Below are 57671 nucleotides of genomic sequence, written 5' to 3' on the forward strand. Positions count from 1 at the left end.
CGCCGGCGTCCATCAGTGCCAGCGAGGTGCCGCAGACAGAGGCCATGGAGCTGGAGCCGTTGGACTCGGTGATCTCGGAGACCACGCGAATGGTGTAGGGGAAGTCCTCTTCCGCCGGCAGCATGGCCTGGACACCACGACGGGCCAGACGACCGTGGCCGATCTCGCGACGCTTGGGACCGCCCATGAAGCCAGCCTCGCCCACCGAGTACGGAGGGAAGTTGTAGTGCAGCAGGAAGCGGTCCTTGCGCTCACCTTCCAGCGACTCGATCAGCTGGGAGTCACGCAGGGTGCCCAAGGTCGCGACGACCACCGCCTGGGTCTCGCCACGGGTGAAGATGGCGCTGCCGTGGGTCTTGGGCAGGGTGCCGGCCTCGATGGCCAGCGGACGCACGGTCTTGTGGTCACGGCCGTCGATACGCGGCTCGCCCTTGATCACGCGGGCACGTACCACGCGCTTCTCGAGACCGGCGAAGGCGCCTTCGACCTCGGAGGCCTCGAACTTGCCGTCTTCTTCACCGGCCAGCTTCTCGACGGCCTCGGCCTTGAGTGCGGACAGGGCATCCTGGCGCTGCATCTTGTCGGTGATGCGGTAGGCTTCGCCGACCTTGGCTTCGAAGCCCTGGGCCAGGGCTTCCTTGAGCGCGGTGTTCTCGGCGGCGGGCTGCCACTCCCACTTGGCCTTGCCGGCCTCGGCGGTCAGCTCGTTGATCGCCTGGATGACGGTCTGCATTTCCTGGTGGCCGAACAGCACGGCGCCCAGCATCTCGTCCTCGAGCAGCTCTTCGGCCTCGGACTCGACCATCAGCACGGCCTTCTCGGTACCGGCCACGACCATGTTCAGCTCGGAGCCGCCGAGCTCCTCGACGGTCGGGTTGAGGAAGTAGCCACGCTCTTCATTGAAGCCCACACGAGCGGCGCCGATGGGACCATTGAAGGGCACGCCGGAAATCGCCAGCGCCGCCGAGGTGCCGATCATCGCGGCGATGTCCGGATCGTGGTTGCGATCGGTGGACAGCACGGTACAGATGACCTGGACTTCGTTCATGAAGCCCTTGGGGAACAGCGGACGGATCGGACGGTCGATCAGTCGCGAGGTGAGGGTTTCCTTCTCGGTGGGACGCCCTTCACGCTTGAAGAAGCCGCCGGGAATCTTGCCGACCGCGTAGGTCTTTTCCTGGTAGTGGACAGACAACGGGAAGAAAGGCTGGCTCGGGTTGGCCTCCTTTCTGGCCACCACGGTGCACAGCACCACGGTGTCGTCCATGGTGACCATCACGGCACCGGTGGCCTGGCGGGCGATGCGCCCGGTTTCCAGGGTGACGGTGCTGCGACCGTACTGAAACGTCTTCTTGACCGGATTCACGGCGACTTCCTTTACTTTTCGATGTTTGGGTCGTTTTTGACTCGGCGACTATTTTAGGGGGTCAAGCCCGTGAGGGCCACCACAAAGGTCAAGGGAGTTTCAAGTGGCCGCCGCTGCCTGCCGCGACCGCGCACAACGCTGTACCACCAACGACAACGGGCAGCCCCGTGGGGCTGCCCGTTATCTGACGCCGCTTCCCGAAGGAAGCCTTGTCGCGCTTGCGTCTTAGCGACGCAGACCCAGACGCTGGATCAGGGACTGATAGCGCTCGAAGTCCTTGCGCTTGAGATAGTCAAGCAGCTTGCGGCGCTGGTTGACCATGCGGATCAGGCCACGACGGGAGTGGTGATCCTGCTTGTTGGTCTTGAAGTGATCCTGCAGGCCGTTGATGTTGGCGCTGAGCAGGGCCACCTGAACCTCGGGGGAACCGGTGTCGCTGTCACCACGGCCGTATTCGTTGACGATTTCGGCCTTCTGTTCGGCGGTAAGTGCCATCTGTCTCTCCAGTAAGCAATATGCCTGAATGATGAATGTCGGAGACCACGCATATTTGCAGTCTCCAGCTGCCGCAACCCCTTGAGGGGGTCAGTCTTGCCCTGAGCCCGCGACGAACGTGCTCAGAAGGCGCCGGGGCACGATATCCCCGGTAGGCTCGACCAGACCGAGACCGATAAAGGACTCACCCTGATAGAGGCGATACAACGACTCCTCGGCCATGGCCGAATCGCCGCCCTCGAGCTCACCGCGTGCCGGGCGTCCAAAGCGCAGGGCCTGGACACCTGCCTCACTGAGGCGATGAGCCGGGAGGTGTTGAAGCAGACTGTCGATCGGTGCCAGGCGCGCTTGGCGCTGGCCGTCGTCCTGGGCCTCGAGCGTGTCGAAATCGACCATGCCGTCGGCATCGAAGGGGCCGGTCTTCAGCCGTCTGAGCTGCGAGATATGCCCTTCGCAACCCAGCGCCTTGGCCATGTCCTCGGCCAGCGTACGCACATAGGTGCCTTTGCTGACCCGGACCTCCAGGTCGAATCCTGGGGACTCGCCCTCGAGGCTGGCGGAAAGTAGCCGAGCATCATACACCCTTATCCGCCGGGTTGCACGATCTACGCTTTTGCCCTCTCGCGCCAGTTCGTAGAGCTTGCGCCCCTGGTGCTTGAGCGCGGAATACATCGGCGGCAGTTGATCCTGCTCGCCGATGAAATTCGCCACTACCGACGCGACGTCGCTGTGCTCCAGCGCCGGCACCGGCGCCTCGGCGATGACCTCGCCTTCGGCGTCACCGGTATCGGTGCTCTGCCCGAGCTCGACCCGGGTGCGGTACACCTTGTCGGCTTCGAGCAGCTGGTTGGAAAACTTGGTGGCCTCGCCGAACAGCACCGGCAGAAGACCTGTCGCCATGGGATCCAGGGTACCGGTATGACCGGCCTTCTGGGCCTGGTACAGGCGCCTCGCCCGCTGCAGTGCAAAGTTGCTGGACATGCCCTTGGGCTTGTCCAGCAGCAGTACACCATCGATCGGCAGTCCTCGACGACGACGGGCCATCAGTCCTTGGCCCCGTCCTCGCCGCTGTCGTTCTCGTCATCCGCCTCGGGTTGGCGAGAGCGATCGCTGGCCACCGCCTCTTCGATCAGCGACGACAGGTGCTGACCACGCACCACGCTTTCGTCATAGTGAAAGCGCAGTTCCGGCACGTGACGTAGCTTGATGCGACGCGCCACCTGGCTACGCAGGAAACCGCCGGCGCGCTTGAGCACCTTGAGGTTTTCCTTGATCCGTTCCGGGTCCTGCTCACCCAGCAGGGTGATATGGACGTCGGCGTAGCCGAGGTCACGACTGACCTCGACCCCGCTCACGGTGACCATCCCCAGGCGCGGGTCCTTGACCTCGCGCTGGATCAGGACCGCCAGCTCCTTCTGGAGCTGGTCGGCCACTCGGTCGGTACGCTTGAATTCGCGCATGGATGACGACTCCTCGAACGCTTACAGCGTGCGCTCGACCTTGACCTGGTCAAAGACCTCGATCTTGTCGTTGACCTGGACATCGTTGTAGTTCTTCACCCCGATGCCACACTCCATGCCGTTGCGCACTTCCTGGACGTCGTCCTTGAAGCGGCGCAGCGACTCGAGCTCGCCTTCGTAGATGACCACGTTGTCGCGCAGCACGCGGATCTTCTTGTTACGGAAGACCGTACCCTCGACCACCATGCAGCCAGCCACGGCACCGATCTTGGGCGCGCGGAAGACGTCACGGACCTCGGCAATACCGACGATCTCTTCCTTCCACTCGGGCTCGAGCATGCCGCTCATGGCCTGCTTGACCTCGTCGATCAGGTGGTAGATGACGCTGTAGTAGCGCAGCTCCAGACCTTCACGCTCGATGATCTCGCGGGCGGCCGCATCGGCACGCACGTTGAAGCCGACCACGATGGCCTCACTGGCCAGCGCCAGGTTGGCATCGGTACCGGTGATACCGCCAACGCCGGAGGACACCACGGACACCTGCACCTCGTCGGTAGACAGCTCCTCGAGGGCGCCCTTGATCGCTTCCAGGGAACCCTGGACGTCGGCCTTGAGCACGATGTTGACCTTGGCGGCCTCGCTCTGGCCCATCTGGGAGAACATGTTCTCCAGCTTGGCCTTCTGCTGGCGTGCCAGGCGAATCTCGCGGTACTTGCCCTGGCGGAAGTTGGCGACTTCACGCGCCTTCTTCTCGTCGGCCACGACCATGAAGTCGTCACCGGCTTCCGGGGTGCCATCGAGACCCTGAATCTCCACCGGCATGGCGGGACCCACGGCGTCGACCTGCTTGCCGAGTTCGTTGGTCAGGGCACGCACACGGCCGTAGTGCAGACCGGCCAGCACGATGTCGCCCTTCTTCAGGGTACCGTTCTGGACCAGCACGGTGGCCACCGGGCCGCGACCCTTGTCGAGGCGAGACTCGACCACCACACCCTTGCCGGGTGCGCTCGGGACCGCCTTGAGCTCGAGCACCTCGGAGACCAGGTGAACGGCTTCCAGCAGCTCCTCGATGCCTTCACCAGACTTGGCGGAGACGTGGACGAACTGGGTGTCGCCACCCCACTCCTCGGAGATCACGCCGTGCTGGGACAGCTCGTTCTTGACCCGGTCGGGATCGGCTTCCGGCTTGTCGATCTTGTTGACCGCGACCACCATCGGCACTTCGGCAGCCTTGGAGTGCTCCACCGCCTCGATGGTCTGGGGCATGACGCCGTCGTCGGCCGCCACCACCAGGATGACCACGTCGGTGGCCTTGGCACCACGGGCACGCATGGCGGTAAACGCCGCGTGACCAGGGGTGTCGAGGAAGGTCACACCGTCGCTGTCGTCCTCGACGTGATAGGCACCGATGTGCTGGGTGATACCGCCGGCTTCACCGGTGGCCACCTTGGCACGACGAATGTAGTCGAGCAGCGAGGTCTTGCCGTGGTCGACGTGACCCATGACCGTGACCACCGGAGAGCGGGTGATTTCCTCGCCCTCGTAGGAGATGGCTTCGAGCACTTCGGTCTCGAGGGCATCGTCCTTGACCAGCTTGGGCGTGTGGCCCATTTCTTCCACCACGATAGCCGCAGTGTCCTGGTCGATGGTCTGGTTGATGGTCACCGCAGCGCCCATGGTGAACATGGCCTTGATGACCTCGTTGGCCTTGATCGACATCTTGTCGGCCAGTTCGGCCACCGAGATGGACTCGGGAATCGAGACCTCACGCACGATCGGCTGGGTCGGCTTCTGGAAGCCATGCTTGCCGTTGCCCTGGCTGCCGCCACGACGGCTGCCACGGCGCTCGGCGCGCTTGGCCTTCTTGCCACCGCCACGACGACGCTCTTCGCGGTCGCTGCGATCGTCGTCGTCACGCTCGCCACGGCCTTTCTTGCCGGTCTTGGCGGCGGCCTTCTTGACGGCGGCACGACGCACGTCGCCACGACCTTCCTTGGGCGGCGCCGGCGGCTCGTCGCCAGCCGGGGCAGAGGTGTCGAGCTCGGGCACCGGAATGTCGGGCACGACGGCGGCCTCTTCGGCCTCGCGCTTGGCCTTGGCGGCCTGCTCGGCGTCCTGGCTCGCCTTCTGCTCGGCGCGCTGCTTGGCTTCTTCGGCCTCCTGAGCCTCGCGACGTGCACGGGAATCGGCCATGTCGCCGACCAGCTGACGCGGACCGTGGTCCTCGACCGGCGCCGGGGCCTCTTCCTGGGCCTCGTCACGCTTGACGTAGGTGCGCTTCTTGCGGACCTGGACCTCGATGGTCTTGCCGCGCTCGCTGGTCTTGATCTTGCTGCGCGTCTTGCGGGTCAGGGTGATGCGATTGCGCGCAGCCGCGCCCACACCGCTGCCACCGCCATGGCTCTTGGTCAGAAAGTCCAACAGCTTGCGCTTGTCTTCCTCGGACACGGCGTCGGCTTCCGACTTGTGCTCGAGTCCGGCTTCTTTCATCTGTTCCAGCAGACGGGGCACTTCACGCCCCACCTTCGCTGCAAAATCCTTAACGGTCATCTCTGACATTACGACCCTCCTCAGCCCGTGACCCTGTTACTGTTCGCTCTCGAACCAAGGCGCACGGGCGGTCATGATCAATGCCGCGGCGCGCTCTTCGTCCACCTCTTCGATGTCCACCAGATCATCGACAGACTGTTCAGCCAGATCTTCCATGGTCTTGATGCCACGGCTGGCCAGGATGAAGGCCAGATGGCGCTCCATTCCGTCCATCTCCAGCAGATCATCCGCCGGCTGGGCTCCGTCCAGTTCCTCCTCGGAGGCAATGGCCAGGTTCAAGAGCTCGTCCTTGGCGCGAGCTCGAAGCTCCTCGATGAGGTCTTCGTCGAACTCTTCGATTTCCAGCATTTCCTCGACCGGTACGTAGGCCACCTCTTCAAGCGAGGTGAAACCTTCCTCGACCAGCAGCCGAGCGACATCATCATCGATGTCCAGGTGCTGAACGAAGTGCTCGACCAGACTGTCGATTTCCTGGTCGCGCTTGGCCTCGGCGTCGGCTTCGGTCATGACGTTGATACGCCAGCCGGTCAGCTCGGACGCGAGACGCACGTTCTGGCCACTACGGCCGATGGCCTGGGCCAGGTTGTCCTCGGCGACGGCCACGTCCATGGCGTGGGCATCCTCATCCACCAGGATGGAGGCGACGTCGGCCGGGGCCATGGCGTTGATCACCAGCTGTGCGGGATTGTCGTCCCACAGCACGATGTCGACGCGTTCGTTCTGCAGCTCCGAGGACACCGCCTGCACGCGCGAACCGCGCATGCCGACGCAGGCGCCCACCGGGTCGATGCGACGGTCGTTGGTCTTGACCGCGATCTTGGCCCGGGAGCCAGGATCACGCGCCGCACCCTTGATCTCGATAAGCTGCTCGGCGATCTCGGGAACCTCGATCTTGAACAGCTCAATGATCATCTGCGGGTTGGTGCGCGACAGGATCAACTGGGCGCCACGCGCCTCGGCGTCGACCTTGACCAGCAGTGCGCGCACCCGCTCGTTCATGCGGTAGCGCTCACCGGGGATCATCTCGCTGCGCGGCAGGAAGGCCTCGGCGTTGTCGCCCAGGTCAATGATCAGGCCGTCACGTGTCGTCTTCTTGACGATACCCGCGACCAGTTCACCTTCACGCTCGGCATAGATGCGCACGACCTCGGCACGCTCGGCCTCGCGCACCTTCTGCACGATGACCTGCTTGGCGGTCTGGGCGGCGATACGACCGAAGGCCGCATTCTCGATGCGCTCCTCGACCACGTCACCCAGGCCCAGCGGCGGATCCCGCTTTTCGGCGAAGGTCAGCTTGATCTCGGCGTCGGGTCCGTCGAAGTCATCGTCCTCGACCACCACCCAGCGGCGGAAGGTCTCGTACTCGCCGGTCATCCGATCGATGTGTACGCGGACGCTGGCTTCCTCATCCTCGAAGCGCTTGCGCGAGGCACTGGCCAGCGCCGCCTCGACGGCTTCGAAGATGACCTCGCGGGGGACACCCTTCTCGTTGGAGATCGCGTCAACGACCGCCAGAATTTCTTTACTCATGCCTTAAAGCCTCGCCAAAAAACCGATCCTTGTTCTCTCTTGTCGCGCATCAGTCGTCGCGCATCAGTGAGCGTCACTCGTCAAACTGAGGAACCACCCGCGCCTGATCGATGCCGTCGATCGGAAAGCAGTATTCCTCACCGTCGATCTGCACCAGCACCTCGTCACCCTCGGTTCCGGCGAGCACGCCCTGGAACTTGCGCCGACCCTCGAAAGGAGCGCGCAGCTTCAGAGCCACGTGATGGCCAGCGTAGCGGGAGAACTGATCGAGACGGAACAGCGGACGATCCATCCCGGGCGAAGACACCTCGAGACGGTACTCCCCGGCGATGGGATCCTCGACATCCATGATGGCGCTGACCTGTCGACTGATATCGGCACAGTTGTCGACACTGACGCCATCGGCGTGATCGATGTAAATCACCAGACGGGAATGTTTTCCCTGGGACAGATAGTCGATACCCCAGAGCTCGAACCCCATGGCCGTTACCACCGGTTCGATCAACGCATTGAGCGCAGCATCTTTGGTCGCCACGAATGAAAGCTCCTACAGCCGTTGCATCAGCACCTGGCCGGGAGTGAACAGGAAAGTCAGGTGGCTGATTGGCGTTCGCGCCGCCGGGCGAGCCCCGGCAAGCTGCTAACAAAAAGCCCCTTCACAGGAAGGGGCTTTTTCCAAGAAACCTGTCACCATCTGGCAGAAGTTCGCATGCCCCTTGAGGATACCTGCATGCCTGCCAAGAAGATGGTAGCGGGGACCGGATTTGAACCGATGACCTTCGGGTTATGAGCCCGACGAGCTACCAGACTGCTCCACCCCGCATCAATCTAGGCCGGTGAGTATACTGCGCCTTGACCAGGGCGTCAAGGCATTTCACCGAACCGCCAACCCTGAGAGAAGATCACCGGTCATCACCGGGAGAGCTTGTCACCCACGCCGTCATTGCAGAAGACGAGGATGGTGCCGAAGGCGGGACTTGAACCCGCACGACCGTAAGGTCACTACCCCCTCAAGATAGCGTGTCTACCAATTCCACCACTTCGGCTAGGGGAGTTCCGGAGATCAGCCTTGGCTGTCCTCCAGCACTGGCGCTGCATTATCCACGTCGCTTGAACCTTCGTCAAGCGTAGGCGCAGAATTTTCCTGACTTTCTTCCTCAAGCGCAGGCGCACTGTTCTGGGTGCTTTCGTCATCCAGGGTCGGCGCGCTGTTCTGCCGCTCGATCACCTCGGCGTCGGGAATCCCCGCTTCTGGCGCGGAATTGCCCGCCTCGGAGGCGAAGTAGGCCAGGGTCAGGGAAGTGGCGAAGAAACACGCCGCCAGCGCCCCGGTCGCCTTGGACAGGAAACTGCCGCTGCCACGGGAACCGAAGACGGTCTGGGAGGCACCGCCACCGAAGGAGGCACCGGCATCGGCGCCCTTGCCCTGCTGCAGCAGGATAAGAACGACCAGGGCGATGGCGATCGCCACATGGATCATGAGAATGGCAACTTGCATGGATTCAACCTGCTGACTGACAAATGGCTAGAAAATCGTCGACCTTCAGCGATGCTCCGCCGATCAGGCCGCCGTCGATGTCCGGTTGGGCCAGCAATTCCGCCGCGTTGTCGGGCTTCATGCTGCCGCCGTAGAGAACCTGCATGGACGCCGCCAGGGCGCCATCGTAACGTTCGAGTCGTGCACGAATCGCCGCATGCACCTGCTGCGCCTGCTCAGGCGTTGCGGTACGACCGGTGCCGATCGCCCAGACCGGCTCGTAGGCCAATACCAGGCGCGCGCGCTCGTCACCGTCGAGGGCTTCCATCACCGCCTCGAGCTGACCGAGCACCACCGCCTCGGTACGCTCGGCGTCGCGCTCTTCCAGGGTTTCCCCCAGGCACAGCACCGGCGTCAGCCCCTGACCAAGCGCGGCCTGCACCCGTGCCAGCACCGCCGCGTCGTCTTCGCCGAACAGGGTACGCCGCTCGGAGTGTCCGACCAGCACCATGTCGGCGCCGACGTCAGCAAGCATGGCGCCGCTCACCTCGCCGGTGAAGGCTCCGCTCGGCTGGTCGCTCAGGGTCTGGCCGGCCAGCCTGACGCTCTGCGGCAACCGTTCCCTGGCCACCCCGACATAGGGAAAGGGAACCGCCAGGGCCAGCGTCACCGCCTGCGGCAATTCGGCGCCGGACAGCGCCTCGGCGAAGGTATCGATCAGGCTCAGCGAGCCATTCATCTTCCAGTTGCCGGCGATCAGCGGTGCACGCATGGAACATCCTCTTTCAAGGTGGGCCGAAATGGTATAGGAGCGGCCCTGTCAAGACAAGATTTGCCGCGGGATCGAAGCCTTCGGTCCCGCGCTGGAGCAAGCCGACAAGACGCTCTCGCCGGCATCAGGGTCCACCAGGCCTCGCGTCATGGCACCGCGAAACCGGGCGGTGAGATCAGGGTTCAGCCGACCAGCTCACGCACGTCATCGGCCAGACGCCTGGCCAGCCCTTCGACATCCAGATGAGGGCGTCCCTCGACCATGACACGAATCAGCGGCTCGGTACCCGAGGGGCGCAGCAGCACGCGGCCCTCATCGCCAAGCTCGGCCTCGACCGCACGGGTGGCCTGTTCGAGACTCGGGTCGGCCATCACCGCCTTGGCGTCGACGCCCGCCGACAGGCGCACGTTGACCAGCGACTGAGGCGCCTTCTCGAAGCCGTGCAGCAGGCGTGACAGCGGCTTTTCCTCACGCACCATGTAGGACAGCACCTGCAGCGCCGAGACGATACCGTCGCCGGTGGTCTGCACGTGGCGACAGACGATATGCCCCGAGGACTCGCCACCCAGCTGCCAGTCGTTGGCGGCCAGGCGCTCCATCACGTAGCGATCGCCGACCTTGGCACGTTCGAAGGGCACGCCCATGGACTCCAGCGCTGCGGCTAGCCCGAAGTTGCTCATCAGGGTACCGACCACACCACCACCCAGCTCGCCACGCTCGTGACGGTCCTTGGCGATCAGGTAGAGCATGTCGTCACCGTCGATCTCGTGACCGTCGGCATCCACCATCAGCACGCGATCGCCGTCACCATCGAAGGCGATACCCAGATCGGCGCCTTGCTGGATCACCGCCGCGCGCAGCGCCGCGGGATGGGTCGAGCCCACCTCCTGGTTGATATTGAGGCCGTCGGGCTCGGCCCCGACCAGGCTGACCTTGGCCCCGAGCTCCTTGAACACCGCCGGCGCGATGTGATACGTCGCGCCATGGGCGCAGTCCAGCACGATACGCAGGCCGTGCAGGTTGACCCGGTCGGGGATCGTCGACTTGCAGAACTCGATATAGCGCCCGGCGGCGTCGTCGACCCGGCTGGCCTTGCCCAGCTCCCCCGGTGACACCGTGGTCAGGGTCTCATCCAGTGCGCGCTCGATGCGCTCCTCGATCTCATCGCCCAGCTTGGCGCCCTCGGCCGAGAAGAACTTGATGCCGTTGTCCTGGTAGGCGTTGTGGGAAGCGGAGATGACGATCCCCGCATCGGCGCGAAAGGTCCGCGTCAGGTAGGCGATACCCGGTGTCGGCATCGGACCGAGCAGCATCACGTCAACGCCCGCCGCCGACAGCCCCGCCTCGAGGGCCGACTCGAACATGTAGCCGGAGATCCGGGTGTCCTTGCCGATCAGTACCCGCGCCCGCTGACGGCGTGGCTCGAGCACGCGGCCGGTAGCCCAGCCCAGCTTGAGCATGAAGTCCGGCGTGATCGGCGCCTGACCGACGGTACCGCGAATGCCATCCGTGCCAAAATAGCGTCTAGCCATGGTGTTCTCCTTCCTCGAGAACGGCCCAGGTCATGTTCACCGCGTCCACATGGGGCCCCACATCGTGAACGCGTAGTATCCGTGCACCTCGCTCCACCGCCAGTGCCGACAAGGCCAGACCGCCCGACAGGCGCTCCTCGACCGCACGGTCGAGCACCTTGCCGATCATGCTCTTGCGCGACATCCCCACCAGCAGCGGAAGCCCCAGGGCTTCCAGGCGCTCCAGGCGATGCAACAGGCGAAGATTATGCTCCACGGTCTTGGCGAAACCAAAACCTGGATCAAGCAACAGGCGTTCTCGCTTGAGACCCGCCGCCTCGCACTCGGCGATGCGCCTTTCGAGAAAGTCTGCGACCTCTTCCTCCACCGGCCTGTCATAGCGGGGCGCATCCTGCATGTCGCCCGGCTCACCGAGCATGTGCATCAGCACCACCGGCAGCCCGGTACCGGTCGCCGCCGCGACGGCGCCCTCACGGCGCAGGTTGCGTACATCATTGATCATGCCAGCCCCGGCCTGGGCGCTCTCGCGCATGACCTCCGGCGTCGAGGTGTCCACCGACACCAGGGCATCCAGCTCCCGTACCAGCGCCTCGACCACCGGGATCACCCGGTCGAGCTCCTGCTGCGCGGTGACCGGCGTCGCACCAGGTCGCGTGGACTCGCCACCCACGTCGATGATGGCAGCACCCTCGGCGAGCATCTGTTCGGCATGGCGCAGGGCGTCGTCGATGACCACGTGATGGCCACCATCGGAAAAGGAGTCGGGAGTGACGTTGAGGATCCCCATGATGCGGGGAAAGGTCAGATCGAGGCGGTGTCGACCACAGGGCAGTACAGCGGGGTAACGAGCGTCCATCGAAGCGGATGTCCTGGGAAAATCTGGGTATTCACCAAAGAATACTAATGCGAGAGGCGGGTCATGCAACGCCAGAGGCGCCCCGCGGGGCGCCTCTGTGAGCGGGCGGGCCGTCAGCTACCGGCGGGGCCGCCAAGGGGGTCGGAGGGGCGACGGCCGGAGCCTTTGTCATCCTCTTCCTCGTCCCCATCGCTGGTGTCGGCGCCGGACTCCGGCTCCTTCGACGGCTCGGGATCACCGGTGACCGGAGAGCCGCCGCCGGAACCGGGCTCATCCCAGTCCTTGGGCGGACGCGGGTCACGCCCTTCCATGATGTCCTTGAGCTGATCCGCGTCGATGGTCTCGTAATGCATCAGCGCTTCGGCCATGGCATCGAGCTTGTCGCGATTGTCCTCGAGGATCTGACGCGCCTGCTCGTAGCAGCCGTCGATGATCTTGCGCACTTCCTTGTCCAGACGCGAGGTGGTTTCGCCCGACTTCAGCTTGCCACCGCCCTGGCCCGGGCCGCCGAGGAACTGGTGAGACTCGTCCTCGTCGTACATGATCGGCCCCATCTCCTCGGACAGGCCCCACTTCGCCACCATGTTGTGGGCAAGCTCGGTGGCACGCTTGATGTCGTTGGAGGCGCCGGTGGTGACACCGTTCGGTCCCAGCGTCATCTCCTCGGCGATGCGGCCGCCGAACAGCGAACAGATCTGACTGATGATCTGCTGGCGCGACAGGCTGTAACGATCCTGCTCCGGCAGGAACATGGTCACACCCAGGGCGCGGCCACGCGGAATGATGGTCACCTTGTAGACCGGGTCATGCTCCGGCATCACCAGACCGATGATGGCGTGGCCCGACTCATGGTAAGCGGTGTTGAGCTTTTCCTTCTCGGTCATGACCATGGAGCGGCGCTCGGCCCCCATCATGATCTTGTCCTTGGCCAGCTCAAGCTCTTCCATGCCCACCAGACGCTTGTTACGACGAGCGGCGAACAGCGCAGCCTCGTTGACCAGGTTGGCCAGGTCGGCACCAGAGAAGCCAGGGGTACCACGGGCAATGAAGGTCGGCTTGACGTCATCGGCCAGCGGCACCTTGCGCAGGTGCACGTTGAGGATATGCTCGCGACCACGGATATCGGGAAGCGGCACCACCACCTGACGGTCGAAGCGGCCCGGGCGCAGCAGCGCAGGGTCGAGCACGTCGGGACGGTTGGTGGCGGCGATGACGATGATGCCTTCATTGGCCTCGAAGCCATCCATCTCGACCAGCAGCTGGTTCAGCGTCTGCTCGCGCTCGTCATTGCCGCCGCCCATGCCGGCGCCGCGCGAACGACCCACGGCGTCGATCTCGTCGATGAAGATGATGCAGGGTGCCTGCTTCTTGGCCTGCTCGAACATGTCGCGCACACGGGAAGCACCCACACCGACGAACATCTCGACGAAGTCAGAGCCTGAGATCGAGAAGAACGGCACCTTGGCCTCGCCGGCGATGGACTTCGCCAGCAGGGTCTTGCCGGTACCGGGAGGCCCGACCATCAAGACACCGCGGGGGATGGTGCCACCCAGCCGCTGGAACTTGGTCGGATCACGCAGGAAGTCGACCAGTTCCTCGACTTCCTCCTTGGCCTCGTCACACCCCGCCACGTCGGCAAAGGTGGTCTTGATCTGATCCTGGGACAGCAGTTTGGCCTTGGACTTGCCGAAGCTCATGGGGCCGCCCTTGCCGGCACCACCGCCCTGCATCTGGCGCATGAAGAACATGAAGATGGCCAGGATCAGCAGAATCGGGAAGCTCGCGATCAATAGTCGCGTCCACAGACTCTGCTGTTCCGGCTTCTTGCCCACCACGGTGACATTGTTGGACAACAGATCGTCCATCAGCTTCGGGTCCTCCGCCGAGGGGCGGATGGTCTGAAAGCTGGAGCCATCGTTGCGCTCACCGCTGATCGTGTAACCGTCGATGGTTACACTGCGTACCTGCTCGTTTTGCACCTGTTCGACGAACTGGGAGTAGTTCATCTGGTTGGGTGCGTTCTCGACGCTGAAGTTGTTGAACACCGTCAGCAGCACCGCCGCGATGACCAACCACAGAATCAGGTTCTTCGCCATGTCGTTCAAGGGACCACCCTCAATTGCAAGAATCTGTCGGCCTAGGTGCCTAAGGGTTCGACACTACATGACCCGGCCTGGTTCAGCCAGCCTGATCGGATCCAACGAAGCGGCGCAAGCGCCCCTTCCGCCGGGACTCACCCTCGGAAAATGCCGAAAAAATGTCGATGCGATGACTGCCTGGCAGGCCATCGCACGCCATCATGTGTCCTTTCCTGCCTGTACCATGCCTCAAGACTGGCACAGCCAGGCCACTTTTGCCGGTATCGCTCCGGTAGGCGCGGTCTATCAGACGTCGACCGGCGCCGATGCTCAGCCCTTGAATCCCTGGGCCAGCAGGTAGACCTCGCGGGAGCGTGCCCGCGATGCCCCCGGCTTGCGCGTCACCACCTTTTGAAAGGCGCCGCGCAGCTCCTTGAGATATTCGTCGAAGCCTTCGCCCTGGAACACCTTGGCCAGGAAGGTACCCCCGGGACGCAGCGTCTGACGAGCCAGGTCGAGCGCCAGCTCCACCAGGTACATTGCCTGAGGCTGATCGATGGCCGCCATACCACTCATATTGGGGGCCATGTCCGACATCACAAGGTCCACCGGGCGATCACCGAGCCTTGCCAGCACCTCTTCCAGCACGCTTTCCTCGGTAAAGTCACCCTGTACGAAGTCGACCCCGGCCAGGGCGTCCATCTCGAGGATGTCCGAGGCGATGACCACACCGGCGTCACCGACACGCTCTGCGGCGATCTGGCTCCAGCCGCCTGGCGCCGCACCCAGATCGATGACGGTCATGCCCGGCTTGAACAGCTTGTCCTTGTCGTCCAGCTCCACCAGCTTATAGCTGGCCCGGGAACGGTAGCCGTCCTGCCAGCTCTGCTGAACGTAGCGATCATCGAAGTGTTCCTTCAACCAGCTGGCGCTGGTCTTGCTCGCGCTGCTCTTGCCGGATGAGGATTTTTTACCGGATGGGGGACGGGATGCTGCCACTGAGCCACCTGAAAGAAGATTTCCTGAACAATTGCCGGAAGGGCGTTGCTCGAAGTGCATTTGCTGCGGACACCCGGCATGGCCGCCGGAGCCGAACCGCGTGGCGGGGAGGCTCGCCGCAGGAACCGAGGGGCGGGCTGCACGACGCATCGAGCGGCTTTGCCACCGCCGGCGAACGGCTGCCTGGAGATTGTCATGCACAAGCGCTTTCACCGCACGGGGAATCCCCGTACCATGTGCTGTCACGCGCCCTACGGCCAAAACGGAATGAAGCAAGATACCATGAGCTTGTCACAGGCACAAAAGAAAGCAATGCGCAGCATCGGCCACCACCTCGACCCGGTGGTGACGGCCTCGGAGAACGGTATTTCCGAAGGCATGCTGGCCGAGCTCGAACGAGCCCTGAACGACCACGAACTGGTCAAGGTGAAGCTCGCGATCCCCGACCGCGACGACCGCACCGCAGTGCTCGACGAACTCGTCGCCCAGAGCCGCTCCGAGCTGATCCAGAAGATCGGCAAGGTGGCCCTGCTGTACCGCAAGAACCCCAAGGCCAATCCGAAGCTGTCCAACATCACCCGCTTCGAGAACCACCACGGCCGCCACTGACGCACCGGCGTCGCTGCGCCACCACCGGGCGCCGACGATCCTGTCGCCAGAAAAGACACCGCCCCGCCAGGATTCCTGGCGGGGCGGTGTCGTCTGGATCGAAGGATCCGGCTCTAGATGTGCTCGACGCCGGTGATCTCGTACTCGACCTCACCACCGGGGGTGCGGACCAGCACGACCTCACCCTCTTCCTTGCCGATCAAGGCACGGGCGATGGGCGAGGTGACCGAGATGCGACGCTGCTTGATGTCGGCCTCGTCCTCACCGACGATGCGGTAGGTCACCTCTTCGTCGGTATCCAGATTCAGAAGCTCGACGGTCACGCCGAAGATCACTTTGCCGGTCTTGGGCAGCTTGGTGACGTCGATGACCTGGGCGTTGGACAGCTTGCCCTCGATCTCCTGGATACGCCCCTCGATGAAGCCCTGCTGCTCGCGCGCGGCGTGGTACTCGGCGTTCTCCTTGAGGTCGCCGTGCTCACGCGCTTCGGCGATGGCAGCGATCACTGTCGGGCGAGCCTCGCTCTTGAGCTGTTCGAGCTCTTCACGCAGGCGTTGCTCACCGGCGACGGTCATCGGGACCTTGTTCATGTATTCGCTCCTGCATGCAGTTCCTGTAGCCGCCGCACGGTCACGGCATTGCCGTACTCGAGCGCCAAACAAACGGCACTGGCCCCTGCCAGCGTCGTGGCATAGGGAACCTTGCGGGCGAGTGCGGTGCGGCGGATCACCGAGGAGTCATTGATGGCCTGGCGGCCCTCGGTGGTATTGACGATATAGGCGATCTCGTCGTTCTTGATGGAATCGACGATGTGTGGCCGGCCTTCGTAAACCTTGTTGACGACCTCGACGGGCAGACCAGCCTGTTCAAGGGCTGCCGCCGTTCCTCGGGTCGCACAGAGTGTGAAGCCCAATGTTACCAGAGAACGCGCCACTTCGATAACACCCGCCTTGTCCGGCTCGCGAACCGACAGGAACGCCTTGCGATCGCCGGTCAGCGCCGGAATCGCCTCACCTGCACCGAGCTGGGCCTTGTAGAAGGCCTCGGCGAAGGTGTCGCCGGACCCCATTACCTCGCCGGTGGACTTCATCTCCGGCGACAGGATCGGGTCGACGCCAGGGAACTTGTTGAACGGGAACACCGCCTCCTTGACGCTGTAGAAGTGCGGCACGATCTCGCGCTCGAAGCCCTGCTCCTTGAGGCTGACGCCGGCCATGCAACGGGCCGCCACCTGGGCCAGCGAGGTACCGATGCACTTGGACACGAAGGGCACGGTGCGCGAGGCGCGCGGGTTGACCTCGATGACGTAGATCTCGCCGTCCTGCCAGGCCAGCTGGACGTTCATCAGGCCCTTCACGCCAAGCTCCACGGCCATGCGCTTGACCTGCTCGCGCATCTCGTCCTGCACTTCCGCCGGCAGCGAGTACGGCGGCAGCGCACAGGCGGAGTCGCCTGAGTGCACACCAGCCTGTTCGACGTGCTGCATGATACCGCCGATCACCACCTGCTCACCGTCGGACACCGCGTCGATGTCGATCTCGATGGCGGCGCTCAGGAAGTGATCGAGCAGCACCGGCGAGTCGTTGGAGACCTTGACCGCGTGGGTCATGTAGTTCTCCAGCTCGCTGGCGTCATAGACGATTTCCATGGCGCGCCCACCGAGCACGTAGCTCGGGCGCACCACCAGCGGGTAGCCGATCGCCTCGGCCTTGCTGAAGGCCTCGTCAAAGCTTCTGGCGGTGGCGTTGGGCGGCTGTTTGAGGCCCAGCTTGTCGATCATCTGCTGGAAGCGCTCGCGATCCTCGGCGCGGTCGATGGCGTCCGGGGTGGTACCGATGATCGGCACACCGGCGGCCTCGAGCGCACGTGCAAGCTTCAGCGGCGTCTGACCGCCGAACTGCACGATCACCCCGACCGGCTTCTCCTTGTCGGCGATCTCGAGCACGTCCTCCAGGGTCACCGGCTCGAAGTACAGACGATCGGAGGTGTCGTAGTCGGTGGACACGGTCTCCGGGTTGCAGTTGACCATGATGGTCTCGTAGCCGTCGTCGCGCATGGCGAAGGCGGCGTGGACGCAGCAGTAGTCGAACTCGATGCCCTGACCGATACGGTTGGGGCCACCGCCCAGCACCATGATCTTCTTACGATCGCTGACCTCGGCCTCGCACTCCTCCTCGTAGGTGGAGTACATGTAGGCGGTGTCGGAGGCGAACTCGGCGGCGCAGGTGTCGACGCGCTTGTAGACCGGACGGATACCGGCGTCATGGCGCGCCCTGCGCACATCGTCCTCGGACACGCCCAGCACCTTGGCCAGACGAGCATCGCCAAAGCCCTTGCGCTTGAGACGATAGAGTTCGCGCGCGTCCAGCGACGACAGCGGACGGCTGGACAGATCCTGCTCGATCTTGACCAGATCCTCGAGCTGCACCAGGAACCAGGGGTCGATGTTGGTCAGCTCGAACACTTCTGCCACCGACATGCCGGAGCGCATGGCATCGGCGATGAAGAAGATACGCTCGGCGCCGGCGGCCTGCAGCTCGCCCTTGATCAGCGCCATGTTCTCGTCGCTGAACTCGGTGACGATGGGATCGAGACCGTCGTTGCCGGTCTCCATGCCACGCAGCGCCTTCTGCAGCGATTCCTGGAAGGTGCGGCCGATGGCCATGACCTCGCCCACCGACTTCATCTGGGTGGTCAGACGGTCGTTGGCCTGGGGGAACTTCTCGAAGGTGAAGCGCGGAATCTTGGTGACGACGTAGTCGATGGACGGCTCGAAGGACGCCGGGGTGCGACCGCCGGTGATGTCGTTCTGCAGCTCGTCCAGGGTGTAGCCCACCGCCAGCTTGGCGGCGATCTTGGCGATCGGGAAGCCGGTGGCCTTGGAGGCCAGGGCGGAGGAACGCGACACCCGCGGGTTCATCTCGATGACCACCATGCGGCCGGTCTCGGGGTCCACGCCGAACTGGACGTTGGAGCCACCGGTCTCGACACCGATCTCACGCAGCACCGCAAGGGATGCGTCGCGCATGATCTGGTATTCCTTGTCGGTCAGCGTCTGGGCCGGCGCCACGGTGATGGAGTCACCGGTGTGCACGCCCATGGGGTCGAAGTTCTCGATGGCACAGACGATGATGCAGTTGTCGTTCTTGTCACGAACGACCTCCATCTCGTATTCCTTCCAGCCCAGCAACGATTCGTCGATCAGCAGCTCGTGGGTCGGCGAAAGCTCGAAGCCGCGCCCACAGATCTCCTTGAACTCTTCCTTGTTGTAGGCCACGCCGCCACCGGAGCCACCCATGGTGAAGGACGGCCGGATGATCACCGGGAAGCCCAGCTCGCCCTGGATCTCCCAGGCCTCATCCATGCTGTGGGCGACCTTGGCCTTGGGGCACTCGAGACCGATATTCTTCATCGCCTTGTCGAAGCGATCGCGGTCCTCGGCCTTGTCGATGGTGTCGGCGTTGGCACCGATCATCTCCACGCCGTACTTTTCCAGTACGCCGTGGCGATCGAGATCCAGCGCGCAGTTCAGCGCGGTCTGGCCGCCCATGGTCGGCAGCACGGCGTCGGGACGCTCGGCCTCGATGATCTTCTCCACCGCCTGCCAGGTGATCGGCTCGATGTAGGTGGCATCCGCCATGGCCGGATCGGTCATGATGGTGGCCGGGTTGGAGTTAACCAGGATGACGCGAAAACCCTCTTCGCGCAGCGCCTTGCAGGCCTGGGCGCCGGAATAGTCGAACTCGCAGGCCTGGCCGATGACGATGGGGCCAGCGCCGATGATAAGGATGCTTTTCAGGTCTGTACGCTTGGGCATGGTGCTTCCCGCAAGAAAATTGGACGATGAACCGGAGTCTGTGTCGGCGCCTTAGCGACGGCTGCGCATCATGTCGATGAAGCGGTCGAACAGCGGCGCCACATCGCGGGGGCCGGGGCTCGCTTCGGGGTGGCCCTGGAAGCTGAACGCCGGACGGTCGGTACGCTCGATCCCCTGCAGGGTGCCGTCGAACAGCGAGCGGTGGGTGGCGCGCAGGTTATCCGGCAGCGTGGTCTCGTCGGCGGCAAAGCCGTGGTTCTGGCTGGTGATCATCACGTGGCCGCTGTCCAGATCCTGCACCGGATGGTTGGCGCCGTGGTGGCCGTGATTCATCTTGACCGTAGTGGCACCGCTGGCCAGCGCCAGCAACTGGTGGCCCAGGCAGATGCCGAACACCGGCACTTCGGTCTCGAGGATCTCGCGGATGGCGTCGATGGCGTAGTCACACGGCTCGGGGTCGCCGGGCCCGTTGGACAGAAAGACGCCGTCGGGGTCGAGCGCCAGCACCTCGGACGCCGGGGTCTGGGCCGGCACCACGGTCAGCTTGCAGCCGCGACTCGCCAGCATGCGCAGGATGTTGAACTTGACGCCGTAGTCGTAGGCCACCACATGGAAGGGCCGCTCGGCCCCTTCGGTATCGGCGTAGCCCTTGCCCAGCGTCCACTCGCCCTCGTTCCAGACGTAGCGCTCGCTGCAGGACACCACCTTGGCCAGGTCCATGCCCTTGAGCCCGGGGAAGGCGCGGGCGGCTTCCAGGGCGCGCGCTTCGGCGTCGTCGCCCAGGGCCTCGTCGCCGGCCACAATGGCACCGTTCTGGGCACCCTTGTCGCGCAGGATTCGAGTCAGCCGACGGGTATCGATGTCGGCGATGCCCACCACGTTCTGGCTGGCGAGATAGTCCGAGAGGCTCTGGGTAGATCGGAAGTTGCTGGCGACGAGCGGCAGATCGCGGATGACGAGGCCCGCGGCGGCGATGCTGGCGGACTCAACGTCCTCGGGATTGATGCCGGTATTACCGATATGGGGATAGGTGAGGGTGACGATCTGTCGGGAATAGGAGGGGTCGGTCAAAATTTCCTGATAGCCGGTCATGGCCGTATTGAACACCACCTCACCACTGGTCTGCCCATCAGCGCCAATGGCCGTGCCGTGGAATACGCTGCCATCTTCCAGGGCCAAGATTGCGGGTTTGTTCAACGCTACGTCCTCCCAAAGCTCGTCAAGGTATCTACGACCGCCGCCATACGCTCGCCGGCGTCGGCGACCTGTCGCCAGGCCATTCGGCACCGACCCGGCCCATCGTGCGTCAAGCACACAAGGAGCCGGGCCGTAAAAAAGCGGGACGAAACCCGGTGTTTGACCGGTTTCATCCCGCTTGTTGTCATTCGCTCGGAATGCAGAGCCGGCACCTATGCTGCGAGAGACGTACTGAACGCTCTCGACGCGACACTTTCATGCCCGGCCCGGCCAAAATTTTTGGAATGTTACAGCATCTGGGCCGGGCTGACTACCCCGGAGCAAGCACTTTGCCATGGGCAACACCGCACCCCGACGCCGCCAGAGGCCTACAAACCTCAGTCCAGGCCCAGCACGTCGGACATGCCGTAGCGTCCCGCCTCACGCTCGGCGACCCAGCGTGCTGCGCGCACCGCGCCCCGGGCGAAGGTCATGCGGCTGGACGCCTTGTGAGTGATCTCGATGCGCTCGCCTTCGGTAGCGAACATCACGGTATGCTCCCCGACGATATCGCCGGCACGCACCGTGGCGAAGCCGATTTCCTTGGGATCGCGAGGACCGCACTGGCCTACCCGCTCGAACACCCCGTGCTCCTTGAGGTTGCGATCCAGCGCCCCGGCGACCACCTCGCCCATGCGCAGGGCGGTACCGGACGGCGCATCGACCTTGTGACGATGGTGGGACTCGATGACCTCGATATCATAGCCCTCGTCGCCCAACGCCTTCGCTGCAGTCTCCAGCAGCTTCAGGGTCAGATTGACGCCGACGCTCATGTTGGGCGCAAACACCGTGGGCACTCGCTCGGCATAACCGTCGAGCTCGGCCTGCTCGTCATCGGACAGGCCGGTGGTGCCGATGACGATGGCCTTGCCATGCTCGGCACAGAAGGCCAGGTTGGCCAGGGTCACCTTGGGCGCGGTGAAATCGATCAGCACGTCGAAGTCATCGACGATGGCCTCAAGGGAGTCCACCGCCGCCACGCCCTGGCGGCCGACGCCGGCCAGCTCGCCCAGATCGGCGCCAGCCAGCGAACTGCCCGGCTCGACGATGCCGCCGGCGAGGACGGCGTCGTCGTCCTGCATCACGGCGTTGACCAGGGTGCGGCCCATGCGGCCGGCGACGCCGACGATGGCGATACGGGGGGCGGTACGGCTCATGCAATCTCCTGGAGAAACGAGAGTTCGAACAGACAGGCGGATCAACGTAGATACGCCAAAATGTAAAGGGATTCGGCGCAGTATACCAACGTCGCTCCCTCTTGCCTCGCCCTGGCCATCACGCTGACCTTCCCGCCCGACAGGACCGCCCCATGCCGTTCAGAAAAATGCTCCGATTACCCCTGCTCACCACGCTGGCAGCATCCCTGTGGCTTGGCGGCTGCACCGCCCAGGTCAAGCCGACCAGCTTGCAGGGCGAGGCCCCCGCCCAGCCGGGGCTGAGCATGTGCGGCACCCTGGCACTACCGAGCCAGTGGCGTCCCACCGAAAACAACACCAGCGTTCCCCTGGGTGGTCTCTCGGCCATGGCCTGGGACTCAGACGACAACCTGCTGCACCTGGTATCCGATCGCGGGCGCGTGCACCAGGCAAGGCCAGTACTTGAACACGGCCGCCTGGTAGACCTGCGCCCGATCACCAGCCACCGATTGAAGGCGCAGGACGATACGCCGCTGGAAGGCAAGGCCGCAGACGCCGAGTCGCTGGTGCTGGCGCGGGCCGATGATGGCATCACCGGCAACACCGAACTACTGATCGGCTTCGAGCAGGATCATCGGCTACAGCGCTTCTCCGTCGACGGCACGCCGAAAGGCGAACCGCTGCGCTCCACCGCCAGCCACAACGCCGGTGATAACGAAAGCCTGGAAGCGCTGGCCCGAGTGCCGGGCATCGGACTGGTGGCGGGGCTGGAGTCACCCCCCGACGGCATGAACGCGCAAGATGGCGTCAGACACACCCTTCTGTTCAGCCTGGCGGAGAACGCTACCGACACGCGCCGGTGGCGCTACCCGCTGGCCTCACCGGCCGACAGCGCCCTGACCGAGCTGCTGGCGCTGGAGGACACTGCAACCGAGACTCCACCGCGGCTGCTGGCGCTGGAACGGGCCTTTTCCCCGCCACGTCCGCTGACCATCAGCTTAAGCCTGGTGGAGCTGCTGCCACCGCCGCAGGTACGGGTGACACGCCTGGCCAGCCTGTCCGCCGGAGAAGGCTGGCGCGTCGACAATATGGAGGGGCTGGCGCGATTGCCCGGTGGTGAGTTGCTGATGGTCAGCGACGACAACTTCAGCGCCCTGCAGCGCAACCTGCTCGCCTGCTTTCGACTGACCGATAAGGCGCTCTCTCTCGACACTGGATCTGCCCGTGCCAACGGCCGGTGATGTCACTGCCCGCTGATCAGCGGCGGGCCACCAACAGGTGGTGATTGAACCCGTCAGGGCCCCACAGCCAGGCCGACTCAGCATCGGTGAAGCGCAGCGGCTCGCGCCTGACCCGGGAGAAGCCGACCGACTGCAGCGTCTTGACCACGGTACGCCCGGGGATCGCGACGTGGTCCACCGGCAAGACGTCGTCACCGGCGCGCACCTGACCAGGCACCAGACTCCAGGGCCGGGGCCGCTCACCCGGGGCGACGCCTGGGTCGTAGCGATAGCTGGTCAACGCCTCGAGGCGATCCATACGCGCCGGGTCAAGCACATAGTCGTGGGTGATATCGAGCCACACCAGCAGGCCACCGGGCTTGAGCGCCTCGAACAGGTTTCGGCAAGCACGGGTGAGCATGGCCTGATGCTGGATGAAGTGGAAGGCGAAGACACTGACCAGGGTATCGAAGGGCGCCTCCGGCAGAACAAGCTTGCGATAGGCGTCCTCGACCCGAAAGCCGAGGCCCGGTGCCTGGTGGCGCCGGCTGGCCAGCGCGACCTGGGAGGGACTGATGTCGATACCCAGCACCTCTTGCGCACCCTTGCCCTTGAGTTCGGCCGCCAGCGCTCCGTTGCCACAGCCCACATCAAGAAGACGCTTGCCGACCAGATCTTCTTCCAGATTGAGATAGTGAAGAACGGAACCGGTGAAGGTGCCGTATCGCTCGTCGCGGGCCAGCTGGTCATAGCGCTCGCTCAGCGCCTCGGAGAAGACGTCGTTGGCAAGACCGCGGTCGCCAGGCTGCTGACAAGGGGAAACGGCTTGTGCGCCGAGAAGGGGGCTGGCTGACGGCATGGGGGGCTCCTTGGCATTGATGCGCCTTTGCCCCACCTTTACAGCTTCATATAACCACCACCACACCGCACTAAGTCAAATCCGTACACCGCCCACCTCTTTGCCCAATGATGCAAAGATGTCTGAGTAAAACTCGCCTGCTCACGCCTGGCTGCGCAGCTTGACGTCCCGCCGCAGCAGCAGCGCGATGGCCAGCACGACCAGCAGACTGCCCGGCAGCCATTCGAGTGCAAGGCGTTCAGGCGCCTGGGCAAACAGCAACAGCATCGACACAAAGGGCACCAGATAGCCGTAGGCGGTAACCGCCGCCGGGGTCAGGATGGCGGTCGCCCGCTGCTGCAGCCAGAAGGTCATTCCGCTGGAGAAGAGCCCGAGATAGGCCACCACCGCCAGATCGAACAGCGTCATTCGGCCCAGCGCGGCCGGATCCCCGAAGACCAGACCCGAAAACCCGATCAGCAGTGCCCCCATCACCAGGCTCCACAGGGTACGCACCCCCGCGTGTTCAGATAGCCAGCCCTTCGCCAACCCCAATTTGGACAACACCGGATACATCGCCGAGGCGATGCAACCAGCGAAGAAGGCGGCTTCACCCACGCCGAATTGCATCCGGGCAAAGGAGCCACCGGCCTCGGCCCAGGCCAGCCCCACGGCGCCGACGGCGCCAAGTACCAGCAAGGCCAGCAGCGCCAGGGCTCGATGCTCGACCCCCACCAGCCGGCCCAGGCCGTAGGCCAGCAGCGGCACGCTGACGAACAGCGTGGCCATGGACAGCGCCGTGGTCAGGTGCGCCGCCCAGAACATGGTGCCGAAGAAGCTCGCCAGACAGAGCCCCATCAACCCATAGAGCCCGAGCCCGGCCAGACTCGGCCGGAGACCAGGCGCACCCCACACCAGCGGAAGCACCGCCAGAGCGGCAATCACGAAGCGCAGTGCGGTCAGCGACAGTGGCGGAAGCCCTTCACTCAACATCCCCACCGCCGGAAAGGACAGCCCCACCAGCGTCGCCCACACCAGCATCCCGGCGTGGGCCCACCACACACTGCTATCGCTGGACTCTCGGCATTCAGTCGTCATCACGGCTGACCTCTCCTTCCAGCGCCAACAGCAACTGGCGTAGACCAGCCGCCAGGCCTGCCGCCTCATCATCTGCCAGGGTGGCGCGCATCGAAGCGAGTTCAGCCAGGTAGGCGTCCAGCAGCGCCGGCATCATGGCTTTTCCCGACTCACTGAGACGAATCAGGACACTGCGACGATCTTCAGGGTTGGCAACACGCTCCACCAGGCCACGACTGGCGAGCCGATCGAGGCGGTGGGTCATGGCCCCTGAACTCAGCACCACCGCCTCGCACAAGGCGTTCGGTGTCAGACCCTCGGGCACATCGCGCCGGTAGAGGGTCGCCAGCAGGTCAAACTCGCCTTCCTTCAAGCCGTGCTGCCGGAATACCGCCTGGACCCGACGGTCGACATGCTTCAGCACTCGATACAGCCGGGTAAAGATGCCCATGTCGCCAGGGTCACGATCCGGGAGGACCCTGCACCACTCCGCCATCAGTCGATCGATGGCATCGCTCGGCCCGGGGGACGGAACCTGCATATCACTTACCTCCAAACAAAGTATCTTTACTTGAAGATAGTTGTTCCGACCCCAAATGCCAAGACCCTCATGCCGCCACCACCGAACAGCGATGGTCGCCTGGGCGCAACATGCAGTCGGCAACCGCGACGTAGCGTCTACCTTTTCCTCAGAACCACGATAACAACCGCAAGGGGACAACGATGATCGTCAACTGCGTGGCGTATGAAGAAGGACGGCGTCTTTGCAACATCGACAGAGGCGAGATCGGTGATTACCGCTCGCGCTCGAACTGCTTCGTCTGGGTAGCACTACACGACCCGGACGCCGAGGAGCTCTCTACCTTTCAGGACATCTTCGAGCTGCATGAACTGGCCGTGGAGGATGCCCTGGTCGGAGAACAGCGTCCCAAGGTGGAGGAATACGGCGACGCTCTGTTCGTCGTCACCCAGGTGATCAGCGTCAGCCAGGGCGAGGTGCAGCATGGCCAGCTAGCCATCTTTGCCGGTCCCGGCTATGTGTTGTCGGTACGTCAGCACTCCGGGCGTGGTTTCGCCGATGTACGCGCCCGCTGCGAGCGCGAGCCCGAGCTGCTCAAGCAGGGACCGGCCTTCGTGCTCTATGCGCTGATGGACGTGGTCGTGGACCGCTACTTTCCGGTACTCGAAGAACTCGAGGCCGAACTGGAAAGCATCGAGGACCAGATCTTCGTGCGCGGCAGCGCCCGGGCCAGCCTGGAGCGACTGTATCAGCTCAAGCGCCGCACCATGTGCGTCAAGCACGCGGTGACCCCACTGGCCGAAGCCAGCTCCCATCTGTTCGGCGGACGCGTCCCGGCGCTGTGCTACGAGACCCAGGACTACTTCCGCGACGTCTACGACCACCTGCATCGTATCGAGGCGGCCATCGACACCATTCGCGAAACCATCATTACCGCCATCCAGGTCAACCTGTCGATGGTGGCCATCGACGAGAGCGAGGTGCACAAGCGCCTAGCCTCCTGGGCGGCGATCTTCGCGGTGGCGACCATCCTCGCCGGCATCTGGGGGATGAACTTCACCCATATGCCCGAACTGGACTGGCGGCTGGGCTATCCGCTGGCGCTGGGGATGATGGTGCTGTGCTGTGGCGCGCTCTACCGACGCTTCCGTCGCACCGGCTGGCTATAGCGCCGATCGCGTCCAGCCAAACTCACTGCCAGACGACGCTGAGCGGCTCCTTGCCCGCCATCCGCTCCAGGTGGCTGGCCACCACGTCCTTGAGGCGCTCCAGCCGCTCGGCGTCCTCGGCCTGGAGGTCGACGCTGAGCTGCGAGTCGGACGCCTTCATCCAGCACTCGCCGCCTGGGAACACCACGTGACCGCTCTCGGCATCCACCTCGAGCTTGTGGGCCCAGTGCTTGCACAGGCGATTGATCAAGCGTTGCCCTGATGCGGTCTCGACGAAAGCTCGGGATTCCACCATACTTTCCACCGTTTTTGCGAATGCGAATGTATCGCAGAATAATATCGCCTAAGCATCCTCAGCATCAGGCAACGGCGTGTTGCTGTTCATCGTACCCACGCATGCCACACCCGCCGGCCACTTCACTGGAAACCAGCGCCCCATGAACATCCCTGCCTCCACCCGACTCACCCCCGCCTGTCTTGCCGCGGCCTTGTCTGTTGTTGCCTGCGACGCGCTGGCCGAACCCACCACCATCATCGACGTCGCCGGGCGCGAAGTCACCCTCGACACGCCGGTAGAACGCGTCATCCTCGGCGAAGGCCGTCAGATCTATCTGCTCGGTGCGCTCCAGCCGGATAACCCCTTCGCCGGAGTGGTGGGCTGGCGCGAAGACTTTTCACAGGCCGACCCGGACAGCTATGCCCGCTACGCCGAGAAGTTTCCGCAGCTCGAGGATCTGCCGACCTTCGGCGGCTTCAAGGACGGCACCTTCGACGTCGAACAGGCGGCGGCACTGTCGCCAGACGTGGTGCTGATGAATCTGGAGGCACGCGCTGCCACCGAGGACGCCGGCTACGACGACAAGCTGGCCGAACTCGATATCCCGATCGTCTACGTGGACTTTCGCGAGGACCCGCTGGAGCACACGGTGCCGTCGATGCGCCTGATGGGCGAACTACTGGGTAAGCAACAACAGGCCGATGCCTTTGTCGCCTTCGCCGAGGAGCAGCTCGCGCGGGTCACCAGGGTCATCGAAGAGGCCGATCCCGAACGTCCCCGGGTGTTTATCGATCGTGCCGGCGGCTATTCCGAAGACTGCTGCATGAGCTTCGGCCCAGGCAACTTCGGCGAGTACGTGGAACTGGCCGGCGGCAGCAACATCGCCGACGACATCATCCCCAACACCTTCGGTACCCTGAACCCGGAGCAGATCATTGCCGCCAACCCCGACCACGTCGTGGTCACCGGCGGCAACTGGGACGCCTATGTACCCGGCGGCGACTGGGTCGGCATGGGCCCAGGCGCCGACATGGATGCCGCCCGAGTCAAACTCCAGGCGCTGACCGAGCGCACCGCCATGACCGGCATCACGGCGGTAGAAACCGACCAGTTCCACGCCATCTGGCACCAGTTCTACAACAGCCCCTACTACTTCATCGCCGTCCAGCAATTGGCCAAGTGGCTGCATCCGGAGCTGTTCACCGAGCTCGACCCCGAGGTCACCTTCAAGGAACTCCACCAGCGCTTTCTCCCGGTGGACTACGAGCCCGGCTACTGGATCTCCCTGAATGACCAGTGACAGCGCCCGCATCGAGCCCACCAGCGGCGGGCGCCATGCTTACCGCGCCCTGGTCGCGCGCCGCCAGCTGATCCTGGCGGCGCTGGTCGCCGCCCTGGCGCTGAGCCTGTGCATCGACCTGGCGCTGGGTCCGGCACGCTTCACTCTTGGTGAGGTGGTCGCAGCCCTGTTCACCCCCGACCAGGTCAGCGACCAGGCTCGGGTGATCCTGTGGCAGATCCGCATGCCAGTGGCGCTGATGGCACTGGTGGTGGGCGCCAGCCTGTCGATCGCAGGGGCTCAGATGCAGACCATCCTCAGCAACCCCCTGGCCAGCCCCTTCACCCTGGGCATCTCCGCGGGAGCCAGCTTCGGCGCAGCACTTGCGCTGGCCTTCGGCGTGGCCATCGTGCCGGCGGCATTGGATTACGTCATCCCGATCAACGCCTTCGTGATGGCCATGGTCACCGCCTTCTTCATCCATGCCCTTAGCCTCAAGCGCGGCGTCACCATCGAGACCATCGTGCTGCTCGGCATCGCCATGGTGTTCATCTTCAACTCGCTGATGGCGCTGATCCAGTTCTTCGCCAGCCAGCAGGCGGTGTCGGCGGTGGTGTTCTGGACCATGGGCAGCCTGACCAAGGCCACCTGGCCCAAGCTGTGGATCGCCCTCGGCGTACTGCTCGCGGTGCTGCCGCTGCTGGCTCGTCACGGCTGGGCCTTGACCGCCATGCGCCTGGGCGACGCCAAGGCGGAAAGCATGGGCATCAGACCTCGTCGCCTGCGTCTGGAAGTGCTGGTGCTGGTGTCGCTGCTGGCGGCGGTGTCGGTCGCCTTCGTCGGCACCATCGGCTTCATCGGCCTGGTCGGGCCGCATATCGCGCGCCTGCTGGTGGGCGAGGATCAGCGCTTCTTTCTGCCCGGCTCCGCCCTGTGCGGCGCCTTGATCCTGTCGATCGGCTCGGTGCTGTCCAAGGTCATCCTACCCGGCACCATCATCCCGATCGGGATCATCACCTCACTGGTGGGAATTCCGTTTTTCCTGTTTCTCGTGCTCAACCACAAGAAGGCCTCATGGTAAGCCTCAGCCTCCACCAGCTATCCGCCCGCTACGGCCGGCGCCAGATCCTCGATGAGATCACCACGCCAACCTTCCACGGCGGCCAGGTGGTGGCCCTGCTCGGGCCCAACGCAGCGGGCAAGTCAACGCTGTTCCGGCGCATCTTCGGCGTACTCAAGGGCCCAGGCGAGATACGCCTGGAAGGCTCCCGTCGAGAACGCCCGATGGCCTACATGACCCAGGACAATGGCGCCAGCGCAGTGCTGACGGTGTACGAAGCGGTACTGCTGGCGCGCATGCAGGGGCGCGGCATGAAGGTTCAGCCCGAAGACCTGACCCAGGTGGAGCGCGCCCTGGACGAATTAGGCATCAGCGCCCTCGGCGAGCGAGATATCGGCGATCTCAGCGGTGGTCAGCGGCAGATGGTCAACGCCGCCCAGGCGCTGGTTCAGGAGCCCGAAGTGCTGCTGCTCGACGAGCCGACCTCGGCGCTGGACCTGCATCGTCAGGTGGGCCTGCTGACCATCCTGCGCCGTCTGGCCCGAGAACGCGGCATGCTGATCCTGGTGGCGATGCACGACCTCGGCCAGGCGCTGCGTTTCACCGATCAGGCGATGCTACTGGAACAGGGGCACCTGGTCGCCTGTGGCCCGACTTCGGACGTGGTTACCAGCGAACTGGTCGAAAAGGTGTATCGCGTCAGGGCGCGAATAGAACCGTGTTCAAAAGGCCAACCTCAACTGATCGTCGAGGCCGCCATCTAAACTAGTCTTTCTCGGGCGGCGAGCGCCGGCGCGGCCACCCCAGGCGACGGCCTTCCATGGCGGCCAGGGCGGCACCGCCGAGCAACAGCGGCAGCGCCAGCAGAAAGCCGCTCGACAACGGCTGGCCAAACAGCCAGAGATCGGCCAGCACCGGCCACACCAGGGCGATATACTCGAAGGGGGCAAGCCTCGACACCTCGGCAAAGCGCAGCGCCAAGGTCATGCAAATATGCGCCGCGCCGCCCAGCAACCCGGCCAGGATCAGCAGCGTCAGCGTCTGGGTCGGCAGTGCTACCCAGCCCAGCGGCAGGGTCGCCAGGCCCGCCAGGGTGCAGGCCAGCACAAAGTAGAAGGCGATGGCACCGGCCCCCTCAGTGCGCGAGATGCGCCGCACCGTGACCAGCGCCGCAGCCGTCAGCGACGCCCCCAGCACACCGAGCGCGTAACCCGACAACTGCCCGGCCTTGTCGGCGTTGCCGATATCCGGCACCACCAGCACCGCCACCCCGCCCACGGCGAGCAACAGTGCCAGCGCTCGCGGTGGGGTAAAGCGCTCGCCCAGCAGCACCACGCCGCCGATCGCCATCAGTACCGGCGCCAATTGGGCCAGCAAGGTGGCCTCGGCTACGGGCAGGCGCGCCAGGGCCGCAAAGGTGGCAAACATCGAGGCGGCGCCGAGGCTCGAGCGCAGCAGATGGCCCAAGGGGCGCCGGGTCGCCAGCCCTGCCGGAAACTCCCGACGCCAGGCCAGAAACAGCACGATCGGCAACAGCGCAAAGGCCGAGCGATAGAACACCACCTGGCCCAGCGGCACCTCGTCGCTCACCCACTTCACGCACACCAGCATGGCGGCGAACAGCACCCCGGAGGCGATGCGCAGCACGATGCCCGCCAGGGGCCTATCCCTATCACTCATGATCATCGTCCCTGTTCAGAAGAGCCGCGCCGTCCACAAGCTCTGCCCCACCCAATCAAGCTGCACATCAGAAGCGCCCGAGCGTGACGCCCCGCTGACGGCCCATGTGCAGCCGACACAAAAAACCGACCCCCGGCGCCAGGCGTCGGGGGTCGGGGGTCGGGGGTCGATCATCGTCACTAAGCCCTGGTCGGCGCAGGATCACGCCTGGCCCGAGGCTACGCGACTTACAGCTTCATATCTTCGAAGAACTTCTTCACCCCGTCGAAGAAGCTCGACTTCTTCGGCGAGTGCTGGGCGTTGCTGCCACCCAGGCTGTCCTGGAACTTGCGCAGCAGATCCTTCTGTTCCTCGCTGAGCTTGACCGGGGTTTCCACCACCACCCGGCACAACAGATCGCCGGCGGGGCCGCCGCGTACCGGCTTGACACCCTTGCCGCGCAGGCGGAACAGCTTGCCGGTCTGGGTTTCCGCCGGAATCTTCAGCTTCACCCGACCATCCAGCGTCGGCACTTCGAGCTCACCGCCGAGGGCTGCGTCGACGAAGTTGATCGGTACCTCACACTGCAGGTGACGCCCTTCGCGCTCGAAGATATGGTGCGGCTTGATCGCGACCTGAACGTACAGGTCCCCGGGCGGACCGCCGTTGATACCGGCTTCGCCCTCGCCATTGAGACGAATGCGATCGCCGGAATCGACGCCGGCCGGAATCTTCACCGACAGGGTGCGGGTCTCGCGCACGCGACCTTCGCCATGACAGGCGTGGCACGGCACCTTGATGTGCTGGCCGCTGCCGTGACAGGTCGGGCAGGTCTGCTGCACGGCAAAGAAGCCCTGCTGCATGCGAACCTGACCGTGTCCGTGACAGGTCGGGCAGGTTTCCTTGGTGGAACCCGGCTCGGCACCTTCGCCGTCGCAGCGCTCACATTCGATGTGACGCGGCACACGGATGTCGACACTGGTGCCGGCCACCGCGCTCTCGAGGTCAAGCTCGAGGTTGTAGCGCAGGTCGCTGCCCCGCTGGGGCGCATTGGGGTTACGACGTCCGCCGCCACCGCCGAAGATGTCACCGAAGACATCACCGAAGATGTCACTGAAGCCGCCAGCCCCGGCGCCGCCAAAGCCACCACCGCCCTGGCCGTCGACGCCGGCATGGCCAAACTGGTCGTAGGCCGCACGCTTCTCGCTGTCGGTCAGGACCTCGTAGGCCTCGGACACTTCACGGAATTTTTCCGCTGAGGTGTCATCGTCCGGGTTACGGTCCGGGTGGTACTTCTGTGCCAGGCGCCGATAGGCCTTCTTGATGTCCTTCTGATCGGCACCGCGCTCGACACCTAGTACCTCGTAGTAGTCTCTCTTGGACATGGGTCTGTCCGCCTCCGTCGCGACGCTCAGCAACACCAACGCGGGAGTCCGGCTCCCGCGTTGGCGTCATCCGAGGTTCAGATGTCGTGGTTACTGCTTTTTCTGGTCGTCGTTGACTTCTTCGTACTCGGCGTCGACCACGTCATCTTCCTTCTTGGCGCCAGCGTCGGCGTCACCCGCCTGCTGGCCAGCGTCCGCCTGCTCGGCGTACATCTTCTGCGCCAGGTTGCCGGAGGCCTCGGTCAGGGCGTCGAGCTTGGCCTGGATGGCGTCCTTGTCGTCGCCCTGCAGCGCTTCCTCGAGCTCCTTGATGGCGCTCTCGATGGCCTGCTTCTCTTCCTCGGAGGCCTTGTCGCCGGCTTCCTCGAGGGTCTTGCGAGAGGCGTGGATCATGCCGTCGGCCTGGTTGCGCAGCGCCACCAGTTCCTCGAACTTCTTGTCCTCGTCGGCGTGGGCCTCGGCGTCGCGGACCATCTGCTCGATCTCGTCGTCGGACAGGCCGCTGGAGGCCTTGATGACGATGGACTGTTCCTTGCCGGTGGCCTTGTCCTTGGCGGACACGTTGAGGATACCGTTGGCGTCCAGGTCGAAGGCGACCTCGATCTGCGGCACACCGCGCGGCGCCGGCGGAATGTCCGACAGGTCGAAGCGACCGAGCGACTTGTTGCCGCTGGACTGCTTGCGCTCACCCTGCAGCACGTGAATGGTCACGGCGGTCTGGTTGTCGTCCGCGGTGGAGAACACCTGGGTCTTCTTGGTCGGGATGGTGGTGTTCTTCTCGATCAGCGGCGTCATCACGCCACCCAGGGTCTCGATACCCAGTGTCAGCGGGGTCACGTCCAGCAGCAGCACGTCCTTGACGTCACCGCCAAGCACGCCGCCCTGGATCGCAGCACCCACGGCCACGGCTTCGTCCGGGTTGACGTCCTTGCGGGCGTCCTTGCCGAAGAACTCGGCGACCTTGGCCTGAACCATCGGCATACGGGTCTGGCCACCGACCAGGATGACGTCGTCGATCTCGGAGGCGGACAGGCCGGCGTCGGACAGTGCGGTCTTGCACGGCGCCAGCGAACGGCTGACCAGCTCTTCCACCAGCGACTCAAGCTTAGCCCGGGTCACCTTGACGTTGAGGTGCTTGGGACCGGTGTTGTCGGCGGTGATGTAAGGCAGGTTGACGTCGGTCTGCTGGGCGCTGGACAGCTCGATCTTGGCCTTCTCGGCGGCTTCCTTCAGGCGCTGCATGGCCAGGTTGTCGCCGGACAGGTCGATACCGCTGTCGGCCTTGAACTGGTCGACCAGGTAGTTGATCAGCTTGAGGTCGAAGTCCTCACCACCCAGGAAGGTGTCGCCGTTGGTGGCCAGCACCTCGAACTGCGTCTCGCCGTCGACGTCGGCCACTTCGATGATGGAGATATCGAAGGTACCGCCACCCAGGTCATAGACCGCGATGGTCTTGTCACCGCGTGACTTGTCCATGCCATAGGCAAGGGCAGCCGCGGTCGGCTCGTTGATGATGCGCTTGACCTCGAGACCGGCAATGCGACCCGCGTCCTTGGTGGCCTGACGCTGGCTGTCGTTGAAGTAGGCCGGCACGGTGATGACCGCCTCGGTCACTTCTTCGCCCAGGTAGTCCTCGGCGGTCTTCTTCATCTTCTTCAGCACTTCCGCGCTGACCTGGGGCGGTGCCAGCTTCTTGCCCTTGACCTCGACCCAGGCGTCGCCGTTGTCGGCTTCGGTGATGGTGTAGGGCACCATCTTGATGTCCTTCTGGACGACGTCGTCCTTGAAGCGACGGCCGATCAGGCGCTTGATCGCGTACAGGGTGTTTTCCGGGTTAGTCACCGCCTGACGCTTGGCCGCCTGACCCACTAGGGTCTCGCCATCATCGGTGTAGGCGATGATGGACGGGGTGGTACGTGCGCCTTCTGCGTTCTCGATTACCTTGGCGCTGTCGCCGTCGAGCACGGCCAGACAGGAGTTGGTGGTACCAAGGTCAATGCCGATGATGCGTCCCATAGGAAATCCTCGAATTCGTGTCTTGCGTAACTGAAGTTTGGCTTGCGGCGTTCGCCGCGGGGTTGCCGACTATCTGGGGGGCGTCTCCGCCGATTTCAAGTCCCCATGTTCAACTCCTGTCGACAACCCGTATCGGTCAGGCCCCGTGGGCCGGATGTTTCAGCCGGCCGCCTGGCTCACTACCACCATCGCCGGGCGCACCAGGCGTCCGTTGAGCACGTAGCCCTTCTGCATCACGTCGATGACGGTGTTGGGGTCGACCTCGGGGTTCGGCACCATGGCCATGGCCTCGTGGTACTGCGGGTCGAACGGCTCGCCCTGGGGCTCGACGATCTCGACGCCGAACTTGCTCAGAACGTCGAGCTGCATCTTCAGGGTCATGGAGACACCCTCGCGATGCACCTCGGAGGCGTCCTCGCCCATGGCCTCAAGCGCCTTTTCCAGGCTGTCGACCACCGGAAGCAGGTCCTTGATGAACTTCTCCAGCGCAAACTTGCGCGCCTTCTCGGCCTCGGCTTCCGCCCGCCTGCGCACGTTCTGCGCCTCGGCGGCGGCACGCAGGGCCTGGTCCTTGGCCTCGGTCACGCTCTGCTCGAGCTCCTCGACGCGGGCCGCCAGCACCTCGGCCTCGGGGTTGTCACCGCCTTCCACGGCCTCGGCCTGTGCCTCATCCTCAGCCAGGTCGACGATACCCTCGAGCTTGTCATCGAGCTCGCCCTCGATAGCCTCGGCTGAATCGCCGGCCTGCTGCGACTCGGCTTCCTGCTCCTGGCGAGCGAGTTCGTCATCCAGCGGGGTCTGGGGATCTTTGGCCATGTGCAGCCTCCTGAAGAAGTCCAACAATTGCGGTAGCACCGCCTTTACAGTGGCTGGTCCGGGGACCAGAGGTTGCAGAGGTATATGGGGTTGGCCACAACAATCTCAAGGGGAAAGACGCAGATCCTGATCAGACTTTCCCCGGCAGGCCCAGGATTTGCCGCAGCGCTGACCCGCAACCACTGAAGTTGCTGCGCAAGGATGCATTGAGGGCGCGCCTGGACTACTGTATAAACAGACACCACATGGATGGATAAACAGTAATGCCAACCCCCATCCATTGCGCCATATCGATGCTCTAGCGATTGCGCGAGCGATTGCCGCACCCATCGCCCTGTACGACCGCCACCCTTGCACTGACCGTCGCACCGCTCGGTGACGCCACCAGGAGGCACGCATGCTGACCGAACTCTCGATCCAGGACTTCGCCATCGTCGACCACCTCGAACTCGAGCTCGAGGGCGGCATGACTGCCATCACCGGCGAGACCGGCGCCGGCAAGTCGATCCTGCTTGGCGCCCTGGGCCTGTGCCTGGGCGAACGCGCCGACGCCGGCAGCGTGCGCCACGGCCAGTCCAGAGCCGACCTGAGCGCGCGCTTCGACATTGCCAATCTGCCCAACGCCCGGGCCTGGCTTGCCAACCGAGAACTGCCCGATGACGACTGCCTGCTGCGGCGCGTGGTCACCAGAAGTGGTCGCTCCAAGGCCTGGATCAACGGCCAGCCGGCCACCATCGCCGACCTCAAGTCGCTGGGCGAGACCCTGATCGAGATCCACGGCCAGCACGCCCACCAGGCCCTGCTGGCCGAGGACACCCACCTGCGCCTGCTCGACGACCTGGCCGGCCACCGTGAATCGGTGAGCCGACTGGCCGAGCTCTACCGTGAGTGGCAGTCCACCCGGCGACAGCTCAAACGGCTGGCCGACGACGGCGATGAAATCCGCGCCCGTCGCCAGCTGTTGCGCTATCAGGTGGAAGAACTCGACCAACTCGGCCTGGGCGAAGACGAGCTCGAACAGCTCGAACGTGAACAGGAGCTGCTGGCCCACGCCGAGTCGCGCCTGGCGGAGACCCAGTTCGCGCTCGACTGCTGCGATGGCGAGGAAGGCGGTGCCCTACCCCTGCTCCACCAGGCAAGCCAACACCTGGCCGCCCTGCCCGGCAGCGACAAGGGAGCCCTGGCCAACGCCATCGCCTTGCTGGGTGACGCCAGCATTCAGCTCGAGGAAGCCGGCCGCGAACTGCATCAGGTGGTCGCCGACGTGGAGCTGGACCCGGAGCGCCTGGCCTGGGTAGAGCAGCGCCTGGGCGAGGCTCACCGCATCGCTCGCAAGCACCATGTACTGCCGGACGAGATCGTCGCCCTGCACCAGCGCCTGACGGCAGAACTTCAGGGGCTTGAGGGCGGTGACGAGGACCTCGAGGCGCTGACCGAGAAGGCCGACGCCCTCAAGGCAGAATGGCGTGCCCTGGCAGAGACCGTCAGCGCCGCTCGCCACAAGGCCGCCAAGCGTTTCGGCAAGGAAGTCCAGCAGCAACTGGCGTTTCTGGCCATGGGCAAGGCCCGCTTCGAGGTCGACGTCAGTCGGCGCGATGCCGCTACCCCAGAGGGCATGGACCGGGTGCGCTTCCTGATCGCCGCCAACCCCGGCCAGCCGCCACGCCCGCTGGCCAAGGTAGCCTCCGGTGGCGAGCTGTCGCGTATCAGCCTGGCCATCCAGGTGATCGCCGCCCAGCACTCCACCATCCCCAGCCTGGTGTTCGATGAGGTCGACGTCGGGGTATCCGGTGCCACCGCCGAGATCGTCGGCCAGTTGCTCAAGCGACTGGGCCAGGGCGGCCAGGTACTGACGGTGACCCACCTGCCCCAGGTCGCCGCCCAGGCCCACCACCATCTGCACATCGAGAAGAAGGCACGCAAGGATTCCACCCGCACCCGCATGGCACACCTCGACGAAGCCGGGCGGGTCGGCGAGCTGGCACGCATGCTCGGCGGCGTCAAACTCTCGGACCAGACCCTGGCCCATGCCCGCGAGATGCTCGACGCAAGCCAAAGGGCGCACCACTAGGCCCGGCGAACCCAGGCAGCACAGAAAAGCGCTACTGAAGAGCAGTACGCAAGAAAAAGCAGCATTTTACAGTGAGCCCACAACGCAAGCGCCACGCCCCCAACTGACGGGGACGTGGCGCTTTTGTGTACCCACTGGCCGAACAGCGCTGATCACATCTTCCAGACACGAGAAAGCCTCCGCCCGGGGGCAGAGGCTCTTGCTCAGCGCTACGCGCAGAGGGATCCGTTACTTCTTGGCGATGCCTTCCTGACGCGTCGCCTTGGAACCCTTGGGTCTGACGTAGAGGACCAGCGCGTGATCGACGAGTTCGAAGCCGTGCTCCTCGGCGATCTCCTGCTGCCGACGCTCGATGGTCTCGTCGAAGAACTCGATGATCTCACCGCTTTCCAGGCACACCATATGGTCGTGATGCTCTTCCTGGGAGAGCTCGAAGACCGCATGGCCACCGTCGAAATTGTGTCGGATCACCAGGCCCGCCGACTCGAACTGAGTCAGCACGCGATACACCGTCGCCAGGCCCACATCTTCACCGGCTTCGAGAAGCGTCTTGTACACGTCCTCGGCGCTGAGGTGGTGCTGATCGGTGGCAGATTCGAGGATCTGCAGGATCTTTACGCGCGGCAGAGTGACTTTCAGTCCAGCCTTGCGCAATTCATGGTTCTTGTCGGCCATGGTTGCTCTTCGCAGTATCAGGTAGGGTCGGGTATGATCGACCGACCCCACGATAGTGAAGAACAGGCGCAAATGCAAAAGTTGACCGGAATTGTCACCCTTTCACTGGCCCTGGCGCTGACCAGCGGCTGCACCTACTTCAGCGTGTACAAGCGCGACCTGGCACAGGGCAACCTGGTGACCAACAGCATGGTCGAACAGCTGCGCCCCGGCATGTCCCGACAGGAGGTCATCAACCTCATGGGCTCGCCGCTGCTGGAGGCCCCGTTCAGCGCCGACCAGTGGGACTACGTCTACCGTCTCGACGAAGCTTACGGCGACGTGATGCAAAGACGCGTCACCCTGACCTTCGCCGGCAACAACCTGGTCAATATCGACCGGGAAGGCGACTTCAGCATGAACCCGGACGTGGCAGGCAAGCATAGCTACGGCGTAGGCCCCACCAGCGGCGGCGGCGACGATAACCCCGAGGGCGAAGCCAATATCGAGCCGATCTACAACCGCACCGTGGATCCCGAGCGCGAGTAAGCCGTTGGCGCCAGCGAGAACACGCATCAGGGTGGCCACAACGGCCACCCTGGTTGGTTCTACGCCTGGTTGGTTCTACACCTAGGTGCTTCCATGCGCAGCGCCTTCGCTCAGACGGCGACGCACCTGCCCCGGCCGCCCAGGGTCGCTAGGAGGAAGAGCGGCTACGAGCCGCCCTCTCTGCCCTCGCCGCCTTGGGATCGATCTTCAACGGTCGATAGACCTCTACGCGATCACCGTCACGCAGTATCTGCCGTGAGGGTTCTTTCAACGCCTTGCCGAAGATACCGAGACTGGCCTCGCTGAAGGTTTCCACAGGCAGTTCGGGAAACAGCGACGGCAGGTCGGCCAACGCCAGCGCTTCGCTGGCGGTCGTGCCCTTGGCGACGCGCAGCGCGACAAGACGTTGCTTGTGCGGCAAGGCAAAGGCCACTTCCACGCGAAGCACCTCGTCGCTTGCGTCTTCCTTTATATCTGGCCCCGCCGAGTGATCGGCGGGTGCCGGCTCGACGCGAGGAGCCGAGGGTCTTGCGCTGTCAGCGCCCATAGAGCTCATCGGCACGCCGCGTGAAGGCATCCACCTGCTGGCCCGCGATCTGCTGGAAGACCTTGCCAAAGGCCATGCCGAGCAGCCGGCTGGAGAACTCGAAGTCCATCTCCAGGCTGACCTTGCACACGTTCTCGCCCATGGTGATGAATTTCCAGCGTCCGTCCAGTCGCTTGAACGGCCCCTTTACCAGCGACAGCTCGATACGGTCAGGCTCGTGCAGGTCATTTCGGGTGACGATGGTCTGCTCGATGCCGGCCCGCCCCAGGGTCATTTCGCCGATCAGGTGCGATTCGTCCTTCTCCAGCAGCCGCGCGCGACGGCAGCCCGGCAGAAACTCCGGATAGCGCTCGAAATCGTTGACCAGATCGAACATCTGCTTGGGGGTGTGCCGCACCATGGCGGACCGATTGACGGTTGGCATTGACCTCTCCGCTGACTTCCAGAAGCCCAGGGCGTATCATGAGCGGTTATTTCGGCCTCAAATGGTAGCACGCTTCCCCGGCAGAACTGGAGACAGCCGAAAGGGGGACCGACGGGCAGCGCCGCCGTGGCAACCGCCTGGCGTCGACCCGGAAGGCTACACATCGGGCCGCATCGGTTACGACACCGCTTCCACGACCGATTCAGACATCAAGAGGTTCCATGGCCAGCAAGAAGGGAAAGGACAAGGGTCCCGGCAACAACACCATCGCCCAGAACAAGAAGGCGCGCTTCGAATACCATATCGACGAGTCCTTCGAGGCCGGGCTGGTGCTGGCGGGATGGGAGGTCAAGAGCCTGCGTGCCGGCAAGGCCCAGCTCACCGACACCTACATTCTGGTGAAGAACGGCGAGGCCTGGTTGCTCGGCAGCCATATCATGCCGCTCAACACCACCAGCACCCACGAGGTGGCGGACCCCACGCGCACGCGCAAGCTGCTGCTTCACCGCAAGGAGATCGCCAAGATCTTCTCGCGCACCCAGGACAAGGGGCACACCTGTGTGCCGCTGAAGCTGTACTGGAAAGGCAGCCGGGTGAAGTGTGAGCTGGCGCTGGTGACGGGCAAGAAGCTCCACGACAAGCGCGCCACCGAGAAGGATCGCGACTGGCAGCGTCAGAAGGGCCGCGTCATGCGGGAACAAAACCGCGCCTGAGCCGTCAGATGTAGTACAGACCGCCGGATCTTTGGTACACTGGCGGGGCGTTACGGGGGCGACATGGTTTCGACGCCGATGACAACCCCTGAGGTGCATGCCGAGAGCGTGATGTATCTCGTAAATCCAACATCACGATTAAATAGTCGCAAACGACGAAAACTACGCTCAGGGCGCGCTGGCAGCGTAAAAACTGCTAGCTTCTAGTCCTACCCGGCGGCGACGTGCTCATCCGTTGCCAATGGGCTACGAGCCAAGATAGGTGAGATCGCGGTTGGCGCTGTCCTCTCGTCAATCGCTAAACTTTGGAGGAATCGCGTTTCGGGATCCTGCCCGTCGGAGCCCGAGGCGTTAAATCAAATGACGGAACTAAGCATGTAGAGCCAATGGGCGAGTGTCGGCGGACGCGGGTTCGATTCCCGCCGCCTCCACCAACACCAGAAAGATGCCACCTTCCCAAAGGTGGCATTTTTCGTTTCAGCCCCCTGGATAAAGAAGCCTCTAGGGCGAAGTCGGCGCTCTCCACAGACCCTGGGCTTCGATTCCCGCGACCTCCACCAACACCAGAAAGATGCCACCTTCCCAAAGGTGGCATTTTTCGTTTCAGGGCACACAACCAGAAAAGAAGAGCCAATAGCTAGGTCGGCGCTCTCCACAGACCCAGGGCTTCGATTCCCGCCACCTCCACCAAAACCGACAAAAAACCTCCTTTATGGAGGTTTTTTTGTGCCCGAAGGAAACCAGTACCGAAGACGACCCAAGGGCGAGGTCGGCGCTCTCTACAGGCCCAGGGGTTCGATTCCCGCCGCCTCCACCAACACCGACGAAAAAGCCACCTCATCTGAAGGTGGCTTTTTTGTGTCCGACAGATCCCAAAGGCAAAGAAGACCCAAGGGCGAGGTCGGCGCTCTCTACAGACCCCGGGGTTCGATTCCCGCCGACTCCACTTATTGAATCGCCCTACGTTTCCTACACTTCCAGGCCTTGTCCTGAAAGCCCCAACGCCGCCCGTGAGGATCGCCTCATGAGCAATTACAGCCGGCAAGCGCGACCACGTTGACCGCGCCGGCCAACTCTAAGTCCGTCATTTCGACGCCGAGCATGGAATACCCGGGTCAAGCGTCCACAGTAAGACAAAGGCCGAAGGCTTGGACAATAGTCCAACAACCTAGATGACACCTCCACAAGTGAACTCAAGAGCATCCCCCCGAGCTTCTCCCTGGGGGCAGATTCTGACTCCCCCTTTAAGCAATGAAGATACTCTTATACAAAGATACGCTAATCTTTCCTGTGACCACGCCCTTGAAAGCTGCTCGCAACGAGGCTTTCTAAAGGTTAAGAAATTGTATTTAATGGATATTTTATTGTGACCCCCAGATTCAAGCACAAGCATCTTGCAGGCGACACGGGCGTGTTGGTACTGATTGTCGGTACCATTGCCATGGGTGGGATTGGCACCCTCTTCGACCTCATGGGCATAGCGCTTCATTTGCCTGTTGGCCTGCGTGCGTCCCCCGGCATTATGTTCGCTGGGCTTCTGGCAGGCCTCGGCCTGCTAACCCTGATTCAGAGGCTCCAGGGGTGGCGCCTCGGATTGTCGGCGTCGCTTGCTACATTCGCTCTCTATCTTCTGGTCGAGTCTCTGGGTTTCACGCAAGACCATCTTAGTAACGGGAGTGTGGCGCAGGGATCCCCCGCGCCGAGTCTACTACTGCTGATTGCCCTCGCCCTTGGAGGTGGTGTGCAGGGCGCAGGGCGAGGCAAGTGTTTCAAGTTGCTTGGCGACGCGCTTTTCCTAACAGGATTGGTAAGCCTGGTATTAGACCTAGCCCCCATGGAGCGCCATACCTGGCATGCGCTACAACAGATAAGCATGGCCCTGCCCAGCGGATTCTTCCTGTGCTTCGGCCTGGCCATGCGCTATGTAGCCAATCACTGGCAACGTTTCCCTTTGAATCTAGGACGGTGGCACCGAAACGTGGCGGTAATCGGCGCCACCCTGAGCACCCTGTGCTGGTTGCTCATTGGCTGGCAGCAGCATCGGGTCGAGAGGCAGCAGGCAAGCCATGTTTCGGATGTGGTCCTACTGACCAGTGAGTCGGTGATCCACGGTCATGAACAGGCCATGCAGCGAATGGCCGAGCGCTGGGGCGTTCTGGGGGGACTGCCTATGGCCTCGCTACGAGAACAGGAGGTCACGAGTTACTTCCGCGATCATCCGGCCCTAGAGGGGCTTGCCTTCATCGGGGGCACGGGAGACGGAGACTGGCTCCAGGCTCCCGATACCGAGTCATTATCACGACTGGAAGCCGAGTTGCGCCACTATTCTGCCGAGCGAAGCCTGGTGGAGCAGGATACGCCGCTGCAGTGGCTATTGCCCGATCCGGATCAGCCATTGAAGGCGATCCTGTCGGTCCGAGTGCCGAATCAGCCAGAAAGCCAGCTAGTTTCCCGGATCGATCTAGACGAACTGCTAGTCCGGAAAATACGCCCGGAGCTGGGTGGCTACAATGTTCATCTCGAACGAGCGGGGCAGCTACTCGCCGAAATCACACCACATGAGCATGCTCATGATAGAGACATCTTTGCACTTAAACCGCTCGCTGAGCGCAGCATTGGTTCATTAGGGCTGCCCCCCCTGCAATGGACAATCTTTGGAGGCCCACCGCCCCCCTGGTCAGCTTCTTCCTTACTATCGACCGGCGCGGGGATTGGAAGTCTGATGCTGAGCTACCTCCTGGCCTTCTGCGTCGGGGTCATGAGGCTAAGCCAGGCGCGTACCCATGAACTGGATCATGCTAAACGGCAGCTCGAAGAGCAGTACCGGGTGCAGGCATCGATCGCCCGCGAAGACTCTCATGTCAAGTCGCTGGAAGCGGTCTGCAGAATGCTGGAACAGCAAATACCAGGCGTTTATTCCACGATCATGTTATGTGACGAGAAGCAGACCTATTTCTCCGAAGCCATAGGGCCTAGCTTGCCCTCCGATTTTCTGGATGTGCTCAAGGATGTTCCCATTGGACCCGACATAGGCGCGTGCGGGAGAGCCGCCTACCTAGGTGAGATGGTCATCTGCGAGAACCTGACCACGGATGTTCGCTGGGAGAACTATCGGGACCTAGTGAAACACCATCGGCTCGGTTGCTGCTGGGCGGTCCCTGTGCTTTCGTCACGCGGGCACCTTCTGGGCACCCTATCGCTATACCGTTCATCGTCTGGCATGCCTGACGATGATGAGCTCCGACTGACCACCAGGGTGGCTGACTTGACCGCTCTGGCCATCGAGCGACATCGCGACCGTCAAGCCTTGCTCGATAGCGAGAAGTACCATCGATCCCTGTTTACTCACCACCCGGATGCCGCCTACTCGCTGGACTTGCATGGGCGAATCCAGAGCGTGAACTCGCAATCTGAAAGCCTTACAGGTCTTTCCGCCAACGAGCTGCTGGGCACGCATTTCTCACGTTTCGTCGAGCCAGCTGACCTGCCCAAGGTTCAAGCGCTGTTCAACAGCGCCCTTTCGGGCCGTGCTCTGCGCTATGAGGTACAGGGCCGTAACGGGCATGGCGAGCCTCTTGTCCTGGATGTAACAACGATCCCGATGAGGAAGGGAGAGCAGGTGACCGGAGTTTTTGGCATTGCTAAGGACATCACCGAACGCAAGGCTAGCGAAGCACGGCTGCGGACCCTAGAGCGCGGTATCGAGGCCAGCTTCAATGGAGTATCGATCGTCGATGCCACCAAGCCCGACATGCCAATCGTCTATGTCAACCATGCTTTCAGTCGTATTACTGGTTACAGCAAGGATGAAGTGCAAGGACGAAACTGCAGCTTCCTGCAGGGCCCCGAGACCGCCCCCGAGGCCATCCAGGAGATACAGCGCAGTCAGTCCGCTCAACGAGAAAGCCAGGTGACGCTGTACAACTACCGCAAGAACGGCGAACGCTTCTGGAACGAACTGCGCATTTCACCGGTACGTAACGAGCACGGTGAGACCACCCACTTCATCAACGTTATCAGTGATGTCTCCCAACGTATCGCGCACGAAGAAGCCCTGGCTTACCAAGCGAGCCATGACGACCTGACCGGCGCCTACAATCGCTCAACGTTTGAGGAGCGGCTAAAACACGAGGCTAATCTTGCCAGGCTTCAGGATAAGTTGCTGGTGGTGCTCTTCATCGATATCGACGACTTTAAGCCGATCAACGACGCCTTCGGGCATGCCATGGGCGACAGACTGCTAGCGACCGTTGCAGAACGGCTCGCCATGCAGCTCGGCCCCAATGATAGCCTAGGGCGCTTTGGAGGAGACGAATTCCTGGTACTACTGCCGCAACTTGAGCATGAGGACCAGGCTCAGGCGATAGTGGATCAATTGCTGGCGGCCCTCACTCGTCCCTTCCGGATCGATGAGCACGAATTCCGGCTGTCCGCCAGCATCGGAATGGCCTCAAGCCGGGAACTGGTCCTGCAGCTTCCTCAACAGCTGATCGTGCGGGCTGACAGCGCGATGTACAAAGCCAAACAACAGGGAGGCAACACCGCCTACTGGTATCGACATCACATCGGTATCGAGCCCTCGGAGCGGGTGGAGCTGCGTAGGGACATACAGGAGGCCATCGAACAGAACCAGTTCTCGCTGCATTATCAGCCGCTAATGAACGCTCGCGGCGAGGCGGTGGGCTTCGAGGCCCTGATTCGCTGGCAGCACCCGGTCAAGGGAATGGTATCGCCAGGCACCTTCATTCCGGTGGCGGAAATCACTGGCCAGATCATTCCCATCAGTGATTGGGTCCTGGGCCAGGTCTGTCGCGACCTACCTGCGCTGAAGCGTCTCGGTGCCGCCGGCTGCCGTGTGGCCGTTAACCTGTCACCGATGCAGTTCCAGCGTCCTACCTTCCTGAGCAGCCTGCATCAACGGCTGAGAGAAAACGACGTTCCCTCACACTGGCTTGAACTGGAAGTCACCGAGGGGGTTCTGATGGAGGACAGAGACGCCGCCATCTCGATCCTGAATGCCCTGCGCGAACTGGACATCAGTGTCGCCATTGATGACTTCGGCACTGGATTCTCCAGCCTGAGTTACTTGAAGAGCCTCCCGGTCAACAAGATCAAGATCGATCGCAGCTTCGTACGTGACGTGGTGACAGATCATAGAGACAGGGCCATCGTACAGGGCGTGATCTCCATGGCTCGTAGTATGGGACTTCAGGTGGTCGCCGAGGGCGTGGAAACCGACGAACAATGGCAGTATCTGGACGACCAAGGCTGCGACATTTTTCAGGGATATCTGTTGTCCAAGCCTATGCCTCTGGACAAGGTGGAGGCTTTCTTGACGACAAACACCTAACGGACATGGCCGGCAGGGCCACTTCTCGCAAGCCTAAGAACTTCACGCGGGCTCAGCATTAGCCCTCACTGATCGTCACAATTCTAACAGGCTGAGCACTCGGTTGCCGGGAACCGGAGCCACCTTGCGTAAAGGTGGCGTTTACTGCCGGAGGTTCTAGAGCCCCGCGGCGAGCGCCAGGTGGGTACGTGGCAGTCCCGGCGATGCCGGAGAGGTAGGTGGCGTCGAGCTTCCCTGCCAGCGGGATAGCGACCTCGGCGCCCTACTTTAGTCTCCCGAGGTCTCTATCTCGTCAGCCGCTACATTCACCCTTTCTGGCTCTCACTCTGTCTGATGCTTTCCCTCGACAGGCTTGAGCGGGCTGTAGTCCTTGCGCGTGGCCAGGAACTCGGGGCGAGGCTTGTTGCCGCAGTAGGGGTCGTGGAGGGTATTCTCGACACTGTTATAGACGAAGAACAGGTTACTTCTCGGCCAGCAGGACATATTGATATTGGAGCCGTGCAGCGTATTGCACTCGAACATCACCAATGAGCCAGAATCGCCTTTCGGCGCCTCTATATCGTTCTCCAGCATCAGTTTCTTCAGGCTGGCGGCATCAGGAACACCGATGTCCTGGCTCTTCAATGACTCCTTGTAGTTGTCCTCCGGGGTGCGCCCGACACAAGGAACGAACTGCTTGTGGGACCCTGGTATCAGCATCAAGGGGCCGTTGAATTCACCGTTATCCGTCAGAATAATCGAGCAGCTCAGTGACCGCATCCGAGGCATGCCGTCTTCGCTATGCCAGGTCTCGAAGTCCGAGTGCCAGTCAAACCCCTTTCCCTTGAAGCCGGGCTTGTAGTTGATACGCGACTGATGGATGTAGACGTCACTACCGAGTATCTGCTGCACCATGGCCAATAGCCTCGGGTCCCGTGTCAGACGGCTGAAACGATCCGAGACCTGATGTATGCCGAAGATCGACCGGATCTCCTGTTTTCCGGGCTCCAGCACCGTCCCTTCGGACAATTTGAGGTCTTCGTCCTCTTCGTACTCCCGCAATTCCTGGATAAAGGCATCCATCTCTTCCTTGTCGAAGAAGTTCTCGAAAGAGAGAAAGCCTTTTCTATCAAACTCATCAAGCTCTTCTTCGCTCAGGGGGCCGTTCGCTCGCTGCTGTTCATCGCAATGAACGACCGGGTCGATGCGCTCGAACATGCCCAGCTTGCGCTCCAGGCGTGTCGGAAAAAGATCCTGTGTATCTCGCATGGTGGCTTGCTCCCTTGTCATGGCAGAATCGCTGAACGAAAGACGAAGACGCCATGCCTGCCCGAGTCACCAATAAACCGTCGCGGGCAAGACTCGATGGGCGCTTTATGTCAAAGCTGTTGCAATAGCGTCTAAACAACGTCAATTCGAAAGTCATCAAGGTAATCCTTTACGTCGCCATCAGACGCTGCCAGAGCAGGGCGCTGTTTCGTACTTCTTATTGAAAAGAGTTGTAACGCCTTGTGACTTCACTTCTTCACATTACTTCGAATCTCGACGGTCAGATTCAGCGGCGGCCAAGGTAGCACCGCTGTGCCCAGGCAAAAGCGCAAAAACCTCCAGCGAAAGGACACCTCCACGAAAGAACACAGGCCGACACACTCCCTGGCGAACGTCGCTCTTCCTTTCATATGATTTCGCCCACTCGCCTCTGGATACGTTTCGGTATTCAGGCAACTGGCGTTGAAGACGTAAATGGCAAGTGATTATGCTGGGACTGATCCGGGTCGAACCTGGCGGAGTCTGGCTTTTCGTCGTTGGGTCTGTTGAGCCTGCCAGGCAGCAAACTATTAACGCCGGTACGACAATCTTCTTTCCCTTCAAGGAGGTAACCATGCCAGCGAAGTCGAAAGCCCAGCAGATGGCGGCAGGAGCGGCCCTCGCTGCCAAGCGTGGTGAACAGAAGGTGAGCGAACTCGACGGTGCCGCCCGGTCGATGTACGACTCGATGAGCGAAGACGAACTGGAAAAGATGGCGTCGACCGAGCGTACCGGCAAGCCCAGGCACGATTCGCAGTCCTAGGCAGAGAACAGCGTCGGATCAAGGCTCCCGTCGATCCTTAAGCGTAGATTAAGGTTTTGCGCCCCATACTGCCTGCGAGACAGTTGGGTAGATCGACGGAGAAGACGCCATGCGGGCACTACTGGTGGAGGATGACCCTCTGTTGGGGGACGGTATCAAGGTCGCACTTGAACGAGAGGGCTATGCAGTCGATTGGTTCACCTGCGGCAAGCCGGCTCTCGAGGCGCTGACCCTGGAGGCGTTCTCGGTGGTGATCCTCGACCTTGGCCTGCCCGACTGCGATGGACTGGAGATCCTGAGACGCCTGCGCCAGCAAACTGCCCTGCCGGTTCTGATCCTGACCGCCCGTGACGCCGTGGAAGAACGTATCCAGGGCTTGGACGCCGGGGCAGACGACTATGTACTGAAGCCCTTCGACCTCCAGGAACTGCTGGCGCGCCTGCGCGTGGTGATTCGACGAGCGGCCGGTCGCGCCAGTTCCACCATCGACGTCGGCACGCTGTGCATCGATGAGGCTCGCCATTGTGTCGACTGGGAGGGACGCGGTATCGCCCTGAGTCGTCGCGAGTTCGCCCTGCTGATCGAGCTCGCCCGTCATCCCGGCCAGGTACTGTCGCGTCCCCGCCTGGAGAGCCTGCTCTACGGCTGGGGCGAAGAACTCGAGTCCAACGCGCTGGAAGTTCACGTTCATCATCTTCGCAAGAAGCTGCACAAGGAGATGATCACCACGGTGCGTGGCATCGGCTATCGCCTCAATACCGACTTCCTGGCCATCACCCCGTGATGTCGATCCATCGCTATCTTTTCCGCACCCTGGCCCTTTCCCTTGCCATGGTGGCGCTATTGTCGGTGGTGGCCGCCTGGCTGATCTCGCAAAACGAGCTGGAGGAGATCCTCGATGCCCAGCTCGCCTTCACCGGCAGGGGGCTGATGAGCATGCTCCCCGAGGCACCCGAGGCGGACGACTATCAACGTCTGGCCCGATGGATGGACCAGCGCAAGGCCAGCGCCCACCTGTACACCGACAGCGGCACGTCCGATGACCTGCCGGTGGCACCCGGCCAGACCTATCACCACGAAGAGCGCAAGATGGGCTTCGGACTGTGGACCGAGACCGGCCAGCCGGTGGTGATTGGCCCTGGATGGCAAGACGTCGATCGCCAGCCCCAGATGCCGCCACCTGGTGAGCAGGGTTTCGAGTGGCGATCGCTGGGAGAGTCTCGCTGGCGAGTCTTTGCCCTGCATGACCCGAGTCGTGGTCTGTGGCTACAGATCGGTATCGAGCGGGACTTCTTTCTCGACATCATCGAGCGCATTACGCTCAATCACCTCTGGCCCATGCTACTGCTGATGCCGCTGTGCCTGTTGCTGGTGCTGCGCCATATCCGGCGCGGCCTGCGCCCCATCGAGCGACTATCGCAGCAGGTGGAGCATCGCGACTCCGCCGACCTCAGCCGCATAGAACTGGACGTACCGACGGAACTGGCTGGCCTCAGAGGGTCGCTCAATGACTTTATCGGGCGACTCAAGGCGACCCTGGAAAAGGAGAGACGTTTCACCGCCGATGCCGCCCACGAGCTGCGCACTCCGCTGGCAGCCCTCAAGATCCACCTGGACAACGCCCTGGCGGGCGAAGGCGACGCCCTGCCCAAGGCTCGTCAGGGTGTCGAACGACTCCAGCGCGTGGTAGAGCAGCTTCTGGTACTCGCACGGGTCGATCGCCACACCGCCGCTGCACCGGAAAGCATAGACCTGCGCTCCCTGCTGCTGGACCTCGCGGCCGAGCTCTGGCCGCTGGCAGACGCCCGTGGCCAGCAACTCCGCCTGGAAGACATCGACCCGACCACGGTCAAGGGCAATGCCACGGAGCTCGGCATCATGATCCGCAATCTGCTGGACAACGCGCTGCGCTACACACCCGACGGTGGCACCATCGAAGCCATCCTCCAGGCAGAGCCCCAGGGTGTTCGCCTAAGCATCCTCGATAGCGGCCCCGGCATTCCCGATACGCACATGGAGCGTGTCGCCGAGCGCTTCCACCGCGCCAGCGACGCCACCATCACCGGTAGCGGTCTGGGCCTTTCCATCGTGCTTGCACTGGCTCATCAGCAAGAGGTCGAAGTCAGCCTGAACAACCGTGAGTCTGGAGGGTTGAACGCCACGCTCCGCTGGCGACGCTGAAATGCCACCCGGTCGTGCAGCACGCCGTCACGCATCGTCACCTCACCACCAATGGCGTGGGTAGCGACGATGCCGGGCCAGATTATTGATCAGGGTGGCGATCACCAACAACAGCAGGCACCCCGCCGCCACCGGTACCAGCGCATATCCCCATCCTAGTGCGTGCAACTCCGGTGAGCCGATGACCGCGATCAAGGCCGTTGCGCCGCCGGGAGGGTGCAGGGTGTGGGTCAACTGCATCACCAGAATCGAACTGGAGACCGCGACCGCGGCGGCCAGCCAGTTGTCCCCCAGCCATAGCCAGCAGAGGACACCGACCAGCGCTGACAGGACATTGCCGCCCAGTACGTTACGGGGCTGAGCCAGAGGGCTGTCCGGGGTGGAGTACAACAGCACAGAAGTCGCGCCAAAGGAGCCGATCATCAACAGTGCCTGAGTCGATAGCCATTCGTGGCTCAACCAGCCGACGCCAGCCATGCCGACAAAGGCGCCAACCCACGACCACAAGGCGTCCTTCCAGCAAAGCTGCGCACGCTCAGCGCTCCCGCCTTTCATCTTACCCAGATACGTTTTTACCACCCGCCACCCCGGTTGTGCTGCCGACTCGTTCAAAAGGGTCGAATACTCTTGCAAAGGTGGCATCTCGAGGGAAATAGCCTTTTGGCATGCATCTATAGCAAAAACCCTTGTTCCACCATGACGACAGCGTCAGGCAACTCCCCGCCATCCCCATCAGGCTGCGAAGTGGCCTCTGCCTCCTGTTGCGAGGAATCTTACGAACGACACGGTCGTCGAGTTTTAGCCGGTCTCGCAGTGGAACCTGCTTTGGTGCCACGCCAGGAAATCGTCAGCGCGCAGTACCTTCGCCAGGCGCTTGCTCGACGCTGACAACTTCGGCCATCTCATGCCGGGTGAGACCTAGTGCGGTCACCTCCGGACGAGTCCAACAGGGTCGACAACCTGATGCTGGAGATACAGATGTTGACCAAAATGTTTGCCCGAATCGGCAACCAAGGTCGACTCGACTAAAGACAACGGCACTTTATTAGCGCTGTCTCAGCGCCTGACAACGCCTGCCTACTGCGAATATTTCTCTGAGGCGGGCGCCGGCATTTACACTTTTTTCACCGCCAGGACAACAATATAGCAACCTGCATCACGCAAGCATTGACCGACAATTCTATACTCAAACGCGGATCCGTCACGTTCGCATGAAGACAATCCCGCCCGGCAGGAGCCTTTGCTCTACGCGCCAGGTCATGCTAATCAATGAAGAGGTTGTCTTAAGGCCTTACTACAAGGGACCCACCCCGACCCATGCCGCCCATCTTTATTACCTACCCGCAGGTCGCCCAGGCCATACAGGGAGCACACACGCCCTGGCTCGTCGTCCTGTCGTGTCTGGTAGCACTGGTATCGGTGTATTCGGCCATGGCCGTCGGCGAACGCGTTCACTCTGCGCGATGGCAACATCGACGCAGGGCCTGGTGGCTGGCCGGTGGCACCATGATGGGGCTCGGCATCTGGAGCATGCACTTCACCGGCATGCTCGCCTATCGTCTGCCCTTTCCCGCCCATCATGGTCTGTGGCTGACCCTGGCTTCATTGCTGCCGGCGGTGGTCGCCGGCCTGATCGCCGTGGCGGCGATGGCTCGCAGGGGACTGTCCACCACGCGCAAGATCATCGCGGGATGCCTGCTGGGGCTAGGTATCGCCACCATGCACTACACCGGCATGGCAGCCATGGAGGCGCCTGCCAGCATGCGCTTCGCTCCCATTCCCTTGCTGCTGTCACTGGTGATCTCGCTGCCCTTTGGTATCGCCAGCATCTACAGCTTCCATGCGTCCAGACATTTGCCCCGCGTGCAGGGCATTCGCCTGGGCAGCCTTCTGGCCGCGGTGTTTGCCGCCCTGGCCATCTGCAGCATGCACTATTCGGCCATGATGGCGGTGTACTTTCTGCCGGACCCAGGCTGGCAGGCGACAACACCAATGGCCCATCACGGCTCGCTACTGGCCACCGCCGTCGCCGTGCTGGCATTTCTTTTTGCGCTGACCACCCTGGTCACGGTGCTTGTCGACAGGCGGCTACAGGACAGCGCCATGCGCATGCAGGTCTCACGCCGCCAGTTGGTGGATGTCATCGAATCGATGCACGATGGCGTCGTACTGCTGGATCAGCGTGCCCGCATGATCATGTGCAACCACGCCTTCGAGACCCTGACCGGTGTGCCCCATACCGACCTCCAGGGCCACTCGATGCTCAAGCTCAACACCCTGCTGCGGCTCGATCAGCATCGCAGCCAAGTACTGCGCTCGCTGCGAGAAAATGGCGCCTGGATCGGCGATGTCGAGGTCCGACACCGCCAAGATCGCCGCTTCCCTGCGCGCCTGAGCATCAATCGTGTACGCGCCGATGAAGACGGTAGCGGGCATTTTGTCGCCACCCTCAGCGATACCTCCGCCCACCATGACGCCCAGCAGCATATCCGTTACCAGGCCTATCACGACGGTCTGACCACCTTGCCCAATCGCAGTTCGCTGCAGGAACGCATCCACGCCCTGCAACTGGCCAGCGACATCAGTGGCCGGCACATCATGTTGCTGCTGGTGGATATCGACAACTTCAAGGGCATCAATGATGCCCTCGGTCAGGCCACCGGAGATCGCCTGCTCAAGGCGCTGGCGGCCCGTCTAAGGCCCTGGGCCAGGCAAGCCAACGATCTGGCGCGGCTGAGCAGCAATGAATTTGCGCTGCTCTACGACGGTCTCTCGGTCTCCCCGGAGAATGCCATGGGGCAGGCCAGGGAAAAGGCGCGCAGCGTACTGGAATCCTTGAACGGCGACTATTCGCTGGCCGGCGAGCGCCACAGCTGCCGCGTCAGCGGCGGCTACCTCTTGTTTCGTGGCGGTGACCTCGGCGTCAGCGAACTGCTGAAACGCGCTGGCCTGGCCCTGCTCGAGAGCAAGAGCGAGGCCGCCCAGCGTCCTTGCGCCTTTGAAGCCAGCATGGTCGAGCGCCTGAATGCTCGACTCAGGCTCGAGCGACAGCTCAAGGACGCGGTGGTCGGCGAGCAATTGCGCCAGTACCTGCAGCCTCAGGTCGATCACCAGGGCACGATTACCGGCGCAGAGGTACTGCTGCGCTGGGAGCATCCGGAGCTGGGGCTGGTCTCGCCGAATGCCTTCATCAGCCTGGCCGAGGACACCGGCCAGATCATCGAACTGGGCAACTGGGTGCTGCGCAAGACCTGTGAGCTGCTGGCCGACTGGCAACACGACCCCCACAGAAGCGCCTGGACCCTGTCGGTCAACGTCAGCGCCCGGGAATTCCAGCGCGCCGACTTCGTCACCGGCGTGGAGAGGGCCCTGACGGATACCGGGGCGCCTGCAAGCCAGCTGACCCTGGAGCTCACCGAGTCCTTGATGTTGGGTGAGGCCTATCCGGTGATCGATACCCTGACCCACCTGCGCACCCTCGGGGTGCGCTTCGCCATCGATGACTTCGGTACCGGATATTCTTCTCTGGCCTACCTCAAGCGCCTCCCGCTGGACAGCCTGAAGATCGATGTGGCCTTCGTCCGCGATCTGACCGATGACCCCACTGCGGCTCCCATCGCCCAGACCATCATCGCCCTCGCCCAGACCCTGCAACTCGGCGTCATCGCCGAGGGCGTCGAAACCGTGGAGCAGCAAAAGCGGCTGCTGGAGCTGGGCTGTCGTTCATTCCAGGGTTATCTGTACTCGAAGCCCCTTCCCCTCCATCAATTCCTGGCCCTGTCGTCGCGCCGCCGACTGCCGGTGGATGGATCGGCGATACCACTGCTTCAGGGCTGAGGTTTTGCCCTGACATGGGCGTATGCAGGAAGGTCGCAACTCCGCTACCCCCCTTCCCGCGGAACGCCTCTGCGTGAGGTATCACCTTTGCTGAACTTGCATTACTGCCACCAATTGGCAAGATGGACACCCTGACCCGAGGCGACTCCATCCCCCATGAACGACCCCCTCAACCACGACGAACGCGCATCGCTGATTTCCCCGGAAAGCCACGTCGAGGGGTTTCGCAAGGCACGGGACGCCCGCCGCACCGAACTGATCGAAGACTACGTCGAGCTGATCTCGGATCTGATCACCGACGGCGGTGAAGCGCGCCAGACCGATATCGCCCGCCGCCTGGGCGTCGCCCAGCCCACCGTCGCCAAGATGCTAAAGCGTCTCGATGATGAGGGCCTGATCATCAAGCGCCCCTATCGCGGCATCTTCCTGACCGACAAGGGCAAGGCCCTGGCCGATGCCAGCCGCGAACGACACCAGATCGTCGAAGCCTTCCTGATCAAGCTGGGCATCAATCCCGAAACCGCGCGGGTCGACGCCGAAGGCATCGAGCACCATGTCAGCGCCGAGACCCTGGCCGCCTTCGAACGCTTTCTGAAAGGCTGACGCCATCGCCGGAGCCCATCCCATCCGGCTCCGTGCCCCGCTCTGCCAACACTATGCCAGCCCTCTGCCAGCCCCGGTCCACCTCCAGGCAACTGGGCCTGTTGGTGCGCTCCATCGCGCGAATAGCCTGACTCGATCACCTCGATTAGCGCTCTACGCTTGACGCGAGGGGCCTTAGGCGCCAAAACTTAGCCACGTCTATAAATGATAGCCAAATAGCACTTCGGTGCTGCTTGCGCGTCGTTCTTGCCCCGAGGAGCCCTGTTCATGCTTCGTTCAGCCCCGGCTTCGGCCCTGCTGACCCTGGCCTCGCTGGCCGCTCTGACCACCCCCCAGGTTCACGCCCAATCCGACGCTGCGAAGACGCAGGCGCCGCTGGATGTGGTCGTCACCGTCGGCATGCTCGGCGATCTGGTCGAGCAGGTGGGCGGCGACTGCGTCGCGGTCAACACCATGATGGGGCCGGGGATCGATCCCCACCTGTACCAGGCCAGCGCCCGCGACGTGCACGATCTCGATAAGGCCGAGCTGATCCTCTACAGCGGCTTTTCACTGGAGGGCCAGCTCGGCAAGGTGTTCGATCGATTTTCCCGGATCAAGCCCACCGCTGCGGTAAGTGAGCAGGCCGTCGGCGACGACCAACTTATCCACACCCAGGACGCCTATGGCGTCGACCCCCACCTGTGGATGGATGCAGGACTGTGGGCCCGGAACGTTCCGGTCATCGCTGAACTGCTGGCAGAGCAGCGTCCGCACTGTGCCGAGGCCATGCAGCAGCGCGCCGAGGCCTACCAGGCGTCACTGGCCGAACTCGATGACTGGATTCAGGCCAGCATCGACAGCGTCCCCGCCGAGCAGCGCATCCTGGTGACCGCCCACGACGCCTTCGGCTACTACGGACGCGCCTACGGCATCGAGGTGGCCGGCATCCAGGGGCTATCCACCGCCACCGAGACCGGCGTGGCCGATATTCGCCGCATGGCCGAGCTGGTGGTCGAGCGTGGCGTTCCCGCCATGTTCGTCGAGAGCACCATCAATCCGCGCACCGTCCAGGCGGTGATCGACGCTGCCGCCGATCAGGACCACCGGGTCGAGATCGGCGGTCAGCTCTATTCCGACGCCATGGGCGCCAAGGGCACCCTGGAGGGCACCTACATCGGCATGCTCAAGAGCAACACCGAGCATATCGTCAGCGCCCTGGGCGGCCAGCCCGCTCCCTTGCCTGAGGCCCTCGCGGCGCAGATCGCCTCCGCCAGCCAGGACGCCGACCAGTGAACACCACCGCCCCGCAGCGCTTGAACGCCACCGCGAGGTCGACAGGAGCCACACCATGAGCGAGCAGCTCCACGAACCCGACCTGGCCCTCCACGTGGAGGACCTGACGGTCAGCTACCATGGCAAGCCGGTGCTGTGGGACATCGATTTCGACGTACCGCCCGGTGTCATGGCCGCCATCGTCGGCCCCAACGGCGCCGGCAAGAGCACCTTGATCAAGAGCATCCTCGGCCTGGTGCCCAGCGTCGCCGGCCACGTCACCCTGCATGGACGCCCCTACCGCCAGGCGCGGCGGCGGGTCGGCTACGTGCCCCAGCGCTCCACGGTGGACTGGGACTTTCCCACCACCGCACAGGACGTGGTCGGCATGGGCCTCTACGGCCGGCTGGGCTGGCTCAGGCGGCCCGGCCGCCGCGAGCGACACGAGGCCATGCAGGCGCTGGAGATGGTCGGCATGGACGGCTTTGCCGATCGCCAGATCAGCCAGCTGTCCGGCGGCCAGCAGCAGCGGGTGTTCCTGGCCCGGGCGCTGGTCCAGAAGGCCGACGTCTACTTCCTCGATGAGCCCATGGCCGGTGTCGACGCCACCACCGAACGCGCCATCGTCGACATCCTGCGCAGGCTGCGGGACCAGGGCAAGACGGTGATCGTGGTCCACCACGACCTGCAGACGGTGCGCAGCTACTTCGACTGGATGCTGATGCTCAACGTGCGAGTGATCGCCCAGGGGCCGGTCAACGACGTCTATACCGCCGACAACCTGCGCCGCGCCTACGGCGGCCAGATCGCCCTGCTCGACGATGTCACCGGCGCCATTCCCGCCGAGCGCGAGCTCGCCGGCCAGCGTCCCGAGGCGCGCTCGCAGGACAGCCGTGAAGAGGTGCCGAGATGAGCCTGAACGCCCTGCTCGGCGACTACACCCTGCAAAACGTGGTGATGGGCGCGGCGATGCTGGGTCTGGTCAGCGGCGTACTCGGCTGTTTCGCAGTGTTGCGCAAGCAGAGCCTGCTCGGCGATACCCTGTCCCACGCGGCGCTACCCGGTGTCTGCCTGGGCTTCATCATCGCCGGGGGCCGCGAGATGGGCAGCATCCTTGCCGGCGCGCTGTTCACAGGCTCCTTGGCGGCGCTGGTGATGCTGCTGCTGACCCGCATGAGCCGGCTCAAGACCGACGCTGCCCTTGGCATCTCGCTCAGCGTGTTCTTCGCCATAGGGGTGGTGCTGTTGACCTATATCCAGGGCACCGGTAACGCATCCCAGGGGGGGCTCGACGCCTTCCTGTTCGGCCAGGCCGCCGCCACCCTGCGCAGCGACCTGTGGATCATGGCCGGCGTCAGCGGCGTGGCGCTGGTGCTGGTCGGCGGGCTGTGGAAGGAATTCAAGCTGGTGTCCTTCGACGCCGAATTCGCTGCCACCCAGGGCCTGCCGGTCACACTGCTCGAGGCCTTGATGACAGTGATGATCGCCCTGGCCGTGGTGGTCGGCCTGCAGATGGTCGGCGTGGTGCTAATGGCTGCCATGGTCATCGCCCCGGCGGTGGCGGCGCGTCAGTGGGCCAACAAACTGGAGACCATGGTCATGCTGTCGGCGCTGTTCGGTATCGTCGGTGGCGTCACCGGCGCCTTGATCAGTGCCCTCGGTCCGGGGCTCGCCACCGGGCCGCTGATCATCCTGAGCCTGTCCAGCGTGGTGCTGGTATCGCTGCTGTTTGCGCCTCACCGGGGCTTTGTCTGGGAAATCCTCAAGCTTCAGCGTGATCGGCGCCAGCTACGTCACCAGCGGGTGCTCACCACCCTCTACCAGCTCGCCAGCCACCACGCCGATCGCCAGTATCGCTCCGAGAAACGCATGGTGGACGCCTACCTGGGCACCGACAGCCGGCGCGCGCTGGAGCGCTTGACCGCCCGTGGCCTGATCACCCAGCAGACGCCACCGTCCCACGAACCCGGTGACCACAAGCGCTGGGTACTGACGCCGGAAGGCTGTCGCGAGGCCGAGCGCATTCTCGATGACCTGGGCCGGGGAGGCCGCGCATGATGGCATCGCTGTTCAACAATATTCCGCTGATGATCATGCTGGTCGGCGCCCTCGTCGGCATCGCCTCCAGCCTGGTCGGGACCTTTCTGGTACTGCGCGGCACCAGCATGCTGTCCGACGCCATCGGCCATTCCATCGTCTTCGGCATCGT

General features: G+C 63.3%; 49 protein-coding genes, 2 tRNA genes and 1 other RNA gene (2 of these 52 cut by a window edge). 20 read left to right on the plus strand and 32 right to left on the minus strand.

Annotation, left to right across the window (positions count from 1 at the left end; genetic code table 11):
- The 15 genes from pnp to rlmE form a co-directional block, all read right to left on the minus strand.
- Positions 1-1366 carry the 5' portion of a polyribonucleotide nucleotidyltransferase gene (gene pnp, locus KUV74_RS08955; protein ID WP_045992263.1) on the minus strand. It extends 767 nt beyond the left edge of the window, so the window shows 1366 of its 2133 coding nt (coding positions 1-1366); its start codon is at positions 1364-1366; the stop codon falls past the left edge of the window.
- 225 nt (positions 1367-1591) lie between these two features.
- Complete coding sequence (rpsO, locus tag KUV74_RS08960) at positions 1592-1861, minus strand: 30S ribosomal protein S15 (protein WP_045992264.1); 270 nt, start codon at positions 1859-1861, stop codon at positions 1592-1594.
- A 90-nt stretch (positions 1862-1951) separates the two neighbouring features.
- A complete protein-coding gene (gene truB, locus KUV74_RS08965; RefSeq protein WP_222516166.1) occupies positions 1952-2905 on the minus strand; it encodes a tRNA pseudouridine(55) synthase TruB in 954 nt (317 codons plus the stop codon).
- Positions 2905-3321 carry a 30S ribosome-binding factor RbfA gene (gene rbfA, locus KUV74_RS08970; RefSeq protein WP_222516167.1) on the minus strand — a complete coding sequence of 139 codons (417 nt, stop codon included), beginning with the start codon at positions 3319-3321 and terminating at the stop codon, positions 2905-2907. Before rbfA ends, truB begins: the two co-directional genes overlap by 1 nt.
- 21 nt (positions 3322-3342) lie before the next feature.
- Entirely contained in the window at positions 3343-5880 is a 2538-nt protein-coding gene (gene infB / locus KUV74_RS08975) for a translation initiation factor IF-2 (RefSeq protein WP_045992267.1), read from the minus strand.
- Between the two features lie 27 nt (positions 5881-5907).
- A complete protein-coding gene (gene nusA / locus KUV74_RS08980) occupies positions 5908-7401 on the minus strand; it encodes a transcription termination factor NusA (protein WP_108131788.1) in 1494 nt (497 codons plus the stop codon).
- 73 nt (positions 7402-7474) lie between these two features.
- The gene (gene rimP / locus KUV74_RS08985; protein WP_045992269.1) at positions 7475-7936 is read right to left on the minus strand and encodes a ribosome maturation factor RimP; all 462 of its coding nucleotides are present in this window, start codon (positions 7934-7936) and stop codon (positions 7475-7477) included.
- 211 nt (positions 7937-8147) lie between these two features.
- Positions 8148-8224 (minus strand) — tRNA-Met (locus tag KUV74_RS08990).
- Positions 8225-8360: 136 nt separating this feature from the next.
- Positions 8361-8447: transfer RNA gene (locus KUV74_RS08995), tRNA-Leu, on the minus strand.
- Between the two features lie 17 nt (positions 8448-8464).
- The gene (gene secG / locus KUV74_RS09000; RefSeq protein ID WP_222516168.1) at positions 8465-8899 is read right to left on the minus strand and encodes a preprotein translocase subunit SecG; all 435 of its coding nucleotides are present in this window, start codon (positions 8897-8899) and stop codon (positions 8465-8467) included.
- Positions 8900-8903: 4 nt separating this feature from the next.
- On the minus strand, positions 8904-9650 hold the full coding sequence (tpiA, locus tag KUV74_RS09005; protein WP_045992271.1) for a triose-phosphate isomerase: 747 nt from the start codon (positions 9648-9650) through the stop codon (positions 8904-8906).
- Between the two features lie 182 nt (positions 9651-9832).
- Positions 9833-11182, minus strand: coding sequence for a phosphoglucosamine mutase (gene glmM, locus KUV74_RS09010; protein WP_108450011.1), 1350 nt, complete (start codon positions 11180-11182; stop codon positions 9833-9835).
- Positions 11175-11969 carry a dihydropteroate synthase gene (gene folP / locus KUV74_RS09015; RefSeq protein ID WP_108131904.1) on the minus strand — a complete coding sequence of 265 codons (795 nt, stop codon included), beginning with the start codon at positions 11967-11969 and terminating at the stop codon, positions 11175-11177. The genes glmM and folP overlap by 8 nt, the downstream gene beginning before the upstream one ends.
- A 182-nt stretch (positions 11970-12151) precedes the next feature.
- Entirely contained in the window at positions 12152-14143 is a 1992-nt protein-coding gene (gene ftsH / locus KUV74_RS09020; RefSeq protein ID WP_222516169.1) for an ATP-dependent zinc metalloprotease FtsH, read from the minus strand.
- Positions 14144-14446: 303 nt separating this feature from the next.
- Positions 14447-15115, minus strand: a complete 669-nt coding sequence (rlmE, locus tag KUV74_RS09025; protein ID WP_045992275.1) for a 23S rRNA (uridine(2552)-2'-O)-methyltransferase RlmE — start codon at positions 15113-15115, stop codon at positions 14447-14449.
- Between the two features lie 282 nt (positions 15116-15397).
- Here rlmE and yhbY point away from each other — a divergent pair, with 282 nt between their 5' ends.
- Positions 15398-15724, plus strand: a complete 327-nt coding sequence (gene yhbY / locus KUV74_RS09030) for a ribosome assembly RNA-binding protein YhbY (protein ID WP_045992299.1) — start codon at positions 15398-15400, stop codon at positions 15722-15724.
- Positions 15725-15837: 113 nt separating this feature from the next.
- On the opposite strand, the gene greA is transcribed toward yhbY, so the two are convergent.
- The 4 genes from greA to dapB form a co-directional block, all read right to left on the minus strand.
- Positions 15838-16314, minus strand: a complete 477-nt coding sequence (gene greA / locus KUV74_RS09035) for a transcription elongation factor GreA (protein ID WP_108131792.1) — start codon at positions 16312-16314, stop codon at positions 15838-15840.
- Entirely contained in the window at positions 16311-19541 is a 3231-nt protein-coding gene (carB, locus tag KUV74_RS09040) for a carbamoyl-phosphate synthase large subunit (RefSeq protein ID WP_108131793.1), read from the minus strand. The genes greA and carB overlap by 4 nt, the downstream gene beginning before the upstream one ends.
- Before the next feature lie 51 nt (positions 19542-19592).
- Positions 19593-20738 carry a glutamine-hydrolyzing carbamoyl-phosphate synthase small subunit gene (carA, locus tag KUV74_RS09045; protein WP_108131794.1) on the minus strand — a complete coding sequence of 382 codons (1146 nt, stop codon included), beginning with the start codon at positions 20736-20738 and terminating at the stop codon, positions 19593-19595.
- Between the two features lie 377 nt (positions 20739-21115).
- A complete protein-coding gene (gene dapB / locus KUV74_RS09050) occupies positions 21116-21934 on the minus strand; it encodes a 4-hydroxy-tetrahydrodipicolinate reductase (RefSeq protein ID WP_045992279.1) in 819 nt (272 codons plus the stop codon).
- Between the two features lie 152 nt (positions 21935-22086).
- Here dapB and KUV74_RS09055 point away from each other — a divergent pair, with 152 nt between their 5' ends.
- Positions 22087-23154 carry an esterase-like activity of phytase family protein gene (locus KUV74_RS09055; protein WP_222516170.1) on the plus strand — a complete coding sequence of 356 codons (1068 nt, stop codon included), beginning with the start codon at positions 22087-22089 and terminating at the stop codon, positions 23152-23154.
- Positions 23155-23170: 16 nt separating this feature from the next.
- Here the strand turns inward: KUV74_RS09055 and KUV74_RS09060 are convergent, their stop codons facing one another.
- From KUV74_RS09060 to KUV74_RS09070, 3 genes are all read right to left on the minus strand, one after another.
- The gene (locus KUV74_RS09060; protein ID WP_222516171.1) at positions 23171-23992 is read right to left on the minus strand and encodes a class I SAM-dependent methyltransferase; all 822 of its coding nucleotides are present in this window, start codon (positions 23990-23992) and stop codon (positions 23171-23173) included.
- A 141-nt stretch (positions 23993-24133) separates the two neighbouring features.
- On the minus strand, positions 24134-25069 hold the full coding sequence (locus KUV74_RS09065; RefSeq protein ID WP_261395343.1) for a DMT family transporter: 936 nt from the start codon (positions 25067-25069) through the stop codon (positions 24134-24136).
- Entirely contained in the window at positions 25059-25589 is a 531-nt protein-coding gene (locus KUV74_RS09070; protein ID WP_213227352.1) for a MarR family winged helix-turn-helix transcriptional regulator, read from the minus strand. The genes KUV74_RS09065 and KUV74_RS09070 overlap by 11 nt, the downstream gene beginning before the upstream one ends.
- 182 nt (positions 25590-25771) lie before the next feature.
- Here KUV74_RS09070 and corA point away from each other — a divergent pair, with 182 nt between their 5' ends.
- Entirely contained in the window at positions 25772-26737 is a 966-nt protein-coding gene (corA, locus tag KUV74_RS09075) for a magnesium/cobalt transporter CorA (RefSeq protein ID WP_108450019.1), read from the plus strand.
- A 22-nt stretch (positions 26738-26759) separates the two neighbouring features.
- Here corA and KUV74_RS09080 read toward each other — a convergent pair whose 3' ends face one another.
- Entirely contained in the window at positions 26760-27032 is a 273-nt protein-coding gene (locus KUV74_RS09080) for a DUF2218 domain-containing protein (RefSeq protein WP_045992284.1), read from the minus strand.
- A gap of 148 nt (positions 27033-27180) precedes the next feature.
- Here KUV74_RS09080 and KUV74_RS09085 point away from each other — a divergent pair, with 148 nt between their 5' ends.
- The 3 genes from KUV74_RS09085 to KUV74_RS09095 are packed head-to-tail and all read left to right on the plus strand — an operon-like array spanning position 27181 to position 30117.
- Positions 27181-28314, plus strand: a complete 1134-nt coding sequence (locus KUV74_RS09085) for an ABC transporter substrate-binding protein (protein WP_409996587.1) — start codon at positions 27181-27183, stop codon at positions 28312-28314.
- Entirely contained in the window at positions 28304-29374 is a 1071-nt protein-coding gene (locus KUV74_RS09090; protein WP_213227355.1) for a FecCD family ABC transporter permease, read from the plus strand. Before KUV74_RS09085 ends, KUV74_RS09090 begins: the two co-directional genes overlap by 11 nt.
- Entirely contained in the window at positions 29368-30117 is a 750-nt protein-coding gene (locus tag KUV74_RS09095) for an ABC transporter ATP-binding protein (RefSeq protein WP_222516173.1), read from the plus strand. Before KUV74_RS09090 ends, KUV74_RS09095 begins: the two co-directional genes overlap by 7 nt.
- Position 30118: 1 nt before the next feature.
- On the opposite strand, the gene KUV74_RS09100 is transcribed toward KUV74_RS09095, so the two are convergent.
- The 4 genes from KUV74_RS09100 to grpE form a co-directional block, all read right to left on the minus strand.
- On the minus strand, positions 30119-31033 hold the full coding sequence (locus KUV74_RS09100; protein WP_108131803.1) for a DMT family transporter: 915 nt from the start codon (positions 31031-31033) through the stop codon (positions 30119-30121).
- 227 nt (positions 31034-31260) lie between these two features.
- On the minus strand, positions 31261-32397 hold the full coding sequence (gene dnaJ, locus KUV74_RS09105; protein ID WP_045992286.1) for a molecular chaperone DnaJ: 1137 nt from the start codon (positions 32395-32397) through the stop codon (positions 31261-31263).
- A gap of 90 nt (positions 32398-32487) precedes the next feature.
- A complete protein-coding gene (gene dnaK / locus KUV74_RS09110) occupies positions 32488-34413 on the minus strand; it encodes a molecular chaperone DnaK (protein WP_108131804.1) in 1926 nt (641 codons plus the stop codon).
- Positions 34414-34572: 159 nt separating this feature from the next.
- On the minus strand, positions 34573-35229 hold the full coding sequence (gene grpE, locus KUV74_RS09115) for a nucleotide exchange factor GrpE (protein ID WP_222516174.1): 657 nt from the start codon (positions 35227-35229) through the stop codon (positions 34573-34575).
- 397 nt (positions 35230-35626) lie between these two features.
- Between grpE and recN the strand changes: the two genes are divergently transcribed.
- The gene (recN, locus tag KUV74_RS09120) at positions 35627-37300 is read left to right on the plus strand and encodes a DNA repair protein RecN (protein ID WP_222516175.1); all 1674 of its coding nucleotides are present in this window, start codon (positions 35627-35629) and stop codon (positions 37298-37300) included.
- Between the two features lie 228 nt (positions 37301-37528).
- Here the strand turns inward: recN and fur are convergent, their stop codons facing one another.
- Positions 37529-37975: a ferric iron uptake transcriptional regulator gene (fur, locus tag KUV74_RS09125; RefSeq protein WP_045992290.1), complete on the minus strand. Its 447-nt coding sequence runs from the start codon at positions 37973-37975 to the stop codon at positions 37529-37531.
- Between the two features lie 72 nt (positions 37976-38047).
- On the opposite strand from fur, the gene KUV74_RS09130 reads away from it, so the two are divergent.
- Positions 38048-38503 carry an outer membrane protein assembly factor BamE gene (locus tag KUV74_RS09130; RefSeq protein ID WP_045992301.1) on the plus strand — a complete coding sequence of 152 codons (456 nt, stop codon included), beginning with the start codon at positions 38048-38050 and terminating at the stop codon, positions 38501-38503.
- Between the two features lie 148 nt (positions 38504-38651).
- On the opposite strand, the gene KUV74_RS09135 is transcribed toward KUV74_RS09130, so the two are convergent.
- Complete coding sequence (locus tag KUV74_RS09135) at positions 38652-38951, minus strand: RnfH family protein (protein ID WP_045992291.1); 300 nt, start codon at positions 38949-38951, stop codon at positions 38652-38654.
- 88 nt (positions 38952-39039) lie between these two features.
- Positions 39040-39474 carry a type II toxin-antitoxin system RatA family toxin gene (locus tag KUV74_RS09140; protein ID WP_045992292.1) on the minus strand — a complete coding sequence of 145 codons (435 nt, stop codon included), beginning with the start codon at positions 39472-39474 and terminating at the stop codon, positions 39040-39042.
- Positions 39475-39695: 221 nt separating this feature from the next.
- Between KUV74_RS09140 and smpB the strand changes: the two genes are divergently transcribed.
- From smpB to KUV74_RS09155, 3 genes are all read left to right on the plus strand, one after another.
- Positions 39696-40187 (plus strand): SsrA-binding protein SmpB, encoded by a 492-nt coding sequence (smpB, locus tag KUV74_RS09145; protein ID WP_045992293.1) that lies wholly within the window; start codon positions 39696-39698, stop codon positions 40185-40187.
- A gap of 54 nt (positions 40188-40241) precedes the next feature.
- Positions 40242-40621: a transfer-messenger RNA gene (ssrA, locus tag KUV74_RS09150) on the plus strand.
- Between the two features lie 977 nt (positions 40622-41598).
- Positions 41599-45537: an EAL domain-containing protein gene (locus tag KUV74_RS09155; protein ID WP_222516176.1), complete on the plus strand. Its 3939-nt coding sequence runs from the start codon at positions 41599-41601 to the stop codon at positions 45535-45537.
- A 321-nt stretch (positions 45538-45858) separates the two neighbouring features.
- Here the strand turns inward: KUV74_RS09155 and thpD are convergent, their stop codons facing one another.
- Positions 45859-46734 (minus strand): ectoine hydroxylase, encoded by an 876-nt coding sequence (gene thpD / locus KUV74_RS09160; RefSeq protein WP_261395247.1) that lies wholly within the window; start codon positions 46732-46734, stop codon positions 45859-45861.
- Between the two features lie 664 nt (positions 46735-47398).
- Between thpD and KUV74_RS09165 the strand changes: the two genes are divergently transcribed.
- The 3 genes from KUV74_RS09165 (at position 47399) to KUV74_RS09175 (ending at position 49768) form a co-directional block, all read left to right on the plus strand.
- A complete protein-coding gene (locus KUV74_RS09165) occupies positions 47399-47587 on the plus strand; it encodes a DUF3008 family protein (RefSeq protein WP_108131823.1) in 189 nt (62 codons plus the stop codon).
- Positions 47588-47696: 109 nt separating this feature from the next.
- Complete coding sequence (locus KUV74_RS09170; RefSeq protein WP_213227374.1) at positions 47697-48371, plus strand: response regulator transcription factor; 675 nt, start codon at positions 47697-47699, stop codon at positions 48369-48371.
- The gene (locus KUV74_RS09175; protein ID WP_261395346.1) at positions 48371-49768 is read left to right on the plus strand and encodes an ATP-binding protein; all 1398 of its coding nucleotides are present in this window, start codon (positions 48371-48373) and stop codon (positions 49766-49768) included. The genes KUV74_RS09170 and KUV74_RS09175 overlap by 1 nt, the downstream gene beginning before the upstream one ends.
- A gap of 42 nt (positions 49769-49810) precedes the next feature.
- Here the strand turns inward: KUV74_RS09175 and KUV74_RS09180 are convergent, their stop codons facing one another.
- Complete coding sequence (locus KUV74_RS09180) at positions 49811-50275, minus strand: HPP family protein (RefSeq protein WP_315900749.1); 465 nt, start codon at positions 50273-50275, stop codon at positions 49811-49813.
- An 810-nt stretch (positions 50276-51085) separates the two neighbouring features.
- Here KUV74_RS09180 and KUV74_RS09185 point away from each other — a divergent pair.
- From KUV74_RS09185 to KUV74_RS09210, 6 genes are all read left to right on the plus strand, one after another.
- Entirely contained in the window at positions 51086-53605 is a 2520-nt protein-coding gene (locus KUV74_RS09185) for an EAL domain-containing protein (protein WP_222516180.1), read from the plus strand.
- A 156-nt stretch (positions 53606-53761) separates the two neighbouring features.
- Positions 53762-54208: a manganese-binding transcriptional regulator MntR gene (mntR, locus tag KUV74_RS09190; RefSeq protein ID WP_108131827.1), complete on the plus strand. Its 447-nt coding sequence runs from the start codon at positions 53762-53764 to the stop codon at positions 54206-54208.
- Between the two features lie 267 nt (positions 54209-54475).
- Positions 54476-55483 (plus strand): metal ABC transporter solute-binding protein, Zn/Mn family, encoded by a 1008-nt coding sequence (locus KUV74_RS09195; protein WP_222516181.1) that lies wholly within the window; start codon positions 54476-54478, stop codon positions 55481-55483.
- A gap of 55 nt (positions 55484-55538) precedes the next feature.
- A complete protein-coding gene (locus tag KUV74_RS09200; RefSeq protein ID WP_222516182.1) occupies positions 55539-56375 on the plus strand; it encodes a metal ABC transporter ATP-binding protein in 837 nt (278 codons plus the stop codon).
- On the plus strand, positions 56372-57520 hold the full coding sequence (locus KUV74_RS09205) for a metal ABC transporter permease (protein WP_045993171.1): 1149 nt from the start codon (positions 56372-56374) through the stop codon (positions 57518-57520). The genes KUV74_RS09200 and KUV74_RS09205 overlap by 4 nt, the downstream gene beginning before the upstream one ends.
- Positions 57517-57671 carry the 5' portion of a metal ABC transporter permease gene (locus tag KUV74_RS09210; RefSeq protein ID WP_213227384.1) on the plus strand. It continues 991 nt past the right edge of the window, so the window shows 155 of its 1146 coding nt (coding positions 1-155); it begins with the start codon at positions 57517-57519; its stop codon lies off the right edge, out of view. The genes KUV74_RS09205 and KUV74_RS09210 overlap by 4 nt, the downstream gene beginning before the upstream one ends.

The organism is Halomonas sp. DP1Y21-3 (genome assembly GCF_019801245.1).
GTDB lineage: Bacteria > Pseudomonadota > Gammaproteobacteria > Pseudomonadales > Halomonadaceae > Halomonas > Halomonas litopenaei.

Bases quoted from the DNA above. Each gene is read 5' to 3' on its own strand.
- truB (WP_222516166.1), bottom strand. From the start codon at position 2,905: ATGGCCCGTCGTCGTCGAGGACTGCCGATCGATGGTGTACTGCTGCTG.
- secG (WP_222516168.1), bottom strand. From the start codon at position 8,899: ATGCAAGTTGCCATTCTCATGATCCATGTGGCGATCGCCATCGCCCTG.
- fur (WP_045992290.1), bottom strand. From the start codon at position 37,975: ATGGCCGACAAGAACCATGAATTGCGCAAGGCTGGACTGAAAGTCACT.
- nusA (WP_108131788.1), bottom strand. From the start codon at position 7,401: ATGAGTAAAGAAATTCTGGCGGTCGTTGACGCGATCTCCAACGAGAAG.
- KUV74_RS09055 (WP_222516170.1), top strand. From the start codon at position 22,087: ATGCCGTTCAGAAAAATGCTCCGATTACCCCTGCTCACCACGCTGGCA.
- smpB (WP_045992293.1), top strand. From the start codon at position 39,696: ATGGCCAGCAAGAAGGGAAAGGACAAGGGTCCCGGCAACAACACCATC.
- KUV74_RS09090 (WP_213227355.1), top strand. From the start codon at position 28,304: ATGACCAGTGACAGCGCCCGCATCGAGCCCACCAGCGGCGGGCGCCAT.
- carB (WP_108131793.1), bottom strand. From the start codon at position 19,541: ATGCCCAAGCGTACAGACCTGAAAAGCATCCTTATCATCGGCGCTGGC.
- KUV74_RS09100 (WP_108131803.1), bottom strand. From the start codon at position 31,033: ATGAGTGATAGGGATAGGCCCCTGGCGGGCATCGTGCTGCGCATCGCC.
- KUV74_RS09060 (WP_222516171.1), bottom strand. From the start codon at position 23,992: ATGCCGTCAGCCAGCCCCCTTCTCGGCGCACAAGCCGTTTCCCCTTGT.
- KUV74_RS09095 (WP_222516173.1), top strand. From the start codon at position 29,368: ATGGTAAGCCTCAGCCTCCACCAGCTATCCGCCCGCTACGGCCGGCGC.
- KUV74_RS09200 (WP_222516182.1), top strand. From the start codon at position 55,539: ATGAGCGAGCAGCTCCACGAACCCGACCTGGCCCTCCACGTGGAGGAC.
- thpD (WP_261395247.1), bottom strand. From the start codon at position 46,734: ATGTTCGAGCGCATCGACCCGGTCGTTCATTGCGATGAACAGCAGCGA.
- mntR (WP_108131827.1), top strand. From the start codon at position 53,762: ATGAACGACCCCCTCAACCACGACGAACGCGCATCGCTGATTTCCCCG.
- dnaK (WP_108131804.1), bottom strand. From the start codon at position 34,413: ATGGGACGCATCATCGGCATTGACCTTGGTACCACCAACTCCTGTCTG.
- dnaJ (WP_045992286.1), bottom strand. From the start codon at position 32,397: ATGTCCAAGAGAGACTACTACGAGGTACTAGGTGTCGAGCGCGGTGCC.
- infB (WP_045992267.1), bottom strand. From the start codon at position 5,880: ATGTCAGAGATGACCGTTAAGGATTTTGCAGCGAAGGTGGGGCGTGAA.
- greA (WP_108131792.1), bottom strand. From the start codon at position 16,314: ATGAACAAGGTCCCGATGACCGTCGCCGGTGAGCAACGCCTGCGTGAA.
- KUV74_RS09140 (WP_045992292.1), bottom strand. From the start codon at position 39,474: ATGCCAACCGTCAATCGGTCCGCCATGGTGCGGCACACCCCCAAGCAG.
- dapB (WP_045992279.1), bottom strand. From the start codon at position 21,934: ATGAGCCGTACCGCCCCCCGTATCGCCATCGTCGGCGTCGCCGGCCGC.
- folP (WP_108131904.1), bottom strand. From the start codon at position 11,969: ATGGGGATCCTCAACGTCACTCCCGACTCCTTTTCCGATGGTGGCCAT.
- grpE (WP_222516174.1), bottom strand. From the start codon at position 35,229: ATGGCCAAAGATCCCCAGACCCCGCTGGATGACGAACTCGCTCGCCAG.
- rpsO (WP_045992264.1), bottom strand. From the start codon at position 1,861: ATGGCACTTACCGCCGAACAGAAGGCCGAAATCGTCAACGAATACGGC.
- yhbY (WP_045992299.1), top strand. From the start codon at position 15,398: ATGAGCTTGTCACAGGCACAAAAGAAAGCAATGCGCAGCATCGGCCAC.
- KUV74_RS09070 (WP_213227352.1), bottom strand. From the start codon at position 25,589: ATGCAGGTTCCGTCCCCCGGGCCGAGCGATGCCATCGATCGACTGATG.
- recN (WP_222516175.1), top strand. From the start codon at position 35,627: ATGCTGACCGAACTCTCGATCCAGGACTTCGCCATCGTCGACCACCTC.
- KUV74_RS09130 (WP_045992301.1), top strand. From the start codon at position 38,048: ATGCAAAAGTTGACCGGAATTGTCACCCTTTCACTGGCCCTGGCGCTG.
- KUV74_RS09175 (WP_261395346.1), top strand. From the start codon at position 48,371: ATGTCGATCCATCGCTATCTTTTCCGCACCCTGGCCCTTTCCCTTGCC.
- KUV74_RS09195 (WP_222516181.1), top strand. From the start codon at position 54,476: ATGCTTCGTTCAGCCCCGGCTTCGGCCCTGCTGACCCTGGCCTCGCTG.
- KUV74_RS09165 (WP_108131823.1), top strand. From the start codon at position 47,399: ATGCCAGCGAAGTCGAAAGCCCAGCAGATGGCGGCAGGAGCGGCCCTC.
- KUV74_RS09170 (WP_213227374.1), top strand. From the start codon at position 47,697: ATGCGGGCACTACTGGTGGAGGATGACCCTCTGTTGGGGGACGGTATC.
- rbfA (WP_222516167.1), bottom strand. From the start codon at position 3,321: ATGCGCGAATTCAAGCGTACCGACCGAGTGGCCGACCAGCTCCAGAAG.
- glmM (WP_108450011.1), bottom strand. From the start codon at position 11,182: ATGGCTAGACGCTATTTTGGCACGGATGGCATTCGCGGTACCGTCGGT.
- corA (WP_108450019.1), top strand. From the start codon at position 25,772: ATGATCGTCAACTGCGTGGCGTATGAAGAAGGACGGCGTCTTTGCAAC.
- KUV74_RS09080 (WP_045992284.1), bottom strand. From the start codon at position 27,032: ATGGTGGAATCCCGAGCTTTCGTCGAGACCGCATCAGGGCAACGCTTG.
- KUV74_RS09065 (WP_261395343.1), bottom strand. From the start codon at position 25,069: ATGACGACTGAATGCCGAGAGTCCAGCGATAGCAGTGTGTGGTGGGCC.
- KUV74_RS09205 (WP_045993171.1), top strand. From the start codon at position 56,372: ATGAGCCTGAACGCCCTGCTCGGCGACTACACCCTGCAAAACGTGGTG.
- tpiA (WP_045992271.1), bottom strand. From the start codon at position 9,650: ATGCGTGCACCGCTGATCGCCGGCAACTGGAAGATGAATGGCTCGCTG.
- KUV74_RS09185 (WP_222516180.1), top strand. From the start codon at position 51,086: ATGCCGCCCATCTTTATTACCTACCCGCAGGTCGCCCAGGCCATACAG.